The organism is uncultured Clostridium sp., from assembly GCF_947036855.1.
In the GTDB taxonomy this organism is placed as follows: Bacteria; Bacillota; Clostridia; order Clostridiales; family Clostridiaceae; genus Sarcina.
Map to the genome: position 1 here is coordinate 1 of NZ_CAMQRY010000005.1, position 47,057 is coordinate 47,057.

General features: G+C 29.4%; 39 protein-coding genes, 1 tRNA gene and 2 pseudogenes. 4 read left to right on the top strand and 38 right to left on the bottom strand.

What is annotated here, in order from left to right:
- The 30 genes and pseudogenes from Q0V15_RS01630 to yaaA all read right to left on the bottom strand — a co-directional run.
- A pseudogene (locus Q0V15_RS01630) lies at nucleotides 1–371 on the bottom strand (RluA family pseudouridine synthase); the annotation flags it as partial.
- An 11-nt stretch (nucleotides 372–382) separates the two neighbouring features.
- The gene (gene yqeK, locus Q0V15_RS01635) at nucleotides 383–955 is read right to left on the bottom strand and encodes a bis(5'-nucleosyl)-tetraphosphatase (symmetrical) YqeK (protein WP_297435352.1); all 573 of its coding nucleotides are present in this window, start codon (nucleotides 953–955) and stop codon (nucleotides 383–385) included.
- 138 nt (nucleotides 956–1,093) lie between these two features.
- Nucleotides 1,094–1,399, bottom strand: coding sequence for a ribosome assembly RNA-binding protein YhbY (gene yhbY / locus Q0V15_RS01640; RefSeq protein ID WP_297435354.1), 306 nt, complete (start codon nucleotides 1,397–1,399; stop codon nucleotides 1,094–1,096).
- A gap of 13 nt (nucleotides 1,400–1,412) precedes the next feature.
- The gene (gene obgE / locus Q0V15_RS01645; RefSeq protein ID WP_297435356.1) at nucleotides 1,413–2,699 is read right to left on the bottom strand and encodes a GTPase ObgE; all 1,287 of its coding nucleotides are present in this window, start codon (nucleotides 2,697–2,699) and stop codon (nucleotides 1,413–1,415) included.
- A gap of 174 nt (nucleotides 2,700–2,873) precedes the next feature.
- The gene (gene rpmA, locus Q0V15_RS01650; protein ID WP_297435358.1) at nucleotides 2,874–3,170 is read right to left on the bottom strand and encodes a 50S ribosomal protein L27; all 297 of its coding nucleotides are present in this window, start codon (nucleotides 3,168–3,170) and stop codon (nucleotides 2,874–2,876) included.
- Nucleotides 3,171–3,174: 4 nt separating this feature from the next.
- Entirely contained in the window at nucleotides 3,175–3,546 is a 372-nt protein-coding gene (locus Q0V15_RS01655; RefSeq protein WP_297435360.1) for a ribosomal-processing cysteine protease Prp, read from the bottom strand.
- A gap of 1 nt (nucleotide 3,547) precedes the next feature.
- A complete protein-coding gene (gene rplU / locus Q0V15_RS01660) occupies nucleotides 3,548–3,859 on the bottom strand; it encodes a 50S ribosomal protein L21 (protein WP_297435362.1) in 312 nt (103 codons plus the stop codon).
- Nucleotides 3,860–3,984: 125 nt separating this feature from the next.
- Entirely contained in the window at nucleotides 3,985–5,421 is a 1,437-nt protein-coding gene (locus Q0V15_RS01665) for a ribonuclease E/G (RefSeq protein WP_297435364.1), read from the bottom strand.
- Between the two features lie 12 nt (nucleotides 5,422–5,433).
- Nucleotides 5,434–6,138: a TIGR03936 family radical SAM-associated protein gene (locus Q0V15_RS01670; RefSeq protein WP_297435421.1), complete on the bottom strand. Its 705-nt coding sequence runs from the start codon at nucleotides 6,136–6,138 to the stop codon at nucleotides 5,434–5,436.
- Nucleotides 6,122–7,975 (bottom strand): TIGR03960 family B12-binding radical SAM protein, encoded by a 1,854-nt coding sequence (locus Q0V15_RS01675; RefSeq protein ID WP_297435366.1) that lies wholly within the window; start codon nucleotides 7,973–7,975, stop codon nucleotides 6,122–6,124. The genes Q0V15_RS01670 and Q0V15_RS01675 overlap by 17 nt, the downstream gene beginning before the upstream one ends.
- Before the next feature lie 115 nt (nucleotides 7,976–8,090).
- Nucleotides 8,091–8,627: a site-2 protease family protein gene (locus tag Q0V15_RS01680; RefSeq protein ID WP_297435368.1), complete on the bottom strand. Its 537-nt coding sequence runs from the start codon at nucleotides 8,625–8,627 to the stop codon at nucleotides 8,091–8,093.
- Nucleotides 8,628–8,660: 33 nt separating this feature from the next.
- Nucleotides 8,661–8,936 (bottom strand): annotated as a pseudogene (locus tag Q0V15_RS12970) (site-2 protease family protein); the annotation flags it as partial.
- 12 nt (nucleotides 8,937–8,948) lie between these two features.
- Entirely contained in the window at nucleotides 8,949–9,812 is an 864-nt protein-coding gene (locus tag Q0V15_RS01685) for a M23 family metallopeptidase (protein WP_297435370.1), read from the bottom strand.
- A 131-nt stretch (nucleotides 9,813–9,943) separates the two neighbouring features.
- Entirely contained in the window at nucleotides 9,944–11,071 is a 1,128-nt protein-coding gene (gene rodA / locus Q0V15_RS01690; RefSeq protein ID WP_297435372.1) for a rod shape-determining protein RodA, read from the bottom strand.
- Nucleotides 11,072–11,173: 102 nt separating this feature from the next.
- A complete protein-coding gene (minE, locus tag Q0V15_RS01695; RefSeq protein ID WP_297435422.1) occupies nucleotides 11,174–11,437 on the bottom strand; it encodes a cell division topological specificity factor MinE in 264 nt (87 codons plus the stop codon).
- 13 nt (nucleotides 11,438–11,450) lie between these two features.
- Nucleotides 11,451–12,248: a septum site-determining protein MinD gene (minD, locus tag Q0V15_RS01700; protein WP_297435374.1), complete on the bottom strand. Its 798-nt coding sequence runs from the start codon at nucleotides 12,246–12,248 to the stop codon at nucleotides 11,451–11,453.
- A 16-nt stretch (nucleotides 12,249–12,264) separates the two neighbouring features.
- Nucleotides 12,265–12,903, bottom strand: coding sequence for a septum site-determining protein MinC (gene minC / locus Q0V15_RS01705; RefSeq protein WP_297435376.1), 639 nt, complete (start codon nucleotides 12,901–12,903; stop codon nucleotides 12,265–12,267).
- Between the two features lie 351 nt (nucleotides 12,904–13,254).
- The gene (locus Q0V15_RS01710) at nucleotides 13,255–16,347 is read right to left on the bottom strand and encodes a penicillin-binding transpeptidase domain-containing protein (protein WP_297435378.1); all 3,093 of its coding nucleotides are present in this window, start codon (nucleotides 16,345–16,347) and stop codon (nucleotides 13,255–13,257) included.
- Between the two features lie 239 nt (nucleotides 16,348–16,586).
- Complete coding sequence (locus tag Q0V15_RS01715; RefSeq protein ID WP_297435380.1) at nucleotides 16,587–19,640, bottom strand: penicillin-binding protein 2; 3,054 nt, start codon at nucleotides 19,638–19,640, stop codon at nucleotides 16,587–16,589.
- Nucleotides 19,641–19,938: 298 nt separating this feature from the next.
- Nucleotides 19,939–22,869, bottom strand: a complete 2,931-nt coding sequence (locus Q0V15_RS01720) for a penicillin-binding transpeptidase domain-containing protein (RefSeq protein WP_297435382.1) — start codon at nucleotides 22,867–22,869, stop codon at nucleotides 19,939–19,941.
- Between the two features lie 4 nt (nucleotides 22,870–22,873).
- Nucleotides 22,874–23,377 (bottom strand): rod shape-determining protein MreD, encoded by a 504-nt coding sequence (gene mreD, locus Q0V15_RS01725; RefSeq protein ID WP_297435384.1) that lies wholly within the window; start codon nucleotides 23,375–23,377, stop codon nucleotides 22,874–22,876.
- A gap of 18 nt (nucleotides 23,378–23,395) precedes the next feature.
- The gene (mreC, locus tag Q0V15_RS01730; protein ID WP_297435385.1) at nucleotides 23,396–24,247 is read right to left on the bottom strand and encodes a rod shape-determining protein MreC; all 852 of its coding nucleotides are present in this window, start codon (nucleotides 24,245–24,247) and stop codon (nucleotides 23,396–23,398) included.
- A gap of 8 nt (nucleotides 24,248–24,255) precedes the next feature.
- The gene (locus tag Q0V15_RS01735; RefSeq protein ID WP_297435387.1) at nucleotides 24,256–25,281 is read right to left on the bottom strand and encodes a rod shape-determining protein; all 1,026 of its coding nucleotides are present in this window, start codon (nucleotides 25,279–25,281) and stop codon (nucleotides 24,256–24,258) included.
- A gap of 18 nt (nucleotides 25,282–25,299) precedes the next feature.
- Complete coding sequence (gene radC, locus Q0V15_RS01740; protein WP_297435389.1) at nucleotides 25,300–25,983, bottom strand: DNA repair protein RadC; 684 nt, start codon at nucleotides 25,981–25,983, stop codon at nucleotides 25,300–25,302.
- A 16-nt stretch (nucleotides 25,984–25,999) separates the two neighbouring features.
- Complete coding sequence (locus Q0V15_RS01745) at nucleotides 26,000–26,584, bottom strand: Maf-like protein (protein ID WP_297435391.1); 585 nt, start codon at nucleotides 26,582–26,584, stop codon at nucleotides 26,000–26,002.
- A gap of 364 nt (nucleotides 26,585–26,948) precedes the next feature.
- Entirely contained in the window at nucleotides 26,949–27,737 is a 789-nt protein-coding gene (locus Q0V15_RS01750; protein WP_297435393.1) for an SPOR domain-containing protein, read from the bottom strand.
- 215 nt (nucleotides 27,738–27,952) lie between these two features.
- A complete protein-coding gene (locus Q0V15_RS01755) occupies nucleotides 27,953–29,407 on the bottom strand; it encodes an aminoacyl-histidine dipeptidase (RefSeq protein WP_297435395.1) in 1,455 nt (484 codons plus the stop codon).
- 186 nt (nucleotides 29,408–29,593) lie between these two features.
- Nucleotides 29,594–30,739 carry a 30S ribosomal protein S1 gene (gene rpsA / locus Q0V15_RS01760; RefSeq protein WP_297435397.1) on the bottom strand — a complete coding sequence of 382 codons (1,146 nt, stop codon included), beginning with the start codon at nucleotides 30,737–30,739 and terminating at the stop codon, nucleotides 29,594–29,596.
- An 85-nt stretch (nucleotides 30,740–30,824) separates the two neighbouring features.
- A complete protein-coding gene (locus Q0V15_RS01765; protein ID WP_297435399.1) occupies nucleotides 30,825–32,228 on the bottom strand; it encodes a DUF2334 domain-containing protein in 1,404 nt (467 codons plus the stop codon).
- 88 nt (nucleotides 32,229–32,316) lie between these two features.
- Nucleotides 32,317–33,093: a peroxide stress protein YaaA gene (gene yaaA / locus Q0V15_RS01770; RefSeq protein ID WP_297435400.1), complete on the bottom strand. Its 777-nt coding sequence runs from the start codon at nucleotides 33,091–33,093 to the stop codon at nucleotides 32,317–32,319.
- A gap of 151 nt (nucleotides 33,094–33,244) precedes the next feature.
- Between yaaA and Q0V15_RS01775 the strand changes: the two genes are divergently transcribed.
- Nucleotides 33,245–36,214, top strand: a complete 2,970-nt coding sequence (locus Q0V15_RS01775; RefSeq protein ID WP_297435402.1) for a helicase C-terminal domain-containing protein — start codon at nucleotides 33,245–33,247, stop codon at nucleotides 36,212–36,214.
- Nucleotides 36,215–36,277: 63 nt separating this feature from the next.
- Here the strand turns inward: Q0V15_RS01775 and Q0V15_RS01780 are convergent, their stop codons facing one another.
- From Q0V15_RS01780 to Q0V15_RS01810, 7 genes are all read right to left on the bottom strand, one after another.
- Entirely contained in the window at nucleotides 36,278–36,703 is a 426-nt protein-coding gene (locus tag Q0V15_RS01780) for a CBS domain-containing protein (RefSeq protein WP_297435404.1), read from the bottom strand.
- A gap of 161 nt (nucleotides 36,704–36,864) precedes the next feature.
- Nucleotides 36,865–37,785 (bottom strand): 3'-5' exonuclease, encoded by a 921-nt coding sequence (locus Q0V15_RS01785; protein WP_297435406.1) that lies wholly within the window; start codon nucleotides 37,783–37,785, stop codon nucleotides 36,865–36,867.
- A gap of 118 nt (nucleotides 37,786–37,903) precedes the next feature.
- Entirely contained in the window at nucleotides 37,904–39,646 is a 1,743-nt protein-coding gene (locus Q0V15_RS01790) for a DUF262 domain-containing HNH endonuclease family protein (protein WP_297435408.1), read from the bottom strand.
- A 164-nt stretch (nucleotides 39,647–39,810) separates the two neighbouring features.
- Entirely contained in the window at nucleotides 39,811–41,610 is a 1,800-nt protein-coding gene (locus tag Q0V15_RS01795) for a MutS family DNA mismatch repair protein (RefSeq protein WP_297435410.1), read from the bottom strand.
- A 207-nt stretch (nucleotides 41,611–41,817) separates the two neighbouring features.
- Complete coding sequence (locus tag Q0V15_RS01800) at nucleotides 41,818–42,813, bottom strand: metal ABC transporter solute-binding protein, Zn/Mn family (RefSeq protein WP_297435413.1); 996 nt, start codon at nucleotides 42,811–42,813, stop codon at nucleotides 41,818–41,820.
- 750 nt (nucleotides 42,814–43,563) lie between these two features.
- Nucleotides 43,564–44,100 (bottom strand): hypothetical protein, encoded by a 537-nt coding sequence (locus Q0V15_RS01805; RefSeq protein WP_297435415.1) that lies wholly within the window; start codon nucleotides 44,098–44,100, stop codon nucleotides 43,564–43,566.
- A gap of 351 nt (nucleotides 44,101–44,451) precedes the next feature.
- Nucleotides 44,452–44,527: transfer RNA gene (locus tag Q0V15_RS01810), tRNA-Trp, on the bottom strand.
- Between the two features lie 238 nt (nucleotides 44,528–44,765).
- Between Q0V15_RS01810 and tsaE the strand changes: the two genes are divergently transcribed.
- Genes tsaE through rimI form a run of 3 tightly spaced genes read left to right on the top strand, consistent with a single transcriptional unit; the run spans nucleotide 44,766 to nucleotide 46,383 of the window.
- Nucleotides 44,766–45,230: a tRNA (adenosine(37)-N6)-threonylcarbamoyltransferase complex ATPase subunit type 1 TsaE gene (tsaE, locus tag Q0V15_RS01815; protein WP_297435417.1), complete on the top strand. Its 465-nt coding sequence runs from the start codon at nucleotides 44,766–44,768 to the stop codon at nucleotides 45,228–45,230.
- Nucleotides 45,224–45,925, top strand: coding sequence for a tRNA (adenosine(37)-N6)-threonylcarbamoyltransferase complex dimerization subunit type 1 TsaB (tsaB, locus tag Q0V15_RS01820; protein ID WP_297435419.1), 702 nt, complete (start codon nucleotides 45,224–45,226; stop codon nucleotides 45,923–45,925). The genes tsaE and tsaB overlap by 7 nt, the downstream gene beginning before the upstream one ends.
- Complete coding sequence (gene rimI / locus Q0V15_RS01825; RefSeq protein ID WP_297435420.1) at nucleotides 45,925–46,383, top strand: ribosomal protein S18-alanine N-acetyltransferase; 459 nt, start codon at nucleotides 45,925–45,927, stop codon at nucleotides 46,381–46,383. Before tsaB ends, rimI begins: the two co-directional genes overlap by 1 nt.
- 84 nt (nucleotides 46,384–46,467) lie before the next feature.
- Here the strand turns inward: rimI and Q0V15_RS01830 are convergent.
- Nucleotides 46,468–47,057 (bottom strand): ECF transporter S component (locus tag Q0V15_RS01830; protein WP_367173760.1); only part of this gene is annotated, 590 nt, incomplete at its 5' end.

Below are 47,057 nucleotides of genomic sequence, written 5' to 3' on the forward strand. Positions count from 1 at the left end.
TTTTGATTAGTATTCTTAAAATAATTCATAATTCCATTAGCAAGTGTACCTGTATTACAATTCTTAGTTGGATGAACTACCATAAAAGGTTTTTTATTTAAAACTAATATATCAGAATCCTCATAAACTACTTCTATATCTATATCTTCAGGCTCTATATCCTGTGATTCTTCTCTTTGTAAATCAACATCTATCTTATCCCCACCTGATATCATAAAGTCCATAAAAACAACCTTTCCATTGACTCTAACCCTATGTTCTTTACCTGCCTTCTTTATAAATCTACTTGAAAGTCCCATAACCTCTTTAAGATAAAACTTTATCTTAATATTATCATAACTACTATCAACTATTTTAGTTAACATACTCATAAATTAATCTCCTACTTTCTCATCTTTTCCATAATCAAATAATTTCTTGCCTCAAGTGTTAAAGGATGTATAACCCTATCTCTATCTAGTACTATTCTCATAGTATTATTAAGTCCCTCAAGAACACCATCTTCTAAAGATTTATAAGTTATATCACGAAGCTTTTCAACTCCATCATAAACTCTATTTGGTTCAATATAATCTGCAATATATATTATTTTTTCTAAAATACTCATTTCTTTTCTTCCTGTACTGTGAAACTTTATAGCATTTAAAATTTCCTTATCTTCAACACCAAATTTACTCTTTAGTAAAATAGCTCCAACAAAACCATGTAATATTTGTGGTGCTAGTTCCTCTATTTCACTAATTTCAAAATTATTTTTCTTTAAAATTTCTTTTTGTTTCTCAATATTCATTTCTTTAGCTAAATCATGACCAAGTCCTGCAATCCTAGCTTTATAAGTATCTGCACCATATAAAACTGCCAGTTTTTCTGCTGTTTCAGAAACTCCTATTGTATGTTTATATCTTCTCTCACTTAAATTTTCTTTTAAATAAGCCTTTATTTTATTTTCTAACATAATAATCCACCTCATAATTCAAACTATAATTTAACCTTTATTAATTATATCAATTAATATTCATAAAGTGAATTGCTAGGCTTAAATAATATTATGTAAAATAAAAACAGGCTCATATCAATGAACCTGCTAAGCTTACTATTTAGTTCTTATAACTGGAAGCTCAATAACTGGCTTCTTGCTTGATTGCTTAAAAATAACTATTTTACTTCCGATTGACTGGATAGCTTCACAGTGAATTGCTTTACAAATCGTATCTGATGCTTCTCTAGCTGAAAGTCCACTATTTTCAAGAACCTTTATTTTAATTAACTCTCTTGTTTCAAGTATCTCTTCTACTTGCTTTAAAAAGTTTTCTTCAATTCCATTTTTTCCAATTTGGAAAACTGGATCTAATCTATTAGCCATTCCTCTTAGGAATGCTCTTTGCTTAGTTGTTATCATCTTAAAATCCTCCTTACATTATGTATTCGAATTCGAAGTCTCTTAATCTTACGATATCTTCGTTTTCTATACCTAAGTCTCTTAATTCTTGTAATATACCCTTATCAGTAAGAACTTTATGAAGGTGTCTTAATGAATCTGGATCATTAACATAAGTAGACATTAATAGTCTATCTACGAAACTTCCTGTAAGAACATATACAATAGTTCCATTTTCATCAACTTTGTCAATTTCATATTTAAATTGCTTATGCTCTGGTATAAATCTTTCATCTTCTTCAATGTATAAATCAGCTACTGGAATTGTATCAAGAACTCTTGCCATTTCCTTCATAACTTCATCTACACCTTGAGATGTAGCTGCTGACATTTTATAAACACTTTCAAATCCCATAGCTTTAACTTCTTTTTCAAAGTTTACATAAACTTCGTCATCAAATAACATATCTGCTTTATTAGCAACAACTATTTGAGGTCTATCCCAAAGTTTAACACTATAGTTTTTAAGTTCTTTGTTTATCTTCTTAAAGTCTGCAACTGGATCTCTTCCTTCAATTCCTGAAATATCTACAATATGAACTAAAAGTCTAGTTCTTTCAATATGTCTTAAGAATTCAAATCCAAGACCAACACCCTCTGAAGCTCCTTCAATAATACCTGGAATATCTGCCATTACGAAAGGTTTAGTACCTTTTCCAGCAACAACTCCAAGATTTGGCTTAAGTGTTGTAAAGTGATAGTTAGCTATTTTTGGTTTAGCTTTAGTTACAACTGATAATAAAGTTGATTTTCCAACGTTAGGGAATCCTAAAAGTCCTACGTCAGCTAAAAGCTTAAGCTCAAGAGTTATTTCCATCTCTTCAGATGGCATTCCTGGCTCTGAGAAATGTGGTGCCTGTCTTGTAGGTGTACAGAACTTACAGTTTCCTCTTCCACCTCTTCCACCTTCACAAATAACTAGCTTATCTTCTGAATGTACAAGATCCGCTATAACTTTATTTGATGCAGTATCTCTAATTATTGTTCCCATAGGAACTTCTATAATTAAATCTTTACCATCTCTACCATAACATTTTGATGATGAACCATTATCTCCATCTGCTGCTATAAATCTTCTTTTATATTTAAAATCTAATAGTGTTGTTATTTGTGAATTGACTTTGATGACAACATCTCCACCAGCTCCACCATCTCCACCATCTGGTCCACCAAGTGGTATGTACTTCTCTTTTCTAAAAGAAATTGATCCATTTCCACCTGTTCCTGATCTAACCATGATTTTGGCCATATCTATAAACATATACTCACCCTCTCTTCCTTAAATAGTATTAAATATTTATGATTAAAAAAATACGTTTTTTGTATTATTTTCTAATATAATTATTTAAATCCTATTTTTAGTTTAATCTATAATAAAATTCTAAAAAAAGCACCCTATGAAACTAGGGTGCTTTCTATTTCAAGAATAAAAATATTATTCAGCTATCTCTATTTGTACAGGGTAAACTGAAACTTTCTTTCTATCTCTTCCAAATCTTTCGTATTTAACAACTCCGTCTACTTTACTGAATAAAGTATCATCGCCACCTCTACCTACGTTATTACCTGGATGGATTTTAGTTCCTCTTTGTCTCATTAAGATGTTTCCAGCTAAAACGAATTGACCGTCTGAACATTTAACACCAAGTCTTTTTGACTCAGAATCTCTACCATTCTTTGTACTACCCATTCCCTTTTTGTGAGCGAATAGTTGAAGGTTTATGATTATCATGATATTACACCTCCTCTTTTTCTAAATTTATATATTCACAACGTTTCTTATATCCAAAACTTTGCTCAATGCTTAGAATTACACTATCTAAGCTTTTTTCAAATGTCTTTAACAACACTTGAGCTTGATTAATTTCATCACTAGTGAATCCATTTAAATCAAGTTTTAAATATCCGTCACTAATTTCATAGTTTACATTCAGTTTTAAAACTTCATCTAAGCCTATAATAACACTTTGAGATAATACTGATACAGAGTTACACACCATATCGTAAGCCTCTCCAGCTAAAATCATATCCCTCTCACGAAGTGCATGATTATTTATAGTGAACGAAATTATGTTATTGCTTTTCGTTTCAATTCTAATCTTAATCATATTAAGCTTCGATTCTCTCTATAACAATTTTTGTATAAGGTTGTCTGTGACCATTCTTTCTTCTGTAGTCTTTCTTAGGTTTAAACTTGAAAACTATTATTTTCTTCGCTTTACCTTGAGCTACTACTTTAGCTACAACTTTAGCACCTTCTACAACTGGTGTACCAACTTTGATCTCACCATCTTTAGCAACTGCAAGAACCTCTGTTAATTCAACCATTGATTCCACTTCAGCGTCAAGTTTTTCAACGAATAAAACGTCTCCTACTTGGACTCTGTATTGCTTTCCACCTGTATTTATTACTGCGTACATAATTACACCTCCTCATAACGGACTCGCCACCTAAGGTACAAATCTTACAACTTGTTTTAAAACCTATTCGTGAGCGGTTTACAAAGGAAATTCTATCACAATTAACTATCATTGTAAAGCAAATTCTAATATTTTTCGATATTCTTTACCAAGAAATCTTTAACATTTTCTATCTGATTTTTGAATATTAATGGTTCAATATTATAAAAATCATTCATATCATCAAAATTAAGATAGATATTTAAATTTAATGCATTTATATCTTTTAAAAACTTAAATATATTTCCAGTAACATCCTTCTCATATATTCTATTTAAAGTTATATGGAAATCCTTAATCTCACTTTCTGCATCCCATCTTAATATTTCATTTTTTAAAAGTAAATTTATATAAGAAAGTTTAAGAATTTTCCCATTCCCACTACATCTATCACAATTTTCTTCTATAAATTCATAAATACTTTTACCACGCCTTGCTCTGGCAATTTGAACAAGACCAAGTTCTGTGAAATCAAATACTTTACACATCTGCTTATCTTTATATAGTTTCTGTGTTAAAACATTAATTACTTTTTCCTTTGCAAGCTTATTAAAACTCTCAATAAAATCTATAATTATAATACCACTTATATTTCTAAGCTTTATTTGCTTTGCAACTTCTTTAGCTGCTTCAATATTTGTAATATCTGCTGTAGTTCTATCTTTTGAGCTTATATTATTTTTAGCTGTATTAACATCTACTGTATACATTGCTTCTGTTTTTTCTATAACTATATTTCCACCACAAGTTAAATTGACTTTATTATTTCTAAGACTTAATATAGATTTTTCTATTCCATAATAAGCAAATAAAGTCTGCTTCTCTGTATGTAGCTTTAACTCAACTTCGCCTTTGTTTAAATCATCACTTAAAAACTCAAAGTCTTTCTTGCAATCTACAGTAATGCTTTTTGTCTTATCATCAATAAAATCTTTTCCTATTCTATTGATAAGACTATTGTTATCATATACTTTTCCAGGCTTTAATTCATACTTGCATTTTTGAACAACTTTTTTATAAGCTTCATATAATTCATTAAATTCTTTCTGAATTTCTTCTATGCTTGCATCTTCTGCCTTAGTTCTAATAGTTATACCAATATCATCTGGCTTCTCAATAAGAGTTTTTATTTCTTTTTCAAACTCTCTATTTTTTATTTTTCTCGAAACCATAAATTCCTTATGCTTTGTTTCTATAACTAGATACTTACCGGCTAAAGAATAAACACTTGAAACCTTTGCTGCTTTATTTGCAATTTCCTCTTTCATAACTTCAACAATTAATTCAAAACCAACTTTTAATTTCACTTTGTCATCAAGTGGCATATATGCATCTTTATCATAGCCAATATCTATAAACACACCTTTTATACTCGGTACAATTCTTTTAACTATTCCTTTATAAAGTTCTCCTGCAACAGATTCTTTATTATCTTCTTCTATATGACACTCTACTAATTCATTATTATCTTTTATTGCTACTCTAAGTAGACTTTCTCTTCTCTCAATAAATATTTCTCTCATATACATCCCTTCTTAATCTATATATTTATATAAAGGTACTAAAACCTCTTCTTTATATCCAAACATTTCAATTCTTTTTATATCTATAAATGCTCCAACTGTTGTATTACTAGTATTTAATCTAATAAATCTAGCAAGTAGTGATGGTGATAAAGTTTCCCTACTACCACAGCAAATCATAGTATCAATCACTAAAATATTATCTTCTATTTTATAAGAAAATTCTTTTATAAAAGGTTTTATATCAGTCATTTTCTCACTTTTCTTAGTTTTCTTCATAGTATTGTACTCTGGCATTTCTATAAAATTCTTCATATCTTCATCTAAATTTGAAACATCATTATATCTTATTTTAATAATATAAGTTGCCATATCTAAAAGTGCCATAGCTTGTGGCACTCTTCTAACATCCATAATTATAGGAGTTTTTGAAGCCTTTAAAAATGTAATCCCTCTAGCTGAATTAGCATTAAGTTTCTCTAATACTTCATCACAATCAACATCTTCTGTTAAATATAAATCTGCATAATCTCCATCTGAATAGACTCCAACAGATAAAGGTAGTGCTATAACAAACATCATATGTGGGTTATAACCTTTAGTATATTCAACAGGTAAATCTGATCTCTTACCTACTTTTTGAACAGTTCTAAGTAAATCAAGATGTGAGATGAATTTTAAACTCTCACCTTTTGTAAATTTAATTAAGTATCGCACCTTCAAAACACTTCCCTTCTTTAAAGTTTACATTTATCCCACAGCCAGTACAGCCCTCTCTACAGTTTCTTGTAAGACTAGCAGTTTTAGCTTTTTCATTTTCTTCTTCTATATAACTTCTATTAACTCCAATATCAATAAAGTCCCATGGTAAAATTTCATCATAACTTCTTTCTCTAAATACAAAGAAATCTATGTCTATTCCACACTCTTCTATAGCTTCCATCCAAAGGTCATATTTAAAGAATTGGCTCCAACCATCAAACTTTGCACCTTTTTCATAAGCTTTAATTAAAACATCACACATTCTTCTATCACCTCTAGCAAAAAGTGCTTCCATTAAGGCAGTTTCTTGCTCATGGTAACTGTAATTTATTGCTCTAGTTTTTATAGAATCTCTAACAGCACTAATTTTTTCTTTAATGACATCTGCTCTTTCCATTGGTGACCATTGGAATGGTGTAAATGGTTTTGGTACAAGAATAGATGTACTAACATTTATTTTTAGTCCTTTGTGTCTTTTAGCTTTATCCACTGAATAATACTGCGCTGCTATCTTCTCTGAAAGTTCTCCTATAGCAGTAGCATCCTCTACATTCTCATAAGGAACTCCAAGTATGAAGTATAGCTTAATTGTGCTCCATCCTGCTTCAAAGGCATTATACGAAGCTTCAAGTATCTTTTCTTCTGTAAGCCCTTTATTTATAACATCTCTCATCCTTTGCGAACCTGCTTCTGGTGCAAAAGTTAATCCTGTTCTTTTAACTTTTTGAATTTCTTTTAATAAATCAACTGAAAATGCATCAACCCTTATAGATGGAAGTGAAACACTTGTTTTTCTTTCTCCATGTTCTGCAATTAAATCTGCAACAAGTGCATGAATATCAGAGTAATCACAAGTACTTAAAGAAACAAGTGAAATATCACTATAACCTGTTGACTTAAGCATAGTTCTAGCTTGTTTTAATAAAGTTTCTCTACTTTTTTCTCTAACTGGTCTGTAAATCATGCCAGCCTGACAGAATCTACATCCATTAGTACACCCTCTAAATAGTTCTAAAACTACTCTATCATGTACAATCTCACTATAAGGAACAACTAAGTCTGTTGGGAATGGTACTTTATCTAAATCAGTAACAATTCTTTTCTTAATCCTAGCTGGAACATCCTCAAACTTTGGTTTAAATTCTTTAATAGTTCCATCTTCATTATAAGAAACCTCATATAATGAAGGTACATAAATACCCTGAATTTTTGAAGCTGCACGAAGATAATCTACTCTATTAAAGTTATCTTTCATAGACATATATAAATCAAGCATATCATTTATAGCTTCTTCACCTTCACCAAATTGTATTATGTCAAATATATCATAAATAGGTTCTGGATTGTATGCACAAGGCCCACCACCTATAATTATTGCATCATCATTTTTTCTCTGTGAAGCTCTTATAGGAACTCCCCCCATATTAAGCATATGAAGAATATTAGTATAACTCATCTCATATTGAAGAGTGAAACCTAAAAAATTAAACTCACTTATTGGATCTTTTGACTCAATGGCATAAAGAGGTATCTTATTAAATCTCATCTCAAGTTCCATATCTGGCCAAGGTGAATAAACTCTCTCGCAATAAGTATCTGCTCTCTCATTTAAAGTATGGTATAAAATCCTTGAACCAAGGTGTGACATACCAACTTCATATACATCTGGGAAACAGAATCCAAAACGAATATCAACTTCCTCTGGATTTTTTATAACTTCATTTAACTCTCCACCTATGTATCTTGATGGTTTCTCTACTCTACATAAAATATCATCTGTTATTCTAACCATTTATGTCCTCCTGCAAAATATAATCTTTAAACACAAAAAAGAAGCATATATAATACACTTCTTTAATAATTCATTTAATTTTATCACAAAAAATTATTTTAACCAACTTAAAAACTTACTTTAAAACATTATTATAGTAATCTTCTAAGCTCATATTTCCATTAGTTTTCAGAATTTCAACAACCTCATCTTCTCTTAAATCATATAAATACTCCATCTTATCATTAAGAATATAAAATGTATTAAACTTATTTCTCTCAATCATACTTAGAAGCTTTATAAAATCCTCTTTCCAATATACTGATATATCTTTATTTTCAATATATCGTATTTCTTTAAACCTTTTATTTTTACTAATTATTTGGTCTAAAACAATATACATAGTTCGCTCCTTTATTGAGTAACTTGTAAATATCATTAAAATACCTATGAAAACTAAATTAATGCTAGTTATATTCTCAAACATTAAAAGACTTCCAATAATAATTATAAAAACTGACATACAAAAACTTGTCATCATAATTATTTTATGAGCTTTTTTATAAATAAAAAATTTACTTAAAATAGCTCTCCAAATTTTTGCACCATCAAGCGGATGTGCTGGGATAAGATTAAAAACACCTAAAACAATATTAATCTCAAAAATCTTCATAAAAATTTCTTTATCATACTGATAAAATAGAAATATTGATACTATAGCAGTAACCAAATTAAAAATAGGTCCAGCTAAACAAATTAAAATCTCATCATTAATTTCAAGACCTTCATAATCTTCAATCTCAAGTGTTGCACCAAGAGGATGTACTTTAAAATCTACAATATTACTTCCAAGTTTTTTAGCTACTACATAGTGTGATAATTCATGTAAGACTATAAATAAAAACGTTAAAATAAGCTTTCCTTCTAAATCTAAAAGGAAAAATATTAAAAACTGTGGAATTATCCACTTACTTATTTTTATAAAATCACATCCCTATGAAATAAAATCAAAGTATTTCATAGGACTAACATACTCTTCATCTTTACTTATTTTAAAAACTATCTCACTTTCCTCTTTTATCTCTGTAATTTTATCACCTTTCTTTATAGCTTCACCTTCTTCAAAATCAACACTTGGTAAATTGTAATAAGCTGTCTCTATCCCATCAGCATGCTCTATAAGAATAAAATGCCCCTCTGCATTTTCACCAGTAGTTTTTACAATTCCTGCAACACCATTAGCAACTATCTTATATCTACATTTTAAAACAAGACCAGTTTCACTTTTAGCTTTTATCTCCACACCTTTTAAATTCTCTAAGAACTCGATATATGTTTTATCTGAAAGTATTTTCACATCTTCTTTTTTAGAAGTTCTAACATCTGTAACACTCTCATTTTCTTTTGCTTCTTTATCAACATTTATTTTATCTAACTCTTTTTCTGTCGCAATATTTTTATCAATATCAGCATCTAAGCTTAAACTTGATTCACCACTTGCTGCTATATTAAAATTCTCTGCTAAGGCAAGTTCTATTTTTTCTTCATAGTAACCACTTGTTGAAATAGCCTCTTTTATATGTTTATACACTTTATTTCCCTGCTCTCCAAAATTCCCTTTACTTAAGAATATTCCTGAAAATAAAATTGTTGGAATAATAGTTGTTACTCCTATCATTTTTATAGTATCTTCTAAGTGATTTATTCTTTTATTGCTAGTTTTTTTCATATGTCTTAATCCATATTCATCATCTATATTATATCGTCTTTCATCTCTATCTCTCTCATTATCTTCATTTTTCTCATTTAAATTTATCTTTTTATAATAATCAGAATACTCTTTATTATACTTCCCCATTTACTATCACCTGCTCAAAATTATATTTTTAATTAAGCTTTTCCTTAAACTATATATATTAAAAATATATAATTAATAGAACAAATAATTTTACATAAAAAAAAGAATGTCATTTCTGACATTCCCATTAATTAAAACTTTAATCTTTTCTTTCTCATACTTATGTTAAGTACAAGCCCAAGTGTCATAAGTGTAGTCAGAAGCGAACTTCCTCCATAACTTACCATTGGGAGGGTTATTCCTGTTATAGGCATAAGCCCTATTGTCATTCCTATATTTTGTAATATAGCAAATATGAAATAGGATGATATCCCAACACAAATTACCCGTCCAAATACATCTTTAGACTTTCTTGCAGTATCAATAATTCCGGAAATTAAAATGAAGTATAATACAAGTAATACTATTGCTCCAAGTGTTCCCCAGTGTTCTCCTATTACTGTAAATATAAAGTCTGTCTGTCTTTCTGGAACGAACTCTGCAGCATATCCTCCACCTTTAACATTCATCTCAGGTCCAATTCCAAAGAATCCCCCCGATCCGATACCAATCATGGATTGGTTAAGTTGAAGGTTAATACCAAGTTCATCCTGATTGGGGTTTAAGAATCCAACAAGTCTAGCTTTTTGATAATCTTGTATAAACCCTGAGTTCCAAATAAGCGCTACGGTTATTGCCATAGCTATGAACCCACCAAGTATAATCTTCATATTAAGACCCATACAATAGTAAATCCCAAGAACCATAAAGAAACAAACAAGTGTCATTCCCATATCTGGCTGAACTACAATAAGTGCCATTGGTATTCCAGCATATATTGTACATACAATAAAGTTTTTAAGTCCATTTATATTTCCGTCTGTTTTTTGAAGTTGCTTACCAATCATCATAATCATAGCAATTTTGGCAATTTCAGATGGCTGAATACTAATTCCACCACCAAGTGCTATCCAACCTTTGGCTCCATTAACTGTTTCTCCTATAAATCTTGTTATGAATAACAAGAATATTGAAAACCAATAGAATATTTCAACATAATCATATATTATCGTATAATCCCAAACAAGCATAATATACATAACTACAAGTGATATTCCAAAAAATATCGTTTGTTTCATTGCATATTCAAATCCCCATTCATTATATGTAGCAAGATAAATATTGAAAATTCCAAAGCAAGTTATTAATATAGTTGTGAAAAGAACTGATTTGTTCATCTCTCTCCAAAGTCTTATATCTAGTTTTAAATTTCTGAACATAGATAACCCTCCAAACCTGTCTTTGCGCTCTTAAAGAATCCTAACTGATAATATACATTGATTCTTATATTTTTACAAGCTTTATTTATTACAAATACAGGTCTATCTTCCTCTTAAGTTTTTTATCGGTATATTAGCTATAAGAGACTGTGCTGTCCCTTCTAATTTTTGAGAGTTAGTTACTGCTATATCAATATCTCTATCATCTATATCAATATATTTTGCTAACACTTCAAAAATTTCATGTTTTATTTTTTCTAATATTTGTGGTGAAAGTTCACCTCTATCATGTATTAATATAAGTTTCAACCTATCCTTAGCCACTTGCTTTGGAGAAGGTTTGCTAGAAAAAAAATTAAACACTATTTCTCAATCCCCCTTAATTTTTTTTAAATAATTTCATTATAGAACTAAAGAAACCAGTAGGCTCAACTGTCAACTCTAAAAATGGTACTTGTTCTCCTATTATTCTTTTAGCTATATTTGTAAATGCTTTCCCTGCAAGTGAGTCTTTATTTAAAACGATAGGCTCTCCTCTATTTGTAGAAACTGTTACTCCCTTATCATCCGGAACAACACCTTGAAGCTCTACTGATAAAACTTCTAATATATCTGGAATATCAAGCATATCCCCTTTTCTAGTCATTTCTGGATTAAGTCTATTGATTACTACTTTATGATCTTCAAGACCCCTTGCATCTAACTTACCAATAACTCTATCTGCATCTCTTACAGAAGTGATTTCTGGATTTACTACCACTATTGCTCTATCAGCTCCAATAACAGCATTTTCAAACCCTTGCTCTATTCCAGCTGGACAATCTATTAAAATATAATCAAAATCTATTTTAAGTTCTGTTATAAGTTTTAACATTTGTTCTCCACTTATATCATCTTTATCCTTTGTTTGAGCTGTTGGTAATAAGCATAAATTAGGAAATCTTTTATCTTTAATTAAAGCCTGCTTTGTTCTACATCTACCATCTAAAATATCCACAATAGTATAAACTATTCTATTCTCTAGTCCCATTAATACATCTAAATTTCTAAGACCAGTGTCCCCATCAATCACAACTACCTTTTTCCCAAGTGCTGCAAGTGCAGTACCTATATTAGCTGTTGTTGTTGTTTTTCCAACTCCACCTTTTCCAGATGTTATTACAATCGATTCTCCCATATTAAAATTACCTCCACTATTTTTTGTATGTATATTTATTAAGAAGATATGGCTCAACAATCATGCAACCATCTTTCAGTTTTGCAACCTCTGGATAGCTAGGTGTTTCAAAATCATCTGGTGATATAGTCATAACCCCTGAAATTGATAATACTTCTGGTTCAAGTGAAAATGCAGCTATTATAGATTTATCATTCCCATTATTCCCTGCAAAAACTCTTCCCTTTATACTTCCAAATACAACTATATTTCCATTAGCAGTTACCTCTGCACCATGATTTACATCACCAATAATTATTATATTGCCTGAATAACTGACACTTTGTCCACTTCGAACTGATTTTCTCAAAAACTTAGTTCTACCTTCATAAACACCTTGAAAATATGAACTCTCTTTTTCCTCTTTATCTGCAAATATACATTCCTGTATCATTATTTCATCAAATAAAGAATCTTTAAGCTTTGACATTTGTCTTTCATTTATATGCTCTAAATCAGTTGTGATAGTTAAAGTAGCTCCTTTATAAAAGCGTTTCCCTGCACCTAGCTTCTCAATAAGTGCATCTAACATCTCTTCAAAGTCAGCAAATTTATCCATATTTATAATAGCATTTATACCATCTTTATTCCCTTTTATCATTATTGCTTTTTGCATAATAACTACACCCTCCAATTAGCATACAAATTTCTTAACTTTTATTTGTATTTCAACACATATATCCATTATATAAGGTATTATCGACTTATTAAAGCATTTATTTTAACATATTTAAAATATTTAATACATTTTCTCCTATTTTGACTTATTTTTTACATTTATTATTTAATTACCCCTTTTTTTTTATATTTTATCTTCATTTTTTATATATTAAAATAAATATCTTATTAAAATTTATCTTCATTTTAATATAAAGTAAAAAAATACCATCCAATTTATCTTATTAAATAAGATTTTATTAAATGGTATCTTCTTTATTAAAAACTAAGTTATCATTTTATCTTTTATTTAAGGTTCTAAAGTTTCATTATTTAACTGTTCTTCTAAACCTATTTCTGTATTTTCTTGAACTTCAATATTTTCTCCACCTGTTAGAATTTCTGTATCTAACTCTACTTTTGCCTCTTCTTTTTTTTCAAATTCTATTTCTTCTTCAGTTTTTGGCAGTTCCTTATAAAATATCCCTTCATCCTTAAAATCCATACTCTCTGGATTTAATGTATAAGTATACTCATCTCCTACTGAATTTCTTGGTTTATAACTTGGTGCAATTTCTTTTATCTCATCTCTAAAATAAGTTTCATAAATAGCTCTTGCTACTATTGCCATCCTTCCACCACTTTTAGCATCATATCCTATAACAAATACGGCTATTTCTGGATCATCAATTGGTGCAAATGAAGCATATACTCCATATGGTTGTCTACCATAATCTTCTTGATCTTCTTTAAATGTTGCTGTACCAGTTTTACCACCACTTGGTATTGGGAAGTTCTGAGCTCCAAATACTGGATATGCAGTACCGCCTAATTTATGATTTGTCATATGCATACCATCTTTAATAACATCAACATTATTTTTACTAATATCCATCTTATTTAAAATTTCAGGCTCAAAATCTTTCACAACATCCCCTGTATTACTTGTTATTTTATCAACAAGATTTACTTTATATCTTGTACCACCATTAACAAGTGTACCAATTGCACTAACCATCTGAAGTGGTGTTACATTTGTTTCTCCCTGTCCTATTGATGCACTTGCTAAATTTCCTGGATTAACAATCTGATGTTTTACATTAAACTGTATCCAATTCCAAATTTCTGTTGAAATTATTTCAAATTGTATTTTTAAATTTGAATTATTCTTTTTAATAGCACTTTGATATTTTTCTGAATTATCATATATTACTTGTAAAGCATTCTCTACAATTTTTCTAAACTCTTTTTCATTTCCTTTGTAAGAAAGAGAATCTATATTATCAATTTCAGTTTTAACTATTTCTTTTAAGCTATCTTTTGCTTCTTTCAAAGCTTTTGAATCTTCTTCATTTCTTTCTATATCTACTGGTCTGAATGTTTGTCCATTTCCATTAAGCCTTCCTTTTTCAAGACCTCCAACTAAATCCCACATTGAAAAAGTTTTAAATTTCTCTTTAGATCCATCAAAATTATAAACACTACCTATTCTTTCAGCAATCTCAATTCCTGTCCCTTTTTTCACATCTTTATCCAAAGAGTTTGGAGCAAGCCCAAGCTCTGATGAATATTTAGCTATACTATCAAGTCCTTCAACACTACTATTATATTTTCTATAAAGTCTAACTGCTGTTTCATAAAAATATGAGTTACAAGACTTTTGTATAGCTTCTTTAACAGTTACAGTTCCATGATGATTATTATCTAGTGGTGTTCCAATTAAATCTGCATATTTAACAAATCTAAGACCTGAAAGAACTGCACCATCACTAACAGTTGATGATGCATTCATAACACCTTCTTCTAATGCAACTAATGCTGTTATTGGTTTAAATGTTGAACCTGGAGGAATTAATCCTATAGTTGCGTAATTATACATTGGCTTTGGATATATATCATTAGGGTCTTGTCTTAAACCATTCTCATCTTTTGGGAATAATTCATCAACACTCTTGGCAATTCCTGTTTTTCTCACATATTCATTACCAAATGCTTCTAAATCAGGTGCTAATAATTTTTCTGCAACATCTCCCTCTACTTTTCCTGAAGCAAATATATTAGGATCAAATCCCGGATAACTAGCCATTGCTAGTATATCTCCTGTTTTAATATCCATTGCAACTGCCGCTCCTCTTGTAGCTCCAACTAAATTTTCTTTTGTTCGTAAATGCTCTAACTGATCTTTCATCATAGTTTCAGCTGAATATTGTATATCCTTATCAATAGTTAGGTGTACATTATTCCCTGGTGTTGTTTGCATGCTATAAAGACTTTCTCTACGTCTTCCTGCTGCATTAACCTTAACCATATCTCCACCTTTAGTTCCTTTTAATACATTCTCATATGCTGACTCTACCCCTGCTACTCCCATAAGATCTGTAGACAAGTCATATCCTCTTGACTCATATTTATCTTTACTTGCACCAGGTATTGCTCCCATATATCCAAGGAAACTAGCTCCCATTTCTCCATATGGATAATATCTAACTGGTTCTAGTGATATATCTATACCAATTAAACTATTAAGCTTTTGATATACTACAAAAGCTGCATCTTGTGTTAATGTTGGTGCTATAGTTACAGGTTTAAATCCTGAGAAACTTTGCATTTTCATAGCATCTTTTATTGCCATAAATCTTCTAATATCATTTAAGCTATTCTCTTTTAATAAAGCTTCTAATACCTTTTCTCCTTGAATAATCTTTTCTGAAAAAGTTTCTTTACTAGCTTTGTATCTATCTTTAACAGATTTTCTTAGAGCATAATCTGCATCTTCATCTAAATGTGTATCTCTGTCTTTATACTCTGATAACAACTCTACCATTTCATATTTATAAACTAGGTAACTAAATACATCTTTTACCCTAACTTCTAAAGCTTTCGCTTCTATAATTTCTATTTGTTCATCTGTTAAATCAGTATTTACTTTTGGAAACTCCACCTTTTGTATTTCATCAAGTATCCCCTTATCTCTTTTAAATCTTAGTTCCGCTGCTTTATTATTACTTTCAGTTTCAAATCCAAAATCAAAATAGACCTCATTTTTTTCATTAACCATAATATCTAACTTATCAGTTATCTCTTGCTCTGACTCATCCATTAAATCAAAAAATGTTTCCATTGTTCTATAAAAAGCTTCTTTTGAATCATCTGTTTCTGTAAAAGTAGCTATATAAGTCTGTTTATTTGTTGCTAAAACATTTCCGTTTGCATCATATATCTTTCCTCTAGGTGCCTTTTCAGCCATGAACCTCATAGACCTAGTATCTGCCTTTTCTTTAAAATCTTCGTATCTAAAAACTTGTAAATATGTAACTCTTAAAATTATAACTGTAAATAATCCTGCTACAATTCCCTTTAATATCGAAAATCTTGTTAAACTTTTCTTCTTATTGATTGCCAATACTTTATCCCCCTATCTTTAAATCCCTATCTTCTTTTACTCTACCTATAGTATATATGTAAACTCCCTAAGTTTTCCTTTTGTTTTAAAAAAGACACAAAAATTTAAAAGACTAGAGAATTATTAATAATAATCTATTATTACTTCTATTGACAATTTCGATATGAATACTAATTCAAATAAAAAAAAGATGATTTCGAAACTAATCGAAATCATCTTTTAAAAGTAATTATATAATTTTAATCATTTCCACTTTTCACCGCTGTATTACTAGCTATAGTTCCTTTAGTTGCTCCCTGAACACTTGTTGCAGTTGCACTATTTTCACTACTGCTAATTTTATTAACTTCAGTATTATCAGTAATATTAGGTAAAGGTGGATTTAAAGTATAGTTATAAGGTGTTCCTTTATTCCAGAAGTTTCCTGGACCTGGTCCACTTGGCTGATACTTTGGATCTTCTTTTTTAATTTGATTTCTAAAGTAAGTCTCATATATAGCTCTTGCTACTGGTGCTCCAATATCTCCATGTATACCATTATATATTATAACAGCTACTGCTATTTGTGGATTTTTAACTGGTGCATATGAAATATATATTCCCCAAGCAGCTCTTCCTACCGTATGCTCATTCTTCACTAGTGAAGCAGTACCTGTTTTACCTGCTGTTGGTATTGGGAAGTCTCTAAAATCAGTTCCAAAATCAACATCTCCCGTACCTTTAACCTGACTATTAACAGCCCACATTCCTCTTTTAAGAAGATCTACATCTGATGCTGGTAAATTAACCTTGTCTAACACTTGTGGTTTTGTCTGTTCAATTATCTGACCTGTAGATGATGTAATTTTACTTACTAAGTTTAATTTATATCTTGTACCACCATTTGCAATTGTAGCAGCATAATCTGCTATTTGTGCTGGTGTAAATTCACTCAGACCTTGTCCAATAGCAGCATATCCTAGCTGTGCTGGTGTTGTTAATGTAGTATACATAGTATATACAATCCAATCATTAACCGCTAGTGCAGTTGCATTAAGGTCTTTTTCAACAGTAAGCTTTGGATTATGTGCAATAGCATTTGCTACTGACTTTTGAGCTTCTGGTGAAACTTTATAAAACGCTTCTAATTTACTTGTTAAGTTTTTAATAAATGCACCTTGTGCATCATTACTTCTGATATTTTTAAATCCAATTTCATTCAATTGGTTAGTTACTGTATCCATTGCATTAGCCTTAGCTGTTGCTAGTTCTTTTGAATCACTAGAACTATCCGCAAGATTAAGTGGTGCGAATCCTAAGTTTACTGCTGGGAATCTACCTGCTTGTAAATCTGATACAAGTGTCCATCTTGAATAGAATATTGAATTCTTTTTAAAATCATTAAAGTTATATGTGTTACCAAAGTTTTCTGGTAGTGGAATTCCTGTGCTTGCTGTTTGAGTACTTCCAGGCATTGTTCCTAAACCATATTTAGCAGCATATTCTGCTAATATATTTAATCCTGAAACAGATTGATTATATTTATAATACATTTTTGCAGCCATATTAAAGAAGTAAGTATCACTTGAAACTTCTATTGACTTCCACATATTATCTACACCATTATTCTTCCAGTCTTTTGGAAGGTCTGCTCCAAATATATTTGGCTTAGCATCATAAAATGCTGAATTATCTCCACCGGTATCTTCTATAGTATAAGTCGCATTTGTAGCTCCTGTCATAAGAGCTGCTGTTGCTGTTGCAAGTTTAAATGTTGACCCTGGTGGTATAAGTCCCATAGTTGCATAGTTAAATAGTGGTTTTGGAATTACACTATATGCATCATTTCTTGTTCCATTAGGTTGTATTGGGAACATTTGATTTAAAGTCTTATGAATTCCAGATTCATCAATAAACTCTTGTCCAAGTTTTGCTATATCAGGATTAAAGTATTCATTAAATACCTTTTCACTGATTTTACCACTAGCAAAATCATTAGGATTATATCCTGGTAAACTTGCCATAGCAAGAATATTACCATTATTAGGGTCAACAGCTACTACTGCTCCCATTTGAGCATCAGCTCCATATGGTACATGTTCTTGTATATATTTCATCTGTGTTTCTAAGGCTTTAGTTGCAGAATATTCTAAGTTTGTATTAATTGTAGTGTAAACATTATCCCCTGGGCTTGGTTGTTCTGTATATAATGAACCAATTTTTTGCCCTTGAGCATTAACCTTAACCATAGTTCCACCAGTTGTACCTCTTAAAACACTTTGATAAGCTGATTCAAGACCTGATACTCCTATAAGGTTATCTGAAAGGTTATATCCTTGTGCTTCATATTTCTTAGCTTCACTTGAAGGTATAGCTCCAAGATATCCTATAACATGAGATGCAAGTGTTCCATATGGGTAATATCTAATTGGAATTTCAACTACACTAACCCCTGGCAGTGCACCTTGTTCCTGATCAAATACAAACGCTAAAGTTTTACCAATATTATTAGCTAAAATAACTGGTTTAAAACCAGAATAACTTTGAAGCTTCATAGCATCTTTTATAACCATAAAGTTTCTTATTTCCGTTAATGAGTATTTTTGTAATAACTCACTTGTTATTTCACTAGCTGGGATTTTTTGATACTTACTATCAAAAGCCTGTTGCTCTTTACTTGTAAGTGTCTTTCCAATGTTAAGCATATTATATAATTTATATTGCTTAACTAAATCATCAAATGCTTCTTTTGCTGTGTATGTTGCTAGTACTTTATTTACTTGTACTGTTTGAGCTGGTGTAAATTTACCATTATTTTTTGGGAATAGCTTATTCTCTATTGGAGCTTCTATTCCTCTATTATACATAAATCTTATTTTTAACGATTCCCATTCTTTTGGATTTGTACTTTCTTTAACTGGGAAATTAAATGTTGTATCACCTGTTTTTGCATTTACCACTAAAGGAAACTTATCAACAAGTTTTGAAAACTCTTTATTTTGATTTAAAATATTAAAAACAGAATTTATTGTATCATAAAAATTGCTCATACCTGCTTGTGTTTCAGTAAACTCAAGTGTATATTCTTCTTTATTTGTAGCTAATAAATTTCCATTTGAACTATATATTTTTCCTCTTGGAGCTGGTTCTGCCATAAATCTAGTTGATCTCATATCCGCTCTAGATTCAAAACTTTGATGTTCAAAAACCTGTAAATAGATAAGTCTACATATTATAAGTGTAAAAACAATAACTGCCATAGCAATTATTACGCTATATCTATCTATCGGATTTTTATTTCGATTGAATCTCATAATTTAACCACCTATTTTCTTAAATTCTAACTAACTTAAATCACTTTTTCAATTTCCCCAAATCGAATTTTTAAATTGATTAATTACTCACCAATAACTAATCTATACTAACTTTCTATTTTAATTTTATAAGACTATCTAGTTGATTTTATCAATTTACCTATAGTTAATTGTTTAAAATTTTAAAACAATGTTATGACATAATGCTTACTTAAATTCTTAAAAATAGTGAGGATGCCATCAAAATGGCATCCTCACTACTTATAACTGTTTTTTTATTATCTAAATTCCCTAAAACTTATTTACCTGTATCTGGAGATTCTCCAGTTATTTTAGGCAGTGGTGGATTTAATGTGTAATCATATGGAACTCCTGCCATTGTTTTCGGATGATAATTAGGATATTTTGATTTTATTTCATTTCTAAAATAAGTTTCATAAATAGCTCTTGCAACTGGAGCTCCTAAATAACCATGTATACCATTGTAAATTACAACAGCAACTGCTATTTGTGGATGTTCCACTGGAGCAAATGATATATATACTCCCCAAGCTGATCTACCTATATTATGCTCTCCTGAAGTTAATGAAGCTGTTCCTGTTTTACCAGCTGTTGGTATAGGGAATCCTTGCTCTCCAAAGACATAATATCCTGTACCATGCTGATTATTATTAACATTAAACATACCTTGTTTTATTAGATTAAGATTTGCTGGTGTTATACCAACTTTATCAATCACCTCAGGTTTTGTTTTTTCCACAAGTTTTCCTGTTGGTGTTGTTATATCTTTAATTAAATGTAATTTATATCTTGTTCCACCATTTGCAAGTGTTGATACATATCCTGCAATTTGAAGTGGTGTAAATTCACTTGTACCCTGTCCAATAGCTGCATATCCTAGCTGAGCTGGAGTAGTTATTGTAGTATACATTGTATAAGTAACCCAAGCATCTATAGCTCTTGCTGTATCTTGGATGTTTTTATCTACATCATATCCTGAATTTTTAGCAACCCATGTATCTATCTCTGATTTTGTTTGTGGAGATACATTATATAAGTTCTTTAATGCAGTTTCTAAATTTACTTCAAATGCATTTTGCTCTTTACTTGTTCTGATATCTGTTTTACCTATTTTATCTAACTGATCTGTTATAACTTTTTTAAATGCTGCTTTAGAACTTGATACTTCTGTAGAATCACCTGATTCTGCACCAATATCAATCGGAGCAAATTTTATATTAACAGCAGCAAAATGTCCACTCTTAAGTGAATCAACTAAAGTCCACTTAGAATAGAATATTGAACTACTCTTAAAATCTTCAAAGTTATATGCATTTCCAAAGTTTTCAGGTATTTCTATACCAGTACTTTTCTTTTGATCAGAACCTGGCATAACCCCTAAACCATATTTGGCTGCATACTCTCCTATTGAATCTAAAGCCTCTGTTGTTTTACCAAAATGATAATAAAGCTTTGCTGCCATATTATAAAAATAGTTATTACATGACACTTGTATTGCTTTTACAATTTCAACAACACCATGATCATTATTATCCTTTGGCAGATTATTACCAAATATATTTGGTTCTGCATGATAATATAAAGTTGGTGAATCTGTAACTGTATAAGTTGCATTAGTCACACCTGATTGTAAAGCTGCAGTAGCCGTTACCGGTTTAAATGTTGAACCTGGTGGCACAAGCCCCATAGTTGCATAGTTAAATAGTGGTTTTGGTAATACATCATACTTATCAAGTCTGCTTCCACTTTCAGTTTCTGGGAACATTTCATCTAAAGTTTTCTTAAGTCCCATCTTCTTTATAAATTCCTCTCCAATTTTCGCTACATCAGGATTAAAGTATTTTTTCACAATTGCTGTACTAACCTTTCCCGAAGCAAAATCATTAGGATTATAATTTGGTAAACTTGCTAAAGCAAGTATTGCTCCTGTATTTACATCAACAGCAACTACTGCCCCCATCCTAGCATTTTTACCATATGGTTCATTTTTCTGAATGTAGTCCATCTGTGTTTGTAGCATTTTAGTTGCAGCATACTGGATATTTGCATCTATAGTTAAATTAACATTATCACCTGGATAAGCCTCTAGCTTATACAAGCTACTAACTTTTTTTCCACCTGAATTTACTTTAACAATATCGCCACCAGTTCGCCCTCTTAAAACACTTTCAAATGATGATTCAATACCAGATACTCCAACTAAATCTGAAGAAACATCATATCCTTTTTCTTCATACTTATTAGCATCTGTTGCTGGTATTGCTCCCATATAACCTAATACATGAGAAGTAAGTGTACCATATGGATAATATCTAACCGGTTTTTTCTCTACCTCAACTCCCGGTAAAGAGTTTATTTTTTGATAAAAGATATAAGCTGTTTTTTCTCCTATGTTAGAAGCTATTCTTATTGGTTTAAACCCTGAATAACTTTGAAGTTTCATATCATCTTTTATAATCATAAATTCTCTTATATCAGATATACTATATGACTTCAGTAATTCATTCCTGATATCATCAGGACTCATAGCTTTATATTTTTTATCAAAAGTAGTTTGCTCAGTTTTAGATAATGTTTTTCCAATATTAAGCATGTTATATAAACCGTACTGTTTAATTAAAATATTAAACGTTTGATCTGGTGTATAAGACAGTAATATTTTATTAACATCTGCTAATTGATCTTTTGTAAATTTCCCATTATTTTTAGGGAATAATTTATTTTCAATTGGACTTTCTAGTCCTCTATCATACATAAATCTTAACTTTTGTGCATTCCAAAGTTTTGTATCACTTTCACTAACAGGAAAATCAAAATATAATTTTCCTGAAGCATCTAACTTCAGATTAAAATTATCATCAATTTTATCAAATGCATTATTACTTTTTAATATAGCAAAAACTGAATTAACAGTATCATAAAAATGATCCATCGCATCTTCTGTTTTTGTAAATGTTAGCATATACATCTCTTTATTAGTTGCAAGCAAATCACCATCTGCACTATAAATTTTACCTCGTTTTGCTTGTTCTGGCATAAATCTTGTAGACTTATTATCTGCTTTTATTCTTAAATTGTCATAGTCAAAAACTTGTAAGTATATTAAACGGACTAAAATAGCTCCAAATACAATTAGAGCTATTCCAGTTAGAACTTTATACCTATTTACAGGTTTTTTCTTTTTATTCTTTTTATTAAATCTTTTCATTCAATCACCTATGTTTACCAAAATTCCAACTTTTTCTCATTAAATCTCTATCTGATATCCTAGATACCCAACTATACATAACTATTGCCATAACAAAATTATAAATTACCATTATAAAAATGTTCTCTATTGGCACATTTAACATTAATGATTTTCCTATAATTAAAATAATAATAAATTTAACTGCTGTTAGCCCTGCAACAGTTACAACTGGAATTATTATTCTGTTCTTAATTATAGTATCACCTATATATGCTGCAATTAAACATAAAATTAAATTTATGAGTGCATTAACACCAAATATATGGGTGAAATATATATCCTGTAGTATACCAGAAACACTCCCTAGTATAATAGCATCCCAATAACCATTTATTGTTGAAAATAATATAACAAAAACAAATAAAAGGCTTGGATATACACCACCTATACCAAGGAATGGCATGATACTATTATCTAGTACAAATAGAAGTATACATATAAGGATAAGAATTATTTTTTTTATCATTATCTTATAACCCCTTTTTTAGTATTTTATATCTCCTCTAGACGCATCTTTTGGAACTACTACAACTACTTGTGTTAATGTGTTAAAGTCAGCAAAAGGCTTAATTATAGCACTTTTTGAAACTTTTATATTATCAGTCTCAACAGTAGTAACAGACCCGATTCTTACTCCTTGTGGATAAATCCCACCAAGTCCTGATGTTAGGATAGTATCTCCTGCTTTAATTGTTGAGTTCATTGGTAAGTTATATATTTTTACAAGAGGTTCTCTGCTTCCAATATCTTGATATCCTCTAACAATACCTGAAACTTCATTAGTTTGTTCAACTGTTGCAGCTACCGCAGTATTTGTGCTTGATATAGTTTGAACTTTTGCCCAATTACTATATACATCTGTAACAATTCCAACTAATTCATTTCCTGCTATTACAATCATATCTTTTTTGATTCCTGAATCAGCTCCTCTATCTATGACATATCCTTCATAGAAATTTCCACCTGATTTTCCAATAATACTTGCACCAACATAATTATATTCTGAATGTTGTGTTTTAAAATTAAGTTCCTGTTTTAACTGAACATTTTGTGTTTTATAAGAATTATAACCAACTAATTGGTTTTGAAGTTCAATGACCTGTGTTTTCAACTGATCATTTTCTTGTTTAACTTCTGAAAAACTTGCAAAGAAATCTATACCACTCTTTATTTTTTCACCTGTCATATAAATCGCTTTCTGTACTGGGTTAAATCCTGCACCTAAAGCTCCTGATATAAAATCTGAATTTGTTTTTGCAGTGTAAATAATTACACTTAAAAATGTAACTGACAGAACTATAACAGTTACCGCCAGTTTACTTTTTAAAAACTTCATCTAATTAATTAGCCTCTTTGTTGTTTAGCTATTAGATCAAACTTATCTAATGCTTTTCCAGCACCTAAAGCTACACAATCTAATGGAGACTCAGCAATGTGAACAGGCATGTGAGTTTCATGATTTATTAAAAGATCTAGTCCTCTTAAAGCAGCACCACCACCAGCAAGCATTATACCTTTATCCATGATATCTGCTGCAAGTTCTGGAGGTGTTTTTTCAAGAGTAGTTTTTATTGATTCAACAATAGCTGCTACTGGCTCTTTTAAAGCATCTCTAATTTGACCTTCATTTATTTCAACTATTTTAGGAAGACCTGAAAGTAAATCTCTTCCTTTTATTTCCATAACTTCATCTTCTTCACCTTCTACTTTGAAAGCTGAACCAAGTTGCATTTTAACTTGCTCTGAAGTTCTCTCACCAATCATTAAGTTGAACTCTTTTTTAACATAGTTTATTATCGCTTGGTCTAACTCATCTCCAGCAACTCTTAAAGACTTACTAGTAACAATTCCTCCAAGTGAAACTACTGCTACCTCTGTTGTACCCCCTCCGATATCAACAATCATGCTTCCTGTTGGTTCATCAACTGGAAGTCCAGCTCCAATTGCAGCTGCCATAGGTTCTTCCATAAGAATAACATCTCTAGCTCCTGCTTGCTTTGTAGCTTCTTCAATAGCTCTCTTCTCAACTTCAGTTACTCCTGATGGGAAACATATTATTATTCTAGGGCTTGTAAAAGCACCTTTACTTGTAACTTTATCTATAAAGCTTTTAAGTAAAGTTTGTGTTACATCAAAATCTGCTATAACTCCATCTTTTAATGGTCTTATTGCGATAATGTTCCCTGGTGTTCTTCCTATCATTTGTTTAGCTTCAGCACCTACTGCTAATGCTTTTTTTGTTACAGTATTAATAGCAACAACTGATGGCTCTCTTAATACTATCCCTTTTCCTTTAGCAAAAATCAAAGTGTTTGCTGTTCCTAAATCAATCCCTAAGTCCTTAGTCATTCCAAATCCAAATAAACCCATTGTTTATTCCCCTTTCAACTATATAATTCCTTTTTCTTTTAAACTTATAAACTTTTTTCTTCCTAATATAACATGGTCTAGTAGCTCTATTCCAAGAATATCTCCACATGACTTAATCCTTTTAGTTATATTAATATCTTCAATACTAGGTGTAGGATCCCCTGATGGATGATTATGACATAAAATTATTGAAGCAGCACTAAGGCTTATTGCTTCCTTAAAAATCTCTCTTGGATGAACTATTGATGAATTTAAACTTCCTTTGAATACCTCTTTTGTAGATATCACATTATTCTTTGTATTAAGACTTATAAGTCTTACACATTCTTGTGAATCTTTCAAAAAAGAATCTTCAAAAAGACTTGCTACATCTTTAGCAGATTTTATTTTAAAATCCTTTAAAGTTGCTTGCTTTACTCTGTTATATAATTCACATGCTGCAATAATCTGAGAAGCTTTTGCCTCTTTAATACCTTTTACATTCATAAGCGATATCATAGACGCATTGAAAATACCCTCTAATCCATTTACAGAGTTCAACAGTTTTTTTGAGAGGTCTAATGCACTATCTTCTCTATTTCCAGTCCTTAATAGCAATGCTAAAAGTTCTGCATCTGTCAAAGCTCCAACCCCATTATTTAATAGCTTTTCTCTTGGTCTTTCATCTAATGGCATATCACATATCTTTAAATTTTCTTTCAATTGAAAACTTCCTTTTTTAGATATTTACACCTTTAAAATCCATTGTTTTTAATATCTTATATAATACATTTAAAGGTAATCCCATTACATTATAATAACATCCCTCTATTTTCTCTACAAAAACTGCACCGAAATCTTGTATTCCATAAGCACCAGCCTTATCCATTGGACTTCCTGTTTCTATGTACTCTTGAATTTCATTATTAGTAAGCTTTGAAAACTTAACATTTGTAAATGCTACTTCCTGTACGATATTATTAGTTTTTGTATCAATAACACATAGACCAGTGTATACCTTATGATTATTACCACTTAGTGCACTTAACATACATTCTGCATCTTTTTTTGTTTTAGGCTTTTCTAAAATTTTATCTTCCAATACTACAACAGTATCTGCGGCAATCACAATTGCTGGTTTATTTAATTTTGTTGATATTTGTTTTGCTTTTGCTACTGCTAGTGATGTAACATATTTCGACACATCACCTTCATATTCAATACTATCTTCATCGAAGTCAGATTCTACAACTGTAAAACCTTCCACAATCTTCTCAAGAAGCTCTTTTCTTCTTGGTGATTTAGATGCTAAAATTATAGCCATACTTGCGTTCACTCCTATCTTTTAGGATATCAAATAACGCCTTTTTTTAACAAAAAACAACCTAAAATCCTATTTTCTTTATCATCTTATATAGTTTAACATTTATTATTTTTATGCACAAGCATAAAAAGTTCTTTGTTAAAATTTTAATATCTTTTCTTTAATTACGAGTTTTATTAAAAAAACACCTAAAAAGATAGCAACTCAAAAGAAAAAGAACCCTAAAAAGCTTTTAGAGTTCTTTTTCTAAATAATTATAATTCATATACCATGAATATTTATTAAAATTCAATTACAAGTTGATGTTTTTATAAGATTATAATCTTATCAAATTACCATCAATAATATACTAATTTGTATTTTTTTATTTATATGTTCTCAAAACATCATATATCATTTGATATACTACTGTTTTATCTGATTTTTTTATTTCCTCTGGTAAATTATTAATACCTTCTTTTAATAATTTAAATGTAGCAAATTTATCATCTTCTGTTTCTTCTTTAATTTTATTTGTCCAAGTTTTAAAATCTATAGTTTTTATACTTGCGACACCCTCAACTTCTGATTTAGTAACTATCTCTAATGCACCTTTTATCATTTCTTTAATTGACTTATCTATTGCACTTTCATCTGGCATACTAAATCTTGCCTTAGTATTATCTATTTTTTTTGTTGTTAGATCTTCTGAAATTTTAACGGCTTCTTCCTCATTACCAATATAACAAACTACTCTAAACTTTCCATCTTCAGTAAGTACCATTGCTGATTCACCAATTGTATTTTTCAAAGTATCTGCACTCTCTTTTGTTGAGAAATAACCTGCTTGAACCATAGTATATGTTGGTTCACCCTTTACCTCTACTGGTTTTTCTTCTACTGGCGGTTTTTCCTTTTCAGTAGTATCAACTGGTGGTGGTACTACTGGGTCACTTGAACCATTTCCATCACCTTTATTTTCTCCACTAACTTTATCTTGTGTCTGACCTGCCCCTTCTGCTCCAGCTTTATCATTATTTTTATAAAAAAACTGAAAAAATACAGCTGTACCAATTGATATAGCAAGCAGAGCTACAACAACTATCATTATCATTGTTGTTTTCCAATCATCATTCTTCTTTCTAGACTTTACATCATATCTTGTATACTTCATATATTCCACCACCTTAAAACATTCTATATAAACATAATATTTATAAGATGGTCTAATTATTCCTAAAACTCTAAAAAAAATTATGTAAAGCTTATTATTTCTAGGCGTATAAAAACAATAGCCCTACTAAAATTAATTTATTAATTTTAGTAGGGCTATTTTATATTTTAGCTACTTATTTAAATATAGCTATATTATACTTTTAAATTTAATTATTATTTTAATGCTTTTAATAATTCTAATAAGAATTCCCAAACATTCTTTGTTGAACTTATGCTAACATGCTCATCTGGTGTATGAACATCTGCCATATTTGGTCCAAATGAAATCATATCAAGTCCACCCTCAACTTTTTCACTTAAAAGTCCACACTCTACTCCAGCATGAATTGCTGTAAGTTTAGCTTCTTCACCTGTTATATTCTTATAAACTTTTTTAGCAATTTCTCTAACTTCTGATTCTGGGCTATACTCCCATGATGGGTAGCTTGATGAAACTACAAGTTCTGCACCTATTACATCAACCACATTTTGTATTTTTTCAATAAACGCCCACTTTTGACTATTTACTGAACTTCTTGTTGCACTATCAAAACTTAAAACCTTATCTGTTGTTGTAACAACTCCAAGATTTGTTGATGTTTGAACAAGACCTTCCATATCCATACTCATTACTTCTACACCATTTGGTATTAATTGAAGTAATTGAATTGCTTTTTTAGTTGTTTCCTTTGTGAAAACATCTATTGGCATAACTTCTTGCTTTTCTACTACTAAAGTTATATTTGCATCTTGAACTCTAAGCTCTGCTTTAAGTTCTCCCTCAACCTTTAAAACAACTTCTTTTAATATAACTTCATCTTTTTCTGAAATTACAATTAAAGCATCTGCTTCTCTTGGGATAGCATTATTTTTTGATCCACCATTTAATAAACCAATTTGGAATTCAATTTTTCCTGAAAGTTCATTTAAAACTCTTCCCATTAATTTATTTGAGTTTCCTCTAGCCTTATTGATTTCCATTCCTGAATGTCCACCTCTTAAGCCTTTAACACTTAACTCATAAGCAACCTTTTCTTCACTTGCTTTTTCCCAGTTTATAGCAAGATTTATTGTATTTCTAGCTCCACCTGCACAGCTTACTAAAAATTCACCCTCTTCTTCTGAATCAATATTTAAAAGTATTTTCCCTTTAATGTTTTTTCCATCTAAAGCAATTGCTCCACTCATTCCAACTTCTTCATCTGTTGTAACTAAAAGTTCTATTGCAGGATGCTCATAGTTTCCAGCAAGAACTGCCATTCCATATGCTACTGCAATTCCATTATCTGCTCCTAGAGTTGTTCCTGTAGCAAAAATTTTATCTCCATCTATTCTAAGCTTTAAAGGGTCTTTTTCAAAGTCATGCTCTGTTCCTTTATTTTTCTCACAAACCATATCCATATGCCCTTGCATTATTACACCCTTAGCATTTTCATATCCTTTTGTAGCTGGTTTTCTAATTATTATATTATTAGCTTCATCTTGTATTACTTCAAGATTTAACTCTTTCGCAAATTTAACAAGATAATCACTTATTGCCTGCTCATTTCCTGAACCTCTTGGTATTTGTGATATATCCTCAAAATATTTAAAAACTTCACATGGGTTTAATTTTTCTAAAACTCTCATTGTCTTCACTCCTTAAAATATATCTTTTTTTGTAGAAACTTTATAATCCATATAATTTTTCTACAAAATTTTTATTAATTAGTTATATTATATCAAATTTTTATTATTTCAACCAATCCATTTTATATAGCAAAAGACTAGGACACATAAAAGTATGTACCCTAGCCTTTTAGCTTCAACTAAAAATTATAAATTAAGTCCCTTAAATAAATCTGCAAGACCACCAAAATCTTCTTCAGTATCATTATATTTCATATACTCAGTTGCTTCTTCTGTAGCATCTTTTATACTTAATGATAATTTTTCACGCTCTTTATCTAATACAAGAATTTTAACTTTAATTTCTTGACCTATCTTTAAAACATCACTTGCTACTTTTATGTTTTCATCAGAAACTTCTGATATATGAACAAGCCCTTCAACTCCGCCTTCAATTTCTGCAATTGCTCCAACTTGAATAAATCTTACTATTTTAGCATTTACAGTATCTCCAACATTTTTACTCTTTGATAATTTTATCCATGGGTTTTCACATAAATCTTTTAATGAAAGAGATAATCTTTCTTTATCCATATCTATATCTTTAATATAAACTTCTACCTTATCTCCTACTGTTAAAATATCTTCAACTCTTTTAACCCTTGTCCATGCAAGCTCATTAACATGTATTAAACCTTCTATTCCATCTATATTAACAAATGCACCAAATTTAAGTATCTTTGTAACTTTACCTGTTTTCTTTTCTCCAACATTTAAAGTTTTCCATATTATAGCTTCTTCTTTTTTAATTATAGCCTCTTCAATCTTTCTTCTTGAAACAACAACTTTCTTATCTTCTCTATTAAACTCTATAATTTTAACTTCTAAATTTTGTCCAACTAAAACTTCTATGTTTTCAAGTCTTTTTGCACTAGATTGAGAAGCTGGCATAAATACTCTTACTCCGTTTACAAAAGCAATTAATCCACCTTTTACAACTTCTTTGATTTTAATTTCTATAACTTTATCTTCTTTACTAGCTAGTGCTAAATCTTCCCATACTTTTATAGCATCAGCTCTTTTTTTAGATAATGAAACATTTCCATCTCCATCATCAGTATTTAAAATCATAACATGTATGTCATCTTCAGCTTTTATTGAATTTATATCAAAATCAATATCTCCTGATATTTCATCTCTTGAAACTATCCCATCTGCAAAGTGACCTATATTCACAATTATTTCATTGCTGTTAACACTAACTACCTTCCCTTTAACAATCTCGCCTCTTCTGAACTTTTTAAGTTCAAACCCATTCATTAAATCATCCATTGAAATATTTTCGTTATTCATAGATTACATCTCCTTGCACCATACATTAATTAATATTCTTTTTATATCTTTATTTTACATAACTATTGCTAATAACTCAATAGTTCTATTTCAAATCATTTATTGATATTGTTACATGTCCTGTTTCATCTAAACTATTAATTATATTTTGTAGTGGTGAATTATCTAAATGCTTTATAATAAGCTTTCCATCTTCTACTTTAAATTCAAAATACTTCATTTCTTTTGTAGGATGTAGGTAAAATGCTGTCAGAATATTATCTATATTTTTATTATTTTCTATCTTCTTTGCCATATCTGTTCCATCATCTGACTTTGTATATAAAAGTGGAGCTGGTACATATATTGTTGATGAATTTCTTTTACTCACAACCGGTTGGAAATTCCAATATATTTTATATGGTTCAAAACAAGCATCTACATATTCTTCTATTATGGCTTGTTGCTTCTTTGTTGCATGGTAATGTGCACTCTCAAAGAATGAATATGGTATATTTAAAACTTTAGCTGTTTCAATTGAAGATTCTACAATTTTTCTTGTTTCTTCTTCTGATGGATTAAACTGTGTACTTAAATCACTACCAATTCCACTCTTATAAACTCCAGCTTGATGAGTATATCCATGAAGTCCTATATCTCCACCTCTGTATAATATATAATCAAGCATATTAACAAACTGAGTATTCCCCATATTTCTATCAACTAAAAGATTATTATCTATCTTCTTTTCTGGGTCTTTAAATCTTGGTATCCAAGCAATATGAAACTTAGCTCCATTTTCATATAAATAATCAGCACTTGCTTTCATACTTTGAATCCCATGATTTGTTACATACTCATCTCCCGGTCTTACATCCTCAAGTCTTATCATTGCTGCTTTTCCTGATAATGTTTCTCTACTGATTAAAGGTTCTAATATTTCTTCCTTATTAAATAAGTTTATAGTTTTTGTATCATAATCCCAAAAATCTGCTATTCCAAGTATATTTTCAAGGTCATTTAATGATATATATCTTACACCATTTTCAGTTATTGAATCTCCTCTTAAAGAATGTAACATTCCATTTTTAATAAAATTATTATCATTTAAATCTATTGTTATATCCTTAAACTTATAAATATCATCTTTTGCTGTAAACTCTATACCCATTATTTTAAGAAATTCATCTATCGGAAGATAATATCTTTGATTTAACTCATACATATTAGACAACTCTAACTTTTCACCATCAAGAGTCATTTTTATATCAGTTATTTCATATATCTCACTTTTATGATTAATCACAACTTCTTTTGGAACATGTTCTTCTCGCCTCGTAAATGGAGTCTTATATATAACATCTCCCTCTTTTACTTCTATACTCTTAATCATTGAAACTCTATAATAGCAAACTGTACCTATATATATAGTAGCTATTGTTCCTAAAACTCCTAGTGAAATATTCCTCACTATTTTTAATGTTTTCTTTTTATCTTTTAAAATCCCCATTAATAATCCCCCTTACCCTGACAATTACTTCAATGATAAGGTACTTATATATAATTAGATATATAGTTTTTATAAAATTTTCAATTTATTAATTTAAAATCTGTGGATCTCTTGTAAATACAAAGTTATTGTCATCTGATAATTCTCTGCTAAACTCATAACCCTCATAATCAAACTTTTTTAATTTTTCTGAGTTCTCTATTTTATTTTTAACTATATAGTTAATCATCATCCCTCTAGCTTTTTTTGTATGAACCACAACAGTTCTATACTTTATACCCTTACGTTCTTTAAAAACTATATTTATAACATTAATTTTCTTCTTTAACTTTAAAACTTTAGCATACTCATTTGATGCAAGGTTTATAATAACTTCCTCTCCACTACTTAAAGCATCTATAATTATACTTTCTGTTAACTCCTCGTTCCAAAAATCATATAAATCCTTACTACCATCTACTGAAATTTTTGTTCCCATCTCAAGTCTATAAGGCATCATTCCATCAAGTGGTCTAAGACTTCCATACATACCTGATAAAATTCTAAGTTTTCTATTACAAAACTCTAGCTCATCACTTGAAAAGTTTATTGCATCTATTCCTCTATATACTTCTCCACTAAAACTTAAAACTGCTGGTTTTATATTTTCTCCATCATAAACTTTCCACTCCTGATTTCTCATAAATGTAAGTTCTGCAATTTTATCATTAACTTTCATAAGTGATGCTATCTCTGGTATTTCTAATTTTTTTAAATTATCCATCACTATTTTTGTTTTTTCTAAAAATCTTGGTGTTGTAGATTTTATATCTAAATTTATTTTTTCTTCATCCATACCCTTTGCAGGTGTTGTTATAATTAGCATAATTTTTTCTCCATTCTTTTAAATTTATTCTTATTATTTATTCTACTCAATTTTTCAAAATCTATAAAGCTAAAAGAACTTACGTTCTATACTTTTTAATTATTAATGGTATAATCTTAATTAACGATTTTTTTAAAAGGAGGGTAACTAAATGAAATCTTATTTTGATAACATACTTTATATGGATATAAAAACAAGTAATAAAAGTCCACAAAATGGAGAAATAGTAGAACTTTCTGCTATTAAATTTGTAGATGGTAAAGCTTCATCTTTTCATAGCCTTATAAAAAATCAAAACCCTATAAAGAAAACTCTCTTTAAAGATATACCTGGCATTGATGCAATTAGCCTTGCTAAATCACCTGACCTTTTTAGTGTTTTAGATGACTTTAAAATTTTTGCAAGTAACCTAAAAATAATAAGTCATAATGCAATGTACAAAAAAGAATTTTTAGAAGTTGCTGCTTTTAAAAGTAATATGATTATAAAAAATCAATTTTTAGACTCTTTAGAACTTATATCGCTTCTTGAGCCTTATCATACAGAGTTTAGCCTTAAATCTTTTACTGAAAAAACTCTTATGAAAAAGTTTATTAATAGAGCATCTGAAAATGTTACATATACAATTGAAATAATAAATAAAGTTTTAGAAAGAACCAATATTGGAGATTTTACTTCTATGTATAGTTCTCTCATAAAAGACTGGGCTTTCACACCATACCTTGATAAATTCCATATGGATGAGGAGCTTATGAAAAATAAAGAAGAGATTATTTTTATACCTCAAAACATAACTCCTGTTAAAACAGTTAAACTTAAAAGAAATTGTGAAGACTCTTTAAAAGATGAAAAAGCCTTTAAAGAAATTAATCCTAGTTATAGATTTAGGCAGGCACAATATGATGTTATGAAAAATGTCAGAACTTCACTAGACCAAGGAAATATCTCTATTATTGAAGCACCAACTGGAACTGGTAAAAGTGTAGCTTACCTACTTCCATCTATTGTAAAAGCTTATAAAACAGGACAAAAAATCTTTATATCAACTAATACTAAAGAACTTCAAAGACAGCTTACACAAAAAGATATTCCTTTTTTACTTAAATCTTTTGACCTTGAAAACAAGGTTGATTTTGTAAATATTAAAGGTAAGGGGAATTATATTTGTCCTGATGTTCTTGATGATGTTTTAAAAGATACTATATATGACCAAAATAAATCTACAATTGAAAAACTTGCTATAGTTTTCCTTGATAGATATTCAAAAAGTGGTGAATATGGTGATATTGAAGAAATTAATTTTTACATAAGAGATCATTTCAAACTTGATAACTTTTTACATTTTTGTAGTTCTGATAGTGATGGCTGTGATGTGAATCGCTGTCATAAAAAGTGTTTTTATAAAAATACTGTTGAGAAGTTAAAAGACAGTACAATCATTGTTTTAAATCATGCACTGCTACTTAGATGGAGTTATGATGATGAAATTAAGAACGTTATAATAGATGAGGCTCATAATCTTAGTGAATCTATCTTTGATGCCTATGCAAGTGGAATAAATTCTAAATCTTTAAAAAGACTTATGTATGAAATCCTTGATTATGAAAAAAAGAAAGGTTATATAAACTATGTTTGGAGATATGCTAGAAATAGAAGTACAGACTTTAGAGAAAAGCTTCGAGATAAAATTAAAGTAGCTTTTGAGACGGTTGATAGAATATCATATATTGCCTTAAAATCTACACAGCTTGAATATGATTTAGATGTTACTTTTAGCCCTGACTTCCCTAACTATGTTGATACAAAGCATGAGCTTTTAGTTTTAAAGGAAGATTTACTTGATATATACAAAGACCTTAAAAGCTTTATTGATGCTAATAACCTTGAGGATTCAGCTATTAAAAATAGAGGTGAAGTTCTTATGAAAAAAGTTGAAAGACTTAAAGAATGTATAGATTTTATAGAAGTTTATACTGCAACTCATGAGGATACAAGTTGTTATGGTTTCTACTGTGCTAAAAACCATAAACTATTTGAAGCATATTTAAAACATCTTAATTCACCTCTTATATTTTTCGAGAAATTTTTAAACTCACTGCATAGTTGTACATTCTTATCTGCAACTCTTAAAAGTCGTGGAAACTATGATTCATTCATGAAATCACTTGCAATAGATAAGGTTTCTGATAAATATATAAATCCTGTTTTAAATATCGATAATAGCTTTGATTTACCACAAAGAACTATGGTAGCTTCACCCTCTGATGCACCTAGATATTTTGATGAAGATTTTAATAAATATATGGTTAAATCAACTCTTGATATCCTTGAAAAAGTTCCTGGTAACCTTTTAATACTTTTCACAAGTAAAAAAAGACTTGAAGCTTTTAGAGATAAGATTTCTTTATTTTTAGCCTCTAAAAATATAAAATTATATCAAGGAAAAAGAGATATAGAAAAACTTCAAAATTCAGATGAACGTTCAGTTTTACTTGGTTCAAAAGGATTTTTTGAAGGAATAGATATTCCTGGAGATTCACTTAGTGCAGTTTTAATGGATAAACTTCCAATAATAAATCCACATGACCCTCTTTATGCTAAGTTTATGAAAAATGGGAAAAGTTTTGATTTTATAAATACACCAAGAGTTGTAACAAACTTTAAACAATGTTTTGGTAGGCTTATAAGAACAGAAATGGATTATGGTTATTTTATAGTTTTTGATAAAGGTAGTAAATCTTACCTTTGGTCAGAACTTTCAAGAGAATTTAGAAATATAAAATTTACTTCTGAAAATACATACTCTCTAATAAATTCAATGGATAAAAAATATATAGAATGGAATGTCCTTAATATGAACATAATAATAGAGAATAGCATTTCAGATTTTAAAAAATTTATTATTGCTAATAAAAAAGAGCTATTTGGTAACTCCCTAAAACTCGTAACTTATATTAATGACTTTTATAAAATTGAACTTCGCAATAAAAAACTGAACCAGAATATAATTTTTGAAAGTAAAAATAAAAAGTTACTAGCAATATATGCACCTTCTAATACTGAGATACAACTTAAGAGCAAAAAGCTGATCTTAGATGTTCTTAACATTTGCTTCAATTAAATATAAAAAGCTCCAATCGCATTGATTGGAGCTTTTCTAATATAAAATTTTCACTTTATAGCTTTATACTAAACTAACTTTTCTAAGTTCATTTAACTTTGAATAGCAATATTCTATTATGTCACTTCTTTTAATTATCCCAATAAATATCCCATCATCATCAACAACAGGAACAAAGTTTTGTGATGTTGCAAGTGATATTAAGCTATCCATATCAGAATTTATTGTAACACTTTTATGGTTCACCTTTCTATCAATCTCATGCACTCTTACTTTATCAGTATTTTTAAAATCTAGCCCTTCTGTATTCTTAATCTTCCAAAGTAGATCTCCTTCAGTCAAAGTCCCAACATATTTACCTGCTTCATTTATAAGTGGTATAGCTGTATAACTGTGATGCTCCATTCTTTCAAGAACTCTTCGCATTGTAGCATTCTCTTTCTCATGAACTACTTCTATCTTTGGTGTTAAAAAAAATGCAATATTCATAAATTAATCCTATCCCTCAACTTTTTTAAATTAATGATAATATATTATTCCATAAAATTACCATTACTTCTATTTTAGCATAATTTTTCTCTCTTGATATTAAAAAAATTATTACATATCAATTAACTTTTCTCATCTTACTATCATATAAAACAAATAATTTATTTTTTCTTTTTATTTGCCTTAAGCTTATAAGAATAATTGAAATATTCATAGTTATCTAGCGTTGTTATTTCATCATCAAATATAGTTTTACCTGAAATATTTTTTCTAAGTATAACCTCTTGAAGGTATCTACCATTACACATTTCATCTTTACATTTTACAAGTGAAACAAATTTAGTTACAAGTAATGTAAGTGGTTCTGTTATATCAAGATCTCCACCACACTTTTGACATTTCATTTCTATTGTATAATCCATTGGGTCATAGTTTCTTAAATCTTTAATTTTTATTGAAGGTAACTCATAAACATTATTAACTATATAATCTTTAATTAAATCTTCTTTATATGACTTTCTTAAAACCTCTGCTGTATAATCACAGTCATTTAAGGCATCATGAAGTTTACTATTATCAACTTCAATTTTTAATTCATCAAGTGCAGCTTTAAGCCCCATTGCCTTTTCATATGAGAAAAGTTTTGTACAGTAATTTTGTAAATCTAAGTAATCCTTAATCCAAAAAATCTCTGCATCATCACACTTTTGATATCTAGCATTTATAACAATTTCAGCTATATCAGACTTTGCCCATGAACATAAAACATTATTATCTCCAGCAAATTCTCTAAGTTCTTTAAGTCCTTGCTTTAAGCTAATTGCTGTTTTAAGGTCATTATTTGTTATACCTGTCATATCAGTTATAATTGGGTTTAAAACAGTAAAAGCATAAGGCTTTATATAAGACTTATATTCACCTATCTTATTCATTTTATCATCAAGTTTAACTGCACCTATTTGTATTATTTCATTTTGAACCTCTAAAGTTCTAAGATTTGCATTTCTCTCATATATACGAGGAAAATACTTTTTTATATTTTGCATATTATTAAATTCTAAATCTATTATTACATATCCCATTTCATGCTTCCCTTCAATAATCTTATAAAGATAACCTATATTTTATATTATGTTTTAATTATAAAACTCCAAAATAGGTATAACCTCTTTGGAGTTTTAAACTTATATTACAAAGCTATTAGAACTTAGTGAAAATTTCCATTGCTCTCTCTACAAGGTCATTTTGTCTATTTTCTAAAACTTCCATATTCCAATTATTATTGCTAAATATTTCTTTTGTGATATTAAAATCACCTTTTTTACTTAAATACTCATCTACTTTATCAGCAAACGGTTTATTATTAAGTCTTGTATTTTTAGCTCCTGCTATAAGTACAAGATTTCCAAATTTATTAGCAAAGTTTCTTCTCTCATCAGCCTTAAAGTTTGATATCCAATATGCATCCTTAGAATTTCTAGGAAGTATATGTTCTACCATAACTTTATTTGTATAGTAATCAACAGTTTCTGATTTATTTAATTCTATATCCATTCTTACAAAGATGTACTTAGGAACTGTCATTCTTCCTTTACTATAAAAATCTATATCTGTTAATGCATTCTTAAAGAAGTTTGTTGTCTTCTCAATATCACCTATAAATGCATCACTCTCTTTAATCTCTTTAAGTGTTGTAGCATTATCTATAATATTAAGTATATCATAAACTCTTCCTAGTCTATCAGCAAATGAATTACCATTTACCCAGTCTATAACAATTCTTTTCTCAAGAATTGAAACAAATTCAAATATCTCGTCATCATTTGTTCCGAACTTTTCTATAAATTTAATTACAGTAGCAGCCCAATCTTCATAAGGTAGGAACTCTCTCATAGCAGTAACAAGATTCTTATAATAAACAACCTTCTCTTTATCTGCAACATTAATCTGTGCATCTAAAATATACTTACTATAAATTTCTTTTATATTATGCATATGAGTTGTAAATTCTTTTCCTTTATATCCATCTGTTTCAGGATATACAACTTTTGTATACTCATCATATAATGAAGCTTCTGATTTTTTCTTAAGTGCTATTGTTCTCATAAATCCTATAAGCATTTCAAGAGAATCTTTACCTAAATCAACTTCATCATTTTCCCAAATCTGTGCAAATTCTTTTCTATCTTCTAAAGGTATAACTCTAAGGTTTTCACTTTTAAGTAAATCTGCATTTGTAAGAGGAAGTCCTCTTGAGTTTATAACATTAAATAATCTAAATGCTGACTCAAATGTATTTGTAGTTATAACAACTAAAACAACTTTTTGAAGTAAATATTTTATAAAATTATTAAGTTTCTCTTCTAATACTTCACCTTTTCCATCTATAAAGCTACCTTTAAAGATATCTAAAGCATTAACCATATTAAGTTTAGCTTCTGTAAGCTCTGTTTTATCAAGGTCATTTACAAATGTTGTTCCATTTTCTGAAAGTATGTATTTTTTAAAGAAATCACTTTCTTTTCCTCTAACCTTAACTCTTATATCTTCTTTTATTCCCATAAGCTCATTTGCTTCTTGGTATACAAGTGATGATAATACTTTTTTATAATCATCATTTTTAATTATATCTCTAATAGTTGCTATAAGAATTATTAATGATGTAAGTCTTTGTTGCCCATCAATAACTTCATAACGACCAAATCCATCTTCTCTATATTCTTTTCCACAAAGAACTATACTTCCTATAAAGTAAGGCTCAAAGTTTTCAAAATCTTTTCCTTCATTTAATCTAATTGAATCATTTATATCATCAACTAATTGTTTTAAATTTTCAGTAGTCCATGAGTATGCTCTTTGGTAATCTGGTATTTCAAATAAAAACTTTGGACTTAAAAGGTCTTTAATGAAATATTCTTTTGCTTCTATTTTATCCGTAAACAAGTTTCTTCCTCCAATTCTTTATCTCAATTTTCCAAAAAAAAAAGCCTTTTCATAAAAAGGCTTAATTTTATATATTATGTTAACTATGCTTTCATTATATCAGACTTACTTATTATTGTCTAAATGAGATATCTATCTCTTCTAGTCTTAATTTCCAAGTAAAATTATTCTATTTCTATACCTGCCATCCTCATAAGATATCTAGCATTTCTAGTTTTAGAAACACCATCACGAAGCTTATAATCAAATTTCAGTTTATCATTCTCATAATATTCTCTAAAATTATAATTAACAACAAAATTATCTTCTTTTTCCATATCACAAAGTTCTAAATCATGAGTTGATACAAGCCCTATACTCTCACCCTCTAAAAGTTGATTAATTAAAACTTCTGCCCCCTCATGTCTATCAATAGAATTTGTTCCCTTAAATATTTCATCAAGAAGAAAAATAATTCTCTCATTATTTTTAGCACCATCAACTATCTTCTTAACTCTTTTTATCTCAGCATAAAATGATGAAATATTCTCATTTAAATTATCAGCAGTTCTCATACAAGTATAAATACTAACAATTGGAGTTTTAAAAGATTTAGCCTTAACCCCAAGCCCTAAATATGATAGGAACATACTAAATCCTATACTTCTTAAAAATGTACTTTTACCAGACATATTTGAACCTGTTATAAGTGCAACTCTCTTTGACTTATCAAGTCTAAAACTATTTTTAACACCCTCTTCTAAAAGCATAGGATGAACAATTTCTTCCGCCTCTAAAATCAAATCATCATTTATAACCGGCATAACATATTCATTTCCTGACACAACACTTAAACTTTCAAGTGCTTCAAACTCACCAATTGCCATCATCCAATCATTTATATGCTCTTTATTTTTAATCTTCCACTTTTCTGCTCTAGCAAGTAAATGATAATCAAAATAAAGTGCTGCATTTAAAATTATATAAAAAGCATTATGTCTATCATTTATCCAAGACCCTATTCCATAAAGACTTTCAAGTTCCTGACTTGCCTTTCCTTTATTTATAACTCTGCTTTGTATAGCCTTTAACTTCTCTGAATTAAAAGTTTCATTTTCTAAAAGTTTAAGTGCCACAACATAACCTGAAAGGTCACCCTTTAACTCTTCAAAAAGATTTATACCACTTTCAGCCTCTCTACTCACCCTTTTTACAATAATATAATTAACTGCTAAAAGACTTAAAAATGTTACAACATCAACCATACCAAGAAAAGCAAAAACAAGTGCTGACAATGTTATAATAGGTGCAACAAACCTAAGAATAGTTATACCAGTAGATAAAAAACTACTATTATCAGTTTTAGCCCACTCTAAAATAAAATGTTTCTTTTCCTTATTTTTGTCAGAAAAATCTTCTTTTCCAAGTGCTGATAAAAATTTCTCACGAAACTCAAATTTTAAAGCTAACTCTTTTAAAGCATCTTGTGTTTTATAAATTTCATTTTTACTAAGACCATCTTTAAATACTAATCTATCACGAAGTTTTTCTCTTCCATATATAGTCCTTGTTGCATTAACCCATTGAAAAAATGATTTTTTTCCAAAAACATCAAGGTCTGATGCAAATTTATGCTCTCCATCAAGATATTCTTCTCCAGTATCTAAAAACTCTTTCCACTCTCCACTAGACCTCTTAATATCATCACTATTAAGATTTATAGAATTTTCAACACTAGTCCTTTCTGCTTCAACAATATTATGCCATTTAATTAAAGCAAAAAATATTATAATTGCTACAATTACAAAAACTACTGAAACCATTTTAAAACTGCTTCCAAAGAAATAATTTGCTGCAAATACAATAAGCACTATACAATCTACAAATCTAAGTGCACTAACCAAATTATATCTTCCATTAATACCTTTAAGCTCATCTTCTTTTTCTTTTATTCGTCTATTATAAAATTCTAATTTTTCTTTCATATAAAGCTACCCCCTTTTATCACTTATAGTTTACTTACTTCTTCTATAAATTATACTAATATATAAAGTATATTCTTTGTACAAAACTTTAATTAACTTAGCATTTTATTATTATGTAACCCACTATAAGTAATTTATACTCAAAACACACCTAAAATATACCTATTATATAAAAAATGCTATGGCATAATACCATAGCACTCAAAATTATTTTAAATTATTATATATTGTATCTAAATTATCTTTCATTGTTTCAATATAAGATTTATCTCCATTCTTTGTTTCAAGGCTTGATATTTTTACAACCTTAGCTCCAACTTCATTTGCTAAAGTTTCTGAAAGTTTCTCACTTGCTGTATCTGGCATAAATATAACTTTAATATTATTAGCCTTAGCATAGTCAGCTACTCCTTTTAAATGTTTAGGTGTAACTTCACCCTCACCAAAAGCATCTTCAACACTTTTTTGATTTAAGCCAAAGTCTCTACATAGATATGCAAATGCTGCATGACCTGTTAAGAAATCTTTATTAGATAAAGTTTTAAACTTTTCTCCATATTCTTTAGAAACTGCATCAACATCTGTTGCAAACTTATTATAATTTGCTGTGTAATATTCTTTATTAGTTGGGTCTATTTTTATAAGACCTTCCTCAATAAGCTTTGCTTGGTTCTTAGCTTCTGTAAAACTAAGCCAAATATGAGGATCTTGTCTTCCATGATTATGCCCATCATCATGTGAGTGTCCTTCTTCAAGTTCATCATGTGAATGAGCTTCTTCACCTTCATCATGTTCATCAACTTTTTCTTCATCATCATTACTTACAAGTATTACATCAGCATTTTTAGAAGTATTTATAACTTCTAACTTTTTATTATTAACTGACTCTAAAACTTTATCAACCCAATGTTCCATTCCAAGTCCATTATATACAAACATATTTGAATCATTAAGTTTAACCATATCTTTAGCCTTAGGCTCAAAATCATGTGGCTCTGCTCCATCTGGAACCATAGAACTTACAGAAACTTTATCGCCCCCTATAATTTCAGTAAGTTCCTTAACAGGATAAATACTTGCCATAACTTTTACTTTTCCATCTGTCTCCTTAGCATTTGCTGTATCTGACTTTCCACTTGTACATCCAACAAGTCCAACTACTAAAGTAGCTATCATTGCCCCAAAAATTAATTTTCTTTTCATTTAATTTATATCTCCTCTAAAATTACTATCTCGTTATTGCAAATCATTTGCATTTGTTACCTTAATGATACTTTTTTTCAACTAGCTTGTCAACTTTTATTTTATATATTATTTTGACAAAGAAAAAGGCCACTTAAAAAATAATTGTTATTATTCATTAAGCAGCCTATTCCTTTTTTTGATAGAAGATTAATTAATGTAATTTATAGTTACAATTAATACTTTGGTGGTCCTTCCATAATAAACACTCCTCATCTAACTGATTCGTTAAATTCTGCAATTTCATTTCACTATCCGATAACGTAGCTTTCAATTGAATATTTATGTTGGTGACTTACTTATATCTTCTATCTGCTTTCGCACCATTTCACAACTCGTCGACTTACTATACACCCGTCTTGCATTCATCTTCATCACTCCTATTATTAGGTTGGCTTTAAAAATAAACTATATTCCCGTAAGGGTACTCCAAGACTATTATCCAGTTCTTTTTTAGAAACTCTGGTATTCCTTCCGAGTTCTGGACTATATGTGTTTCACATAATAAATTCCCTCCTTGGGATATTGGTTTGAATATGTAGGATTTTAAGAAGTTTTTGTTTCTTTCCTTCCTACACTATTATGTTAACCATTATAGTAATTTTAATTCATAAAAATCATTAGTAATGTTTTCCATCAATTTTATTGCTACTTTTCGTCATTATACATACAAGACTTTCACTTATTAAACAAAAATAAAAAAGTCAGAAACTATTGATAGTTTCTGACTTTATCATTTATATATTTAAGAACATCATCATACTTCCCATCTAAGAGCGGAAGCATAAATGCAAGTTCTCCACCCATTCTTTTTATATTGTAATAATATACTAATTGCCTTAAAATTGAAGACTCTTGTTTATGTTTACTATCTTTTTTAAACTTAAGAACAATAGTTGGCATTCCCCTAAAATATGTTTCAGTATATGATTCTATTTCATCCCACTCAATCTCAAACTTTCCAATAAGACCATTAGATATAATATCATTTTTCTCAAAAATTATAAATGGCTCTTTTAGTAAAATTTTATTTACAAGACTAATTGAAAATTTTCCTAAAACAACTATTATAATACCTTCAATAAGCATACTTGCCATATTTACAATAAGCCCACTCGTTATATAATCTTTTGTCAAAAACATATATTCTTTATAAATAAAATATACGCATACAATTATAATTATCATAAAAAAATATGCAACTTGTCTAAGCTCTCTAAACTCTTTATATATCCTTATATCTTCCAAAACAACGCCTCCAAATTTTGAAACTAATCTCTTTTATTTCCATAAGAGTAGCAGTTATTTCTTTTTTTTTCAAGCATACCACCTTTACATTTTGTACAAATTATTAACTTAAACTTCAAAATATAATAACATCATTAACATAATATTCATAAATTCATTAAAACCAACTTATTATAAGGTCTATATCTTAAACTTATTTATGTTTTTTTAAATTTCTCATAATTCTTTAAAAAGGATAAAAATTTCTATTTTAAATATAAAAAAGCAACATATTCATATATGCTGCTTTTTTAATATCTTATTTTTCAAATAAAAAAAAGAAGACTTAGAAACTCTAAATCTTCTCTGATGTGGCAGGGGTAGTAGGACTCGAACCTACAACCAATGGTTTTGGAGACCACTACTCTACCAATTGAGCCATACCCCTTCATCGCTTGTTGCACTCGCTTGTTGCGACTACATTTATTATTATATACACATTATAATAATAATGCAAGTCTTTTATTTATATTTTTCAAACTTTTTTGCTATTTAATGCTAAAATATTCTCTATTATCTATAATAAAATACTAAAAGCTTAGAAAACATCCCATTTACTCTTTTATTTTTTTGTAAAGTTGTATAGAATATTAAAGAAGTAATTAACTTGAAAGGAGATGATTCTTATGGAATTTATAGTTAATTCAGTTGAAGATACTATGGAACTTGGAAAACAAATAGGGAAACTTGCTAGCAGTGGTGATATTATTTGTCTAACTGGTGATCTTGGAACAGGTAAAACTCATTTGAGTAAAGGACTTGCAAAAGGTCTTGGAATTACAGAGCATATAACAAGCCCTACATTTAACATAGTAAATGAATATCATAGTGGAAGACTTAGTTTTTATCACTTTGATGTATATAGAGTAAGTGATCCTGATGAAATTTATGCAATAGGATTTGATGAATATATTTTTGGTAATGGTGTAAGCCTTATTGAATGGGCAAACTACATTGAAGAGATAATCCCAAGAGAATATCTTTACATAAATATAAAGAAAATGCCTGAAGAAGGTGAAGATGTTAGAAAAATCACAGTTACTCCTTTTGGAAGTGCCTATGATTACGCAAAGGAGATTAGATTATGTTAGTTTTATGTATTGATTCATCATCAGTAACAGCTACTTGTGCGCTTGTTAAAGATGATCAGATACTTTGTGAAATAAACTTAAATAGTAAAAGAGAACATTCAGCACTTGTTATGGATTTAATTGATGAGCTTTTAACAAGCTATAAACTTACAATAAGTGATGTTGATGCTTTCGCAATATCAGAAGGTCCTGGTTCATTCACAGGTCTTAGAATTGGAATGGCTACAATTAAAGGTCTTGCTTATAGTACAAAGAAACCTTGTATTTCATTATCAACTCTTGATAGTCTTGCTTATAATGCTATTATGTTTGATGGTATTATCTGCCCTATCATAGATGCACTTAGAGATAATGTATACTCAAACCTTTATAGAAATGTAAATGGAAAGCTTACTTCTATTTCAGAATCTGCTTGTATTTCACTTGAAGAACTTATAGAAGATTTAAATAAAAGAGATGAAAAAGTAATGTTTGTTGGAGATGGTGTTACAAAACATAGAGCTAGACTTCTAGAAGAAGTTCCAAATGCTATATTTGCCCCTCTTAACTGTCTATATCCTAAGGCTTCATCACTTGGAGAACTTGCATTAATCAAACTTAATGCTGGAATCACAAGTCCTATAAATGAGTTTAGCCCTGTTTATCTTAAGAAAACACAGGCTGAAACTGAGTATGAAAAGAGAATGGGTATATAATGCTAGAAACTAGACTTATGACAAAACAAGATATACAAGATGTTCTTAAAATAAGTAATACTTGCTTTAAAGGAAATGAAAGTTGGGATGCTCCATCTCTTGAAGCTGAACTTATCAATCATCTATCTCATAACTTTGTAATAACAGATGATAAAAAAATTTGTGGTTTTGCAAATGTTTGGATAATAGCTGGTGAAGCAAATATTAATAGTATCGCTATTGATGAAATACTTCGTGGAACAGGTCTTGGAACTTCTTTACTTAAAGGTATTTTAAAATATTGCACAGAAAATAACTGCAATGAAATTATGCTTGAAGTTAGAGAATCTAATACTACTGCGCAAAACTATTATAAAAAGCAAAGCTTTATAATAGAAGGTGAAAGAAAGAAATATTACTCAAGTAATGGTGAAACTGCTATTCTTATGGGTAATAGAGATATTAAATCTTCAATTTAGAAAGTATCATTTGATGCTTTCTTTTTTTGCCCATAAAATAAAGGATGTGTAGAAATAATTCTACGCATCCTTTTATACTATCATTTAACTTTCTTTTATATCTTTATTCTTCTTCTTAAATAAATCCTTTGCTGTAAGCATTGGTTGTACCTTAAATATTGTTTTTGATAGCTTCTTATATAAAATAAGAGTTATTACTGAATTTATTATAGCTTTAAGCCCATTTACTGGTAAAAGTCCTGCTACTATATAAGTAACTAAAGCTTTTCCATGTAACTCCATACCATATAAAGGTAGTAATATAAAAATGTTAGCAAGTATTCCTACTACTATAATAGAAACTGTTCCAACTAGCATACCAACAATAGCTGATTTTTTAGTTTTATACTTTTTATAAATAATTGATGCTGGTACTACAAATGAAATTCCTATAAGAAAATTAGCAAATTCTCCTACACCACCTGTTGCTGTTCCTGTTAAAAGAATATTTAAAAAGTTTTTCATAAACTCAATTATTATTCCTGCAATAGGTCCAAATGCAAATGCTCCCATAAGAGCCGGCATATCACTGAGGTCAATCTTAAGCCATGGAAAAGCTGGATTTAATGGAATTTCAAACATCATTACTATAAATGCAATAGCACTTAGTATAGCAATCTTAATGTAGATGTTTA

Bases quoted from the DNA above. Each gene is read 5' to 3' on its own strand.
- Q0V15_RS01795 (WP_297435410.1), bottom strand. From the start codon at position 41,610: ATGAAAGAAAAATTAGAATTTTATAATAGACGAATAAAAGAAAAAGAA.
- Q0V15_RS01750 (WP_297435393.1), bottom strand. From the start codon at position 27,737: ATGAAGTATACAAGATATGATGTAAAGTCTAGAAAGAAGAATGATGAT.
- rodA (WP_297435372.1), bottom strand. From the start codon at position 11,071: ATGTTCAGAAATTTAAAACTAGATATAAGACTTTGGAGAGAGATGAAC.
- tsaE (WP_297435417.1), top strand. From the start codon at position 44,766: ATGGAATTTATAGTTAATTCAGTTGAAGATACTATGGAACTTGGAAAA.
- Q0V15_RS01720 (WP_297435382.1), bottom strand. From the start codon at position 22,869: ATGAAAAGATTTAATAAAAAGAATAAAAAGAAAAAACCTGTAAATAGG.
- rpmA (WP_297435358.1), bottom strand. From the start codon at position 3,170: ATGATAATCATAAACCTTCAACTATTCGCTCACAAAAAGGGAATGGGT.
- Q0V15_RS01755 (WP_297435395.1), bottom strand. From the start codon at position 29,407: ATGAGAGTTTTAGAAAAATTAAACCCATGTGAAGTTTTTAAATATTTT.
- rplU (WP_297435362.1), bottom strand. From the start codon at position 3,859: ATGTACGCAGTAATAAATACAGGTGGAAAGCAATACAGAGTCCAAGTA.
- Q0V15_RS01665 (WP_297435364.1), bottom strand. From the start codon at position 5,421: ATGAGAGAAATATTTATTGAGAGAAGAGAAAGTCTACTTAGAGTAGCA.
- yaaA (WP_297435400.1), bottom strand. From the start codon at position 33,093: ATGCTAATTATAACAACACCTGCAAAGGGTATGGATGAAGAAAAAATA.
- obgE (WP_297435356.1), bottom strand. From the start codon at position 2,699: ATGTTTATAGATATGGCCAAAATCATGGTTAGATCAGGAACAGGTGGA.
- tsaB (WP_297435419.1), top strand. From the start codon at position 45,224: ATGTTAGTTTTATGTATTGATTCATCATCAGTAACAGCTACTTGTGCG.
- Q0V15_RS01800 (WP_297435413.1), bottom strand. From the start codon at position 42,813: ATGAAAAGAAAATTAATTTTTGGGGCAATGATAGCTACTTTAGTAGTT.
- Q0V15_RS01735 (WP_297435387.1), bottom strand. From the start codon at position 25,281: ATGGGTTTATTTGGATTTGGAATGACTAAGGACTTAGGGATTGATTTA.
- Q0V15_RS01655 (WP_297435360.1), bottom strand. From the start codon at position 3,546: ATGATTAAGATTAGAATTGAAACGAAAAGCAATAACATAATTTCGTTC.
- Q0V15_RS01765 (WP_297435399.1), bottom strand. From the start codon at position 32,228: ATGGGGATTTTAAAAGATAAAAAGAAAACATTAAAAATAGTGAGGAAT.
- mreD (WP_297435384.1), bottom strand. From the start codon at position 23,377: ATGATAAAAAAAATAATTCTTATCCTTATATGTATACTTCTATTTGTA.
- rimI (WP_297435420.1), top strand. From the start codon at position 45,925: ATGCTAGAAACTAGACTTATGACAAAACAAGATATACAAGATGTTCTT.
- yhbY (WP_297435354.1), bottom strand. From the start codon at position 1,399: ATGATAACAACTAAGCAAAGAGCATTCCTAAGAGGAATGGCTAATAGA.
- Q0V15_RS01685 (WP_297435370.1), bottom strand. From the start codon at position 9,812: ATGGGGAAGTATAATAAAGAGTATTCTGATTATTATAAAAAGATAAAT.
- Q0V15_RS01775 (WP_297435402.1), top strand. From the start codon at position 33,245: ATGAAATCTTATTTTGATAACATACTTTATATGGATATAAAAACAAGT.
- Q0V15_RS01680 (WP_297435368.1), bottom strand. From the start codon at position 8,627: ATGAAGATTTTTGAGATTAATATTGTTTTAGGTGTTTTTAATCTTATC.
- rpsA (WP_297435397.1), bottom strand. From the start codon at position 30,739: ATGAATAACGAAAATATTTCAATGGATGATTTAATGAATGGGTTTGAA.
- minD (WP_297435374.1), bottom strand. From the start codon at position 12,248: ATGGGAGAATCGATTGTAATAACATCTGGAAAAGGTGGAGTTGGAAAA.
- Q0V15_RS01715 (WP_297435380.1), bottom strand. From the start codon at position 19,640: ATGAGATTCAATCGAAATAAAAATCCGATAGATAGATATAGCGTAATA.
- Q0V15_RS01745 (WP_297435391.1), bottom strand. From the start codon at position 26,584: ATGGCTATAATTTTAGCATCTAAATCACCAAGAAGAAAAGAGCTTCTT.
- Q0V15_RS01785 (WP_297435406.1), bottom strand. From the start codon at position 37,785: ATGGGATATGTAATAATAGATTTAGAATTTAATAATATGCAAAATATA.
- Q0V15_RS01780 (WP_297435404.1), bottom strand. From the start codon at position 36,703: ATGAATATTGCATTTTTTTTAACACCAAAGATAGAAGTAGTTCATGAG.
- yqeK (WP_297435352.1), bottom strand. From the start codon at position 955: ATGTTAGAAAATAAAATAAAGGCTTATTTAAAAGAAAATTTAAGTGAG.
- mreC (WP_297435385.1), bottom strand. From the start codon at position 24,247: ATGAAGTTTTTAAAAAGTAAACTGGCGGTAACTGTTATAGTTCTGTCA.
- minC (WP_297435376.1), bottom strand. From the start codon at position 12,903: ATGCAAAAAGCAATAATGATAAAAGGGAATAAAGATGGTATAAATGCT.
- Q0V15_RS01675 (WP_297435366.1), bottom strand. From the start codon at position 7,975: ATGGTTAGAATAACAGATGATATTTTATGTAGAGTAGAGAAACCATCA.